This window comes from Serratia sp. OS31 (genome assembly GCF_014164835.1).
Lineage (GTDB): Bacteria > Pseudomonadota > Gammaproteobacteria > Enterobacterales > Enterobacteriaceae > Serratia > Serratia liquefaciens_A.
On record NZ_JACJFQ010000027.1, the window covers coordinates 1 to 57671 of the forward strand.

The 57671-nt window shown below is 55.9% G+C and carries 47 protein-coding genes, 2 tRNA genes and 1 pseudogene (1 of these 50 running past the window's edge); 23 read left to right on the forward strand and 27 right to left on the reverse strand.

Annotation, left to right across the window (positions count from 1 at the left end):
• Window positions 1–157: 157 nt before the first annotated feature.
• The 5 genes from dpiA (at window position 158) to H5P17_RS19615 (ending at window position 7408) form a co-directional block, all read left to right on the forward strand.
• A complete protein-coding gene (gene dpiA, locus H5P17_RS19595; RefSeq protein ID WP_182824739.1) occupies window positions 158–844 on the forward strand; it encodes a two-component response regulator DpiA in 687 nt (228 codons plus the stop codon).
• Window positions 845–957: 113 nt separating this feature from the next.
• Window positions 958–4047 carry a beta-galactosidase gene (locus H5P17_RS19600; protein ID WP_182824741.1) on the forward strand — a complete coding sequence of 1030 codons (3090 nt, stop codon included), beginning with the start codon at window positions 958–960 and terminating at the stop codon, window positions 4045–4047.
• Between the two features lie 113 nt (window positions 4048–4160).
• A tRNA-Asn gene (locus tag H5P17_RS19605) sits at window positions 4161–4236 on the forward strand.
• A 457-nt stretch (window positions 4237–4693) separates the two neighbouring features.
• A complete protein-coding gene (locus H5P17_RS19610) occupies window positions 4694–5893 on the forward strand; it encodes a DUF4236 domain-containing protein (RefSeq protein ID WP_182824743.1) in 1200 nt (399 codons plus the stop codon).
• 663 nt (window positions 5894–6556) lie between these two features.
• The gene (locus H5P17_RS19615) at window positions 6557–7408 is read left to right on the forward strand and encodes a toll/interleukin-1 receptor domain-containing protein (RefSeq protein WP_182824745.1); all 852 of its coding nucleotides are present in this window, start codon (window positions 6557–6559) and stop codon (window positions 7406–7408) included.
• Window positions 7409–7502: 94 nt separating this feature from the next.
• Here the strand turns inward: H5P17_RS19615 and H5P17_RS19620 are convergent.
• A pseudogene (locus H5P17_RS19620) lies at window positions 7503–7952 on the reverse strand (IS3 family transposase); the annotation flags it as partial.
• A gap of 605 nt (window positions 7953–8557) precedes the next feature.
• Here H5P17_RS19620 and katG point away from each other — a divergent pair.
• Window positions 8558–10756 carry a catalase/peroxidase HPI gene (gene katG, locus H5P17_RS19625; protein ID WP_182824747.1) on the forward strand — a complete coding sequence of 733 codons (2199 nt, stop codon included), beginning with the start codon at window positions 8558–8560 and terminating at the stop codon, window positions 10754–10756.
• 124 nt (window positions 10757–10880) lie between these two features.
• Here katG and H5P17_RS19630 read toward each other — a convergent pair whose 3' ends face one another.
• From H5P17_RS19630 to H5P17_RS19660, 7 genes are all read right to left on the reverse strand, one after another.
• Window positions 10881–12506 (reverse strand): MFS transporter, encoded by a 1626-nt coding sequence (locus H5P17_RS19630; RefSeq protein ID WP_182824749.1) that lies wholly within the window; start codon window positions 12504–12506, stop codon window positions 10881–10883.
• Window positions 12490–12924: a DoxX family protein gene (locus H5P17_RS19635; protein ID WP_182824752.1), complete on the reverse strand. Its 435-nt coding sequence runs from the start codon at window positions 12922–12924 to the stop codon at window positions 12490–12492. The genes H5P17_RS19630 and H5P17_RS19635 overlap by 17 nt, the downstream gene beginning before the upstream one ends.
• 44 nt (window positions 12925–12968) lie before the next feature.
• Window positions 12969–13790 carry an alpha/beta fold hydrolase gene (locus H5P17_RS19640; RefSeq protein WP_044552459.1) on the reverse strand — a complete coding sequence of 274 codons (822 nt, stop codon included), beginning with the start codon at window positions 13788–13790 and terminating at the stop codon, window positions 12969–12971.
• Between the two features lie 150 nt (window positions 13791–13940).
• The gene (locus H5P17_RS19645) at window positions 13941–15362 is read right to left on the reverse strand and encodes an MFS transporter (RefSeq protein ID WP_255477957.1); all 1422 of its coding nucleotides are present in this window, start codon (window positions 15360–15362) and stop codon (window positions 13941–13943) included.
• A gap of 191 nt (window positions 15363–15553) precedes the next feature.
• Entirely contained in the window at window positions 15554–16744 is a 1191-nt protein-coding gene (locus H5P17_RS19650; RefSeq protein WP_044552462.1) for a sugar transporter, read from the reverse strand.
• A 161-nt stretch (window positions 16745–16905) separates the two neighbouring features.
• A complete protein-coding gene (locus H5P17_RS19655; RefSeq protein ID WP_182824754.1) occupies window positions 16906–17847 on the reverse strand; it encodes a sugar phosphate isomerase/epimerase in 942 nt (313 codons plus the stop codon).
• Between the two features lie 23 nt (window positions 17848–17870).
• Complete coding sequence (locus H5P17_RS19660) at window positions 17871–19049, reverse strand: Gfo/Idh/MocA family protein (protein WP_182824755.1); 1179 nt, start codon at window positions 19047–19049, stop codon at window positions 17871–17873.
• Between the two features lie 321 nt (window positions 19050–19370).
• Between H5P17_RS19660 and H5P17_RS19665 the strand changes: the two genes are divergently transcribed.
• Complete coding sequence (locus H5P17_RS19665) at window positions 19371–20405, forward strand: LacI family DNA-binding transcriptional regulator (protein ID WP_255477958.1); 1035 nt, start codon at window positions 19371–19373, stop codon at window positions 20403–20405.
• Window positions 20406–20452: 47 nt separating this feature from the next.
• Window positions 20453–21139 (forward strand): aspartyl/asparaginyl beta-hydroxylase domain-containing protein, encoded by a 687-nt coding sequence (locus tag H5P17_RS19670; RefSeq protein WP_182824757.1) that lies wholly within the window; start codon window positions 20453–20455, stop codon window positions 21137–21139.
• On the opposite strand, the gene H5P17_RS19675 is transcribed toward H5P17_RS19670, so the two are convergent.
• The 5 genes from H5P17_RS19675 to H5P17_RS19695 form a co-directional block, all read right to left on the reverse strand.
• A complete protein-coding gene (locus H5P17_RS19675; protein WP_182824759.1) occupies window positions 21136–21852 on the reverse strand; it encodes an ABC transporter ATP-binding protein in 717 nt (238 codons plus the stop codon). The two genes, H5P17_RS19670 and H5P17_RS19675, sit on opposite strands and share 4 nt — an antisense overlap.
• Complete coding sequence (locus H5P17_RS19680; RefSeq protein ID WP_044552471.1) at window positions 21849–22724, reverse strand: ABC transporter ATP-binding protein; 876 nt, start codon at window positions 22722–22724, stop codon at window positions 21849–21851. The genes H5P17_RS19675 and H5P17_RS19680 overlap by 4 nt, the downstream gene beginning before the upstream one ends.
• Window positions 22721–24007, reverse strand: a complete 1287-nt coding sequence (gene livM, locus H5P17_RS19685) for a high-affinity branched-chain amino acid ABC transporter permease LivM (protein WP_182824761.1) — start codon at window positions 24005–24007, stop codon at window positions 22721–22723. The genes H5P17_RS19680 and livM overlap by 4 nt, the downstream gene beginning before the upstream one ends.
• 11 nt (window positions 24008–24018) lie before the next feature.
• A complete protein-coding gene (locus tag H5P17_RS19690; RefSeq protein WP_044552474.1) occupies window positions 24019–24933 on the reverse strand; it encodes a branched-chain amino acid ABC transporter permease in 915 nt (304 codons plus the stop codon).
• A gap of 150 nt (window positions 24934–25083) precedes the next feature.
• The gene (locus H5P17_RS19695) at window positions 25084–26202 is read right to left on the reverse strand and encodes a branched-chain amino acid ABC transporter substrate-binding protein (protein ID WP_182824763.1); all 1119 of its coding nucleotides are present in this window, start codon (window positions 26200–26202) and stop codon (window positions 25084–25086) included.
• 490 nt (window positions 26203–26692) lie between these two features.
• Between H5P17_RS19695 and H5P17_RS19700 the strand changes: the two genes are divergently transcribed.
• Window positions 26693–26768 (forward strand) — tRNA-Asn (locus H5P17_RS19700).
• 165 nt (window positions 26769–26933) lie between these two features.
• On the opposite strand, the gene H5P17_RS19705 is transcribed toward H5P17_RS19700, so the two are convergent.
• A complete protein-coding gene (locus tag H5P17_RS19705) occupies window positions 26934–27836 on the reverse strand; it encodes a LysR family transcriptional regulator (RefSeq protein WP_255477959.1) in 903 nt (300 codons plus the stop codon).
• A 139-nt stretch (window positions 27837–27975) separates the two neighbouring features.
• Between H5P17_RS19705 and H5P17_RS19710 the strand changes: the two genes are divergently transcribed.
• Window positions 27976–29073: an NADH:flavin oxidoreductase gene (locus H5P17_RS19710; RefSeq protein WP_182824765.1), complete on the forward strand. Its 1098-nt coding sequence runs from the start codon at window positions 27976–27978 to the stop codon at window positions 29071–29073.
• A 154-nt stretch (window positions 29074–29227) separates the two neighbouring features.
• Here H5P17_RS19710 and H5P17_RS19715 read toward each other — a convergent pair whose 3' ends face one another.
• From H5P17_RS19715 to H5P17_RS19730, 4 genes are all read right to left on the reverse strand, one after another.
• Window positions 29228–30019: a PhzF family phenazine biosynthesis protein gene (locus H5P17_RS19715; RefSeq protein WP_182824767.1), complete on the reverse strand. Its 792-nt coding sequence runs from the start codon at window positions 30017–30019 to the stop codon at window positions 29228–29230.
• Between the two features lie 356 nt (window positions 30020–30375).
• Window positions 30376–30693: a PTS system regulator TmaR gene (tmaR, locus tag H5P17_RS19720; RefSeq protein ID WP_020827737.1), complete on the reverse strand. Its 318-nt coding sequence runs from the start codon at window positions 30691–30693 to the stop codon at window positions 30376–30378.
• Between the two features lie 161 nt (window positions 30694–30854).
• A complete protein-coding gene (locus H5P17_RS19725) occupies window positions 30855–31922 on the reverse strand; it encodes an FUSC family protein (RefSeq protein WP_182824768.1) in 1068 nt (355 codons plus the stop codon).
• A 99-nt stretch (window positions 31923–32021) separates the two neighbouring features.
• On the reverse strand, window positions 32022–32789 hold the full coding sequence (locus H5P17_RS19730; RefSeq protein ID WP_182824770.1) for an N-acetylmuramoyl-L-alanine amidase: 768 nt from the start codon (window positions 32787–32789) through the stop codon (window positions 32022–32024).
• 214 nt (window positions 32790–33003) lie between these two features.
• Here H5P17_RS19730 and H5P17_RS19735 point away from each other — a divergent pair, with 214 nt between their 5' ends.
• Window positions 33004–33750 carry a helix-turn-helix transcriptional regulator gene (locus H5P17_RS19735; protein WP_020827740.1) on the forward strand — a complete coding sequence of 249 codons (747 nt, stop codon included), beginning with the start codon at window positions 33004–33006 and terminating at the stop codon, window positions 33748–33750.
• Window positions 33751–33790: 40 nt separating this feature from the next.
• Here the strand turns inward: H5P17_RS19735 and H5P17_RS19740 are convergent, their stop codons facing one another.
• Window positions 33791–34900 (reverse strand): SDR family oxidoreductase, encoded by a 1110-nt coding sequence (locus H5P17_RS19740; protein WP_182824772.1) that lies wholly within the window; start codon window positions 34898–34900, stop codon window positions 33791–33793.
• A gap of 258 nt (window positions 34901–35158) precedes the next feature.
• Between H5P17_RS19740 and H5P17_RS19745 the strand changes: the two genes are divergently transcribed.
• The 3 genes from H5P17_RS19745 to sbcB all read left to right on the forward strand — a co-directional run bounded on the left by H5P17_RS19745 (window position 35159) and on the right by sbcB (window position 37164).
• On the forward strand, window positions 35159–35368 hold the full coding sequence (locus H5P17_RS19745) for a hypothetical protein (RefSeq protein ID WP_182824774.1): 210 nt from the start codon (window positions 35159–35161) through the stop codon (window positions 35366–35368).
• 76 nt (window positions 35369–35444) lie between these two features.
• Complete coding sequence (locus H5P17_RS19750) at window positions 35445–35636, forward strand: DNA polymerase III subunit theta (RefSeq protein WP_182824776.1); 192 nt, start codon at window positions 35445–35447, stop codon at window positions 35634–35636.
• Window positions 35637–35736: 100 nt separating this feature from the next.
• Window positions 35737–37164 (forward strand): exodeoxyribonuclease I, encoded by a 1428-nt coding sequence (sbcB, locus tag H5P17_RS19755; RefSeq protein ID WP_182824778.1) that lies wholly within the window; start codon window positions 35737–35739, stop codon window positions 37162–37164.
• 53 nt (window positions 37165–37217) lie between these two features.
• Here sbcB and H5P17_RS19760 read toward each other — a convergent pair whose 3' ends face one another.
• From H5P17_RS19760 to H5P17_RS19770, 3 genes are all read right to left on the reverse strand, one after another.
• Complete coding sequence (locus H5P17_RS19760; RefSeq protein WP_044552489.1) at window positions 37218–38585, reverse strand: APC family permease; 1368 nt, start codon at window positions 38583–38585, stop codon at window positions 37218–37220.
• Window positions 38575–38793 carry a hypothetical protein gene (locus H5P17_RS19765; RefSeq protein ID WP_071827041.1) on the reverse strand — a complete coding sequence of 73 codons (219 nt, stop codon included), beginning with the start codon at window positions 38791–38793 and terminating at the stop codon, window positions 38575–38577. Before H5P17_RS19765 ends, H5P17_RS19760 begins: the two co-directional genes overlap by 11 nt.
• Before the next feature lie 326 nt (window positions 38794–39119).
• Window positions 39120–40538, reverse strand: a complete 1419-nt coding sequence (locus tag H5P17_RS19770; RefSeq protein ID WP_182824780.1) for a glutamine synthetase family protein — start codon at window positions 40536–40538, stop codon at window positions 39120–39122.
• Between the two features lie 394 nt (window positions 40539–40932).
• Between H5P17_RS19770 and puuR the strand changes: the two genes are divergently transcribed.
• The 6 genes from puuR (at window position 40933) to H5P17_RS19800 (ending at window position 48668) form a co-directional block, all read left to right on the forward strand.
• Window positions 40933–41490, forward strand: coding sequence for an HTH-type transcriptional regulator PuuR (puuR, locus tag H5P17_RS19775; RefSeq protein WP_182824781.1), 558 nt, complete (start codon window positions 40933–40935; stop codon window positions 41488–41490).
• Between the two features lie 20 nt (window positions 41491–41510).
• Entirely contained in the window at window positions 41511–42791 is a 1281-nt protein-coding gene (locus H5P17_RS19780) for an FAD-binding oxidoreductase (RefSeq protein WP_182824783.1), read from the forward strand.
• Between the two features lie 122 nt (window positions 42792–42913).
• Window positions 42914–44425 carry a sugar ABC transporter ATP-binding protein gene (locus tag H5P17_RS19785; protein WP_182824785.1) on the forward strand — a complete coding sequence of 504 codons (1512 nt, stop codon included), beginning with the start codon at window positions 42914–42916 and terminating at the stop codon, window positions 44423–44425.
• Window positions 44422–45417, forward strand: coding sequence for an ABC transporter permease (locus H5P17_RS19790; protein ID WP_044552496.1), 996 nt, complete (start codon window positions 44422–44424; stop codon window positions 45415–45417). Before H5P17_RS19785 ends, H5P17_RS19790 begins: the two co-directional genes overlap by 4 nt.
• 256 nt (window positions 45418–45673) lie before the next feature.
• Entirely contained in the window at window positions 45674–47662 is a 1989-nt protein-coding gene (locus tag H5P17_RS19795) for a ligand-gated channel protein (protein WP_044552497.1), read from the forward strand.
• Between the two features lie 58 nt (window positions 47663–47720).
• Window positions 47721–48668 (forward strand): siderophore ABC transporter substrate-binding protein, encoded by a 948-nt coding sequence (locus H5P17_RS19800; RefSeq protein WP_182824787.1) that lies wholly within the window; start codon window positions 47721–47723, stop codon window positions 48666–48668.
• A gap of 50 nt (window positions 48669–48718) precedes the next feature.
• Here H5P17_RS19800 and H5P17_RS19805 read toward each other — a convergent pair whose 3' ends face one another.
• Both H5P17_RS19805 and H5P17_RS19810 read right to left on the reverse strand, forming a co-directional pair.
• Entirely contained in the window at window positions 48719–49507 is a 789-nt protein-coding gene (locus tag H5P17_RS19805; protein ID WP_182824789.1) for an ABC transporter ATP-binding protein, read from the reverse strand.
• Window positions 49504–50586: an iron ABC transporter permease gene (locus tag H5P17_RS19810; RefSeq protein ID WP_044552502.1), complete on the reverse strand. Its 1083-nt coding sequence runs from the start codon at window positions 50584–50586 to the stop codon at window positions 49504–49506. The genes H5P17_RS19805 and H5P17_RS19810 overlap by 4 nt, the downstream gene beginning before the upstream one ends.
• A 352-nt stretch (window positions 50587–50938) precedes the next feature.
• Between H5P17_RS19810 and H5P17_RS19815 the strand changes: the two genes are divergently transcribed.
• Window positions 50939–52051, forward strand: coding sequence for a GGDEF domain-containing protein (locus H5P17_RS19815; RefSeq protein ID WP_182824790.1), 1113 nt, complete (start codon window positions 50939–50941; stop codon window positions 52049–52051).
• Window positions 52052–52092: 41 nt separating this feature from the next.
• Here H5P17_RS19815 and H5P17_RS19820 read toward each other — a convergent pair whose 3' ends face one another.
• Together H5P17_RS19820 and yieE are read right to left on the reverse strand one after the other, a co-directional pair.
• Window positions 52093–53571, reverse strand: coding sequence for an amino acid permease (locus H5P17_RS19820; protein WP_041414759.1), 1479 nt, complete (start codon window positions 53569–53571; stop codon window positions 52093–52095).
• A 200-nt stretch (window positions 53572–53771) separates the two neighbouring features.
• On the reverse strand, window positions 53772–54644 hold the full coding sequence (gene yieE / locus H5P17_RS19825) for a DNA-binding transcriptional regulator YeiE (RefSeq protein ID WP_044552512.1): 873 nt from the start codon (window positions 54642–54644) through the stop codon (window positions 53772–53774).
• Between the two features lie 260 nt (window positions 54645–54904).
• Between yieE and H5P17_RS19830 the strand changes: the two genes are divergently transcribed.
• The gene (locus H5P17_RS19830) at window positions 54905–55993 is read left to right on the forward strand and encodes a YeiH family protein (protein ID WP_182824793.1); all 1089 of its coding nucleotides are present in this window, start codon (window positions 54905–54907) and stop codon (window positions 55991–55993) included.
• A gap of 264 nt (window positions 55994–56257) precedes the next feature.
• Window positions 56258–57097, forward strand: coding sequence for a deoxyribonuclease IV (nfo, locus tag H5P17_RS19835; protein WP_044552515.1), 840 nt, complete (start codon window positions 56258–56260; stop codon window positions 57095–57097).
• A 56-nt stretch (window positions 57098–57153) separates the two neighbouring features.
• On the opposite strand, the gene fruA is transcribed toward nfo, so the two are convergent.
• Window positions 57154–57671: the 3' portion of a PTS fructose transporter subunit IIBC gene (gene fruA, locus H5P17_RS19840; protein WP_182824795.1), read on the reverse strand. It continues 1174 nt past the right edge of the window; the window shows 518 of its 1692 coding nt (coding positions 1175–1692); the start codon falls outside the window, past its right edge; the stop codon is at window positions 57154–57156.

Sequence of the window (57671 nt, forward strand, 5' to 3'; positions counted from 1 at the left end):
CCCCTTTCGGTTAATAAGTTATTTAATGTTCTTTATTTACTTAATTATTTTTATGGTATTTATTATTGAGATAATCTTTATTTTACGCGGCAATTAACTTACATTTTCGTAGCATATTGATCGCAATCTGCAAGACGACGGGGAGACGGGATTCACTATGGAATGGCTGAATATACTGATCGTCGAAGACGAAACGCCGCTGGCAGAGATGCACGCGGAATTTATCCGGCAAAACGGCGGCTGCCGGCAAATCTGGTTGGCGGGTACCCTGGCGCAGGCCCGTACCATGGTCGAGCGCTTCAAGCCGGATCTGATCCTGCTGGACAACTTCCTGCCCGACGGCCAGGGCATTGAGCTGCTGCGCGAACTGACGCTAAGCGGTTATGCCGGCGGTATCGTCTTTATCACCGCCGCCAGCGACATGGACACCGTGGCCGAAGCCCTGCGCTACGGGGTGTTCGATTACCTGATCAAACCGCTGGCCTATGATCGGCTGGCCCACACGCTATTGCGTTTCAGCCAGCGGCACCAGGCGCTGAAGGATAAGGCACGCCTTAACCAGCGCCGCATTGACCAGATGTTCAATACCTACGCCCGCGGCGAGCCTATGGCGACATTGCCGGCAGGCATCGATGAGCTGACGCTGGTTAAAATACGCGGCCTGTTCGAACAGCCCTCGGCCAGCCACACCGCTGAAAGCGTTGCGCAACAGATGGGGTTAAGCCGCACCACGGCACGCCGTTATCTGGAGTTTTGTACCGCTGCCCAGCAGCTGCGCGCCGAAATCATTTACGGTAAGGTAGGCCGTCCGCAGCGGATTTACCGCCCTGCTCAGCCAGAATAAGCGGTTATTTGATCGCCCCTGCAAGCTTGAATGTAACCGCTTTACTTTTTGGGTTCTCGTCAGCATCTTATTCGGCATGATGCCCCTCTACTCTGCCGACAGGACGATCGCCGATGAGTACACTGCCCTCACCTTCCCTGAAAGACCTTATTGCCCGTCGGGACTGGCAAAATCCGGCCTGCACCCATTATCAGCGGCTGGCTGCGCATCCGCCTTTTGCGAGCTGGCGCGATCTGAACGCGGCGCGTGACGACAGCCCCAGCAGCAGCCAGAAAACGTTAAACGGTGACTGGCAGTTCAGCTATTACCGCAGCCCGCAGGCGGTGCCCGAAGCCTGGCTGCGGCAAGACCTGCCCGATGCCGACCGGCTGGCGGTGCCGTCCAACTGGCAACTTGCCGGTTATGACGCGCCGATCTACACCAACGTCCGCTACCCGATCCCGGTCAACCCGCCACTGGTGCCGGAAGAAAACCCGACCGGTTGCTATTCCCGCCAGTTCACCGTCGATCCCGCCTGGCTGGCCGAGGGGCAGACGCGCATTATCTTTGACGGCGTCAACTCGGCATTTTACCTGTGGTGCAACGGCCATTGGGTCGGCTATTCGCAAGACAGCCGTCTGCCCGCCGAGTTTGACCTCAGCCCCTGGCTGCAGGCCGGTGAAAACCGACTGGCGGTGATGGTGCTGCGGTGGTGCGATGGCAGCTATCTGGAAGATCAGGATATGTGGCGCATGAGCGGGATTTTCCGCGACGTCAGCCTGCTGCATAAACCCGCCACCCACCTGAGCGATATCCGCATCACAACCCCGCTTTACGAAGGCTTCCGCCGTGGCGAACTGGTGGTGGAAGCGCACGTCAATCGACCGACGCAGCACCGGGTGCATCTGCAGCTGTGGCGCGATGGCCAATTGATTGGCGAAAAAACCCAGGCGCTCGGCAGCGAAATTATCGACGAGCGCGGTGCCTATGATGACCGCACAACGCTGCGCCTGCCGGTGGAACAGCCTGCGCTATGGAGCGCTGAAACCCCAACGCTGTACCGGGCCACGCTGGCACTGTTGGCACCAGACGGACAAATCATCGAGGTGGAAGCCTATGACGTTGGCTTCCGCCAGGTCGACATCAGCAACGGGTTGCTGAAGCTGAACGGCCAGCCGCTGCTGATCCGCGGCACCAACCGGCATGAACATCACCCACAGCACGGTCAGGTGATGGATGAAGCCACGATGCGCCACGACATTCTGTTGATGAAACAGCACAACTTCAATGCGGTGCGCTGCTCGCACTACCCGAATCACCCGCTGTGGTACCGGCTGTGCGACCGCTACGGGCTGTACGTGGTCGACGAAGCCAATATTGAAACCCACGGCATGCAGCCGATGAACCGGCTTTCCGACGATCCGCTGTGGCTACCGGCGATGAGCGAGCGCGTGACGCGCATGGTGCAGCGGGATCGCAACCATCCCTGCATTATTATCTGGTCGCTGGGCAACGAATCCGGCCACGGCTGCAACCACGACGCGCTTTATCGCTGGGTGAAAAGCCAGGACCCTACTCGCCCGGTGCAGTATGAAGGCGGCGGCGCCAACAGCGCCGCAACCGACATTATCTGCCCGATGTATGCCCGGGTGGATCAGGATCAGCCGTTCCCTGCCGTGCCCAAGTGGTCGATCAAGAAGTGGATCGGCCTGCCGGATGAACAGCGACCGCTGATCCTGTGCGAATACGCACACGCGATGGGCAACAGCTTCGGCGGTTTTGACCGCTACTGGCAGGCCTTCCGCCAGTATCCGCGCCTGCAAGGTGGCTTCGTCTGGGACTGGGTCGATCAGGCACTGACCCGCCGCGATGATAACGGGGATGAATACTGGGCCTACGGCGGCGACTTCGGCGACACGCCTAACGATCGGCAATTCTGCCTTAACGGTCTGGTATTCCCCGATCGTACGCCACACCCGGCGCTGTTCGAGGCGCAACGCGCCCAGCAGTTTTTCCAGTTTGCCTTCGATGCCACGACGCTGACGTTGACCGTCAGCAGCGAGTACCTGTTCCGCCATAGCGATAACGAACGGCTGGACTGGCGGCTGGAACTGGACGGCGTTGAACGCGCCAGCGGCAGCTTTGACCTTGCGCTACCGCCGCAGGGCAGCGCCAGCTTCCACCTGCTCGACCGCTTGCCGATACTTCATCAGCCCGGCGAGCTGTGGCTGAATGTGGCGGTGGTACAGCCCCTGGCCACCGACTGGTCCGAAGCCAACCATCGCTGCGCCTGGGATCAATGGCCGGTACCGCGCACCCTGCATTTGGCGCCGCCGGCACCGAAAGGCATTGCTCCGCAGCTGAGCCAAAATGACCGGACGATTGAGATCGGCCACGGCAAGCAACGCTGGCAGTTTACCCGCGAAAATGGCCTCCTGAGCCAGTGGTGGCAAGATGGCGAAGCGCTGCTGCTGACGCCGCTGCAAGATAACTTTATTCGTGCGCCGTTGGATAACGACATCGGCATCAGCGAAGTGGAACGCATCGATCCCAATGCCTGGGTCGAACGCTGGAAGCTGGCCGGCATGTACCGGCTGGAAGAGCACTGCACGCTGCTGCAGGCCGATCTGCTGAGCGACAGCGTGCGGGTGGTGAGCGAGCACCGGTTCGGGGTAGATGGGGAAACGCTGTTATGCAGCCGCAAACAGTGGTTGTTCGACAGCCAGGGCGCGGTCAGCGTCAGCGTTGACGTCGCGATCGCCGCCAGCCTGCCGCCACCGGCGCGTATCGGCCTGACCTGCCAATTGGCGGACACCCATTCGCAGGCACAATGGCTGGGCCTGGGGCCGCATGAAAACTATCCGGACCGTCGCCTCGCCGCGCAATTCGGGCGCTGGCAGCGGTCGCTGGAAGAGCTGCACACGCCATACATCTTCCCCGGCGAAAACGGCCTGCGCTGCGACACCCGCCAGTTGCAGTACGGCGACTGGCACATCGACGGACAGTTCCACTTTTCGCTCAGCCGCTACGGCCTGCGTCAGCTGATGGACTGTAGCCACCAGCATCTGTTGCAACCGGAAGCCGGTACCTGGCTCAATCTGGACGGCTTCCATATGGGCGTCGGCGGCGACGATTCCTGGAGCCCGAGCGTCAATGCGGACTACCTGCTCAGCCGCAGCCATTACCACTATCAGTTGCGGTTAAAACGCGCGGAACAGGGCTAAATCTGCCAAAACCTCAACGGGTTGCGCATTCTGTAAGCAAACAGTCACAGAATGCGTAATCCGCCTTTGACATGCTGCCAACACCCCGTTATGATTCCGGCCGTTCACACGATTCCTCTGTAGTTCAGTCGGTAGAACGGCGGACTGTTAATCCGTATGTCACTGGTTCGAGTCCAGTCAGAGGAGCCATATTAGAGAAGCCCGCTCAGGGAAACCTGAGCGGGCTTTTTGCTTTTGTTTTTTCTGACCGGCGGCTATGAGCGAGGAGCGGGCGAGATCGACTCCCCATAGAGGCTACCTTAAGTGGCGTATGGTGAATGTAGGCAAGGAGCATGTTTCATGGTAAGTGGACTGATGCTTTTAGTGAACACTCATAATTATTAGCGGTAGTAACAATACGTTCCGCAAGTTATTTCTGGTTATCATCGACATATTTTCTATAGAAATTTAGTCTGCGGAGTGTAAAAATAACTCACGAAGAAGCAAGAGCACCGCTGTATTTCTCTGGAACAATAATCAATGGCAATAAATTAGTTCGGGGATGCGCTAAGAGTTGGGCTTCTGTATCGATTTGATGTTCATATTTTGATGTTCATATAAAGAAAACTTCGAAGTTTGACACGTATTACTACACAGGGATTACCTTATGCCACTTCGCTTCAGACAAACATTCACTCTTTTCCCTGGCGTTCGTCTTAACATCGGTAAGCGTGGAATAAGCGCGAGCATTGGCGTACATGGCGCAACAGTCAATGTTGGGCAAAAAGGAATCAGAGCAACAGTCGGATTACCAGGTTCAGGTGTATCGTATACAACACCTACCTTCCCCTTCGAAGATAAGCATTCAGTTACCCATCCACCAACTCCGTCGTCTACAGACTCTCATTTTGAGATACCCGAGGCCGCGCCAAGTAATACTCCATTAAACGCCAAAATTTATATGCCCCAGGCTGGCATGAATGAAATTTCCAGCGCTTCGATTGAAGTTCTGACAAGTACATCCCTTTTACCTTTACGAGATTTGATGGCTAAAGCACGAGAGCAAAAGGCTGAGATAAAAGCTGATTTACAAGAGGCTCTTGCTGAAGAATCAAAACAAAAGAGCGAATTGATTCGACGTAAATCAAGCATATTCCGTTGGTTTTACAAACGCCGTATTGCAGAACTTGAGACAGATCTTCCCCAAACTCAAGCAGAAATATCTCGTCTCATATCTTGGGAAGATAGCACTAACATTGCTATGACTTTCGAAAGTAGTGATTGCTCACAGCGAGCTTATGCTGCAATGGTTCGTGCATTCGACGTATTAAAATCGAGTATCAAAAAATGGGATATTACCGCGGATAAGGCTACAGACCAGTTTGCCGAAAGGACGCTAGCAACTAGGTCTGTTAATCGCCATCCGGTTACCTTCGATTTCAGTTCAACTGATCTCATTCAGTTCACAGGACGAGCGATGCGGTTTGAAAATATCAACGGTGACGATATCTTGCTTTATCCAGGTGTTGCTGTCATGCCACGCGCCGATGGGGCATTCGCTCTGATTGACTTACGCGAACTACAAATCAGTGCAGAACATCGAGGATTCCAGGAGGAGGATGGTGTTCCGAGTGATGCCAGTGTAGCTGGGTATACGTGGGCGAAAACAAACAAGAATGGCTCACCAGACCGTCGATTTAAAGATAACTATCAAATCCCCATTTGTGTTTATGGGAATATTACTTTCCAGTCTCAAACCGGGATAACTGAAGAATATATGGTATCGAATGCCGATGCCGCTCAAGCCTTTGCCGAGGCAGTCAAACGCTACCAGATCTCGCTCACTGAATCTGAGTTGTTGGTATAGCGTCTTAAACGTCCGCTATGAGCGAGAAGCGGACATCGGCTCTTAATCGTCATTGTGATAAAATATGACTGAGCACGTGTTTGACTGGTGGCTATTTTATAAACAGTATAACAGCGGAATGACACCGATACACCATAAGACGGGAATAGGAGAACGTACGAGGGAGCGATCCATCGGAAACGGTGGGGATCTTTAAGTCCAGTCAGGTCTCGCCACTTCTGATTTGAGTACCGGGAATCACCTGATTTCTGAGAAACTCATCAGGAGGGCGAGGCCTATGGAAAAACGCCCCTACGGGCCGCGGCGTTCTTGCCCTGGCTTTTCGTTACGCTTACCGTTTGGCAGCTTTATACAAAAAAACAGGCTGTACCAGGCATAATCCGGCAGTTTATCGAGAAAAATGTCCGTCAGACTGTCTTTTTCGTCCGTAACTCGGTGCCATATCCGCGTGCATAACGATCCATGCTATTAAAACGCACTGACGCGATTGTGGAGCGCTTTAAGGGGAGAAGATGTATGTTTTGAGGCTCAGACTGGAAAATCGCGCACCGCCCGTCTGAGCAGTGCGCGTAAGGCGACGTTATGGTAAATAGCACGATATTGATTATGTATATGAGGTGTCACCTCGGTGTATAATCATATTAAAAATAAACAGAGGTGTGTATGGAAAAGGTTTTTAGTGACATCATTATTGATGAAATTTACAAAGGAGTTGTTCAAAGAAATTACCCAGAAAAAATATTGACATGGCCTTTAATTAATGGTTTTAACATAAAAGTAGGCTCTCTTTTAGGAAAGTACCAAATTCTTATTTATAAGAACACTGGGAATAGCGGATTCAAGACATCCAATGGTATTGGTGAGTTATCGAAAGATATCTTTAATGGATGTTTTTATCCAGATGGGAGTCTTGACTTTAAAAATGCCACATTAGTAGTTGAGAAAATGTTTGATGTTAAAGAAAAAGATGCTGTTTTTATTGTAGAGACCATAACAAATGGCGATGGAACCTTTGTTAAAAGTGGTTCGTATATTGACGAACAGATTAATATTATTTTAAAAAAACATGAGATGGCATTAAATATGATACCATTGCAAATATTCCTCAGTCACAAAACTATCGACAAGCCCAAAGTCAGGGAGTTTCATAAAGTATTAAAGACTCTAGGTTTCGATCCTTGGCTTGACGAGGACAAAATGAATGCTGGAGTTGAGTTGGAACGCGCTTTAATCAAAGGGATGAAAGATTCTTGCGCTGCTGTTTTCTTTATTACACCGAGTTATAAAGATGATAGTTACTTATCCGCCGAAATTAACTACGCTATATCTGAAAAAAGAAAAAGACCTGATTTCTCAATTATAGCCTTGGTCTATGAAGAGGTGGGTAGAAAAGGTGTTGTGCCTGATTTACTAACCCCATATGTGTGGAAGGAACCTAAGAATGATTTGGAGGCCATGAGGTATTTGCTTGATGCTTTACCTGTGAAAGTGGGTTCTATTGAGTTGAAAAAATAGAGTTTACTTCAGTTATAGTCGTTAACTCATAAGGTTCAAAAAGAATAAGCTAAATTGAAATAAAAAAACCGCCTAAAAATGAAGTGAACCCCATTTATTGGACACTTTTTCTCGCGGCTAATATGGCCTGAGTTCGGTACTGTACCGGGCTTAGGCCGTTTAGTTTTACTTTGATTCGCTCGTTGTTGTAGTAGTCGATGTAGTGAGCTACGGCTTCTTTCTACTGTTCAGTGTCTTTGTACTCTTCGTTGTACAAACACTCACTTTTCAGGAGACCAAAGAAGTTTTCTATCACTGCATTATCGAGGCAGTTCCCTTTTCGTGACATGCTCTGTTTGACACCATGCGAGGTAAGTTTCGCCTGATAACTTGCCATTTGATACTTCCATCCCTGATCCGAATGCAGCACCGGGTTGTCGTTCTCACCAAGTTTCTGCAATGCCACATCAAGCATCTTGCGAACGAGGTTTACCCCAGGAATTTTATCCATATTCCAAGCAACGATCTATCGGTTATACAGATCCAATACTGGGGATAGATACAGCATTATTTTAATTATGGGAAGTTAACTCATCAAACCGATTGATTTTAAAAAATACTATTTATGTAAATGCGGTACTACCTTAGTCCGCTTCTAGTACAAAGCAGACCTATCATCTTACCAAAACGCTATCAACCCCCCATAGTTTGACTAGAAATCCATTTATCAGCACGCCAACAATTAATTAGCTTATTATCGGACAAGTTATTTTCCCTCATATAAATCATTTTACAAAAAAACCACCAAAGAAGCATTAATCAAGAAATCCGCTTTATTAACGCAATTAACGCAACGCCGCCCTCTTTCCCTTCCTTTTAACACCTCTATCAATAAAATAAAACTCAATAGCCAAAAACTATCACAACAGTCAACTATTCCTATTTTATCTATCTGCATCTACTGACTACGCTTAATGCTGAGTGTCGATAGGCTCCCCGCTGCGAGCCTGACGAAGAGAGATCATTTTTTATTATTGTAAATCAGTTGATTAGATAAACCCTTAGCGCAACACCCGATGTGGGCTTTCGCCCGCGACAGCAAGCTAACGGCTCCCTCAGGCATCAGACATTTCGGGCCTGGCGAGCAACCTACGAAGCAGAGAGCGCAACATGACAACTGAAAGCAAATGCCCCTTTTCGGGCGGCGGTAAACTGAATGCCCCGCGCCGCGGCCCTTCGAATCAAGACTGGTGGCCCAACCAACTTAGCCTGAAGCCGCTGCACCAACACTCCCCCCTCTCCAACCCGATGGACCCGGACTTCGACTACGCCAAAGCCTTCAACAGCCTTGATCTGGCGGCGGTGAAACAAGACCTGCACGCCCTGATGACCGACTCGCAGGAGTGGTGGCCGGCAGACTTTGGCCACTATGGCGGCCTGTTTATCCGCATGGCCTGGCACAGCGCCGGGACCTACCGCATCGGCGACGGTCGCGGCGGTGCGGGTGAAGGCCAGCAGCGTTTTGCGCCGCTCAACAGTTGGCCCGACAACGTAAGCCTTGATAAGGCCCGTCGCCTGCTGTGGCCGATTAAGCAAAAATACGGCCGTAAAATTTCCTGGGCCGACCTGATTATCCTGACCGGCAACGTGGCGCTTGAATCCATGGGCTTTAAAACCTTTGGCTACGCGGGCGGCCGCGCCGACACCTGGGAACCGGATGATGTTTACTGGGGCTCGGAAAAGATCTGGCTGGAACTGAGCGGCGGTCAGAACAGCCGCTACTCGGGCGATCGCGACCTTGAAGACCCATTGGCCGCAGTGCAAATGGGCCTGATCTACGTGAACCCGGAAGGGCCGGACGGTAACCCCGATCCGGTCGCTGCGGCGCGCGACATCCGCGAAACCTTCGCCCGCATGGCGATGAACGACGAAGAAACCGTCGCGCTGATTGCCGGCGGCCACACCTTCGGCAAGACCCACGGCGCGGGCCCGGCGTCGCACGTTGGTGACGATCCTGAAAGCGCAGGCCTTGAACTGCAGGGCCTCGGCTGGCATAGCAGCTTCGGTACCGGCAAGGGTAAAGACGCCATCACCAGCGGTTTGGAAGTCACCTGGACCACCACCCCGACCCAGTGGAACCACGACTTCTTCCGGCACCTGTTCGAATACGAGTGGGAGCTGACGCAAAGCCCGGCCGGGGCGCACCAGTGGGTAGCCAAAGACGTCGGCGAAACCATTCCCGACGCCTTCGATCCCAACAAAAAGCAGCGCCCGACCATGCTGACGACTGACCTGTCGCTGCGTTTCGATCCGGCCTATGAAAAGATCTCACGTCGTTTCTATGAACATCCTGACCAGCTTGCCGATGCCTTCGCCCGCGCCTGGTACAAGCTGACCCACCGCGATATGGGACCGCGCGCTCGCTATCTCGGCCCGGAAGTGCCGGCCGAAGAGCTGATTTGGCAGGATCCGATCCCGGCGGTCGATCATGAGTTGATTAACGATCAGGATATCGCCGATCTCAAAACCCGGATCCTGGCCTCCGGCCTGCCGGTGTCGGTGCTGGTTTCCACCGCCTGGGCATCCGCCTCCAGCTTCCGCGGTTCCGACAAACGCGGCGGGGCCAATGGGGCGCGCATTCGTCTGGCGCCACAAAAAGATTGGGCGGTGAACGAGCCTGCTCAGCTGGCACAAACCCTGGCCACGCTGGAAGGTATTCAGCAGGCCTTTAACCAGGCGCAGTCAGGTAACAAACGCGTCTCACTGGCAGACGTGATCGTGCTGGCCGGTGCGGCAGGCATTGAGAAGGCGGCGATCAGCGCCGGGCACCCGGTGAGCGTTCCCTTCACGCCGGGCCGCATGGACGCAACGCAGGAGCAGACCGACGTCGAATCCTTCGAAGCGATGGAACCGGTGGCCGATGGCTTCCGCAACTACCTGAAGCAGCAATTCAGCGTGCCGGCCGAGGCGCTGTTGGTTGATAAAGCCCAGCTGTTGACGCTGACCGCGCCGGAAATGGCGGTATTAGTGGGCGGGTTGCGGGTGCTGAACGCCAACGTCGGTCAAAGCCAGCATGGCGTGTTGACCCAACGCCCGCAGGCGCTGACCAACGACTTCTTCGTCAATTTGCTGGATATGGGCACCACCTGGAAAGCGGCAAACGAAGACGGCGTGTTTGAAGGGCGCGACAGCCAAACCGGCGCGCTCAAGTGGACGGCGACGCGTGCCGATCTGATTTTCGGTTCGCACTCTCAGCTGCGGGCTTTGTCGGAAGTCTACGGCAGCTCAGACGCCCAGGGCAGCTTCGTGCGCGACTTTGTCGCCGCCTGGACTAAGGTGATGAACCTCGATCGTTTTGATCTTGCTTAAGAGATATAACGGGCGCGGCATGCCGCGCCCGTACGCCAAATACCAGTGAAGGTTTTGTCAGTAGCCTGAAAGCCCGCTTAAGCTAACCTAAGCGGGCTTTTTATTTCATTGGAGACAGCCTGTTTTATTCGCCCTTCGGCTGCCGTCCCAGGTGCCGTAAATCGAGCGTCAGGAAGTGATGCACCTGCGGTTTTTCCGGGCCAATATGAAACTTAAGCGCCTCTTGCTGTAGATCGGCATCGGCATGCGAAACCCGCTGATGCTGGCGCAAATGCTCGGCCCACGACTCCACCATAAACCACTCCATCACGCATTGCGGATCGGCGGTATGTTCAGTCAGCCCCCAGGCATAGGCACCATCGCGGCGACGTACCCGCGAAAGCTGTTGCAGCATGTGCAAAAACTGCGGACGATCTTCCAACCGCACGCGATACTCCACCTGGATCATAACCGGCCCACGGTCGTTCTCCATCGGGGTATTGAGCAAAGGCTCAGGCCAATGGTTGGAAGGCTGCAGATCGGCCTCGCCTTCCGGCAGGCGAATGCGGTGGAATATCAGCGAGATGATCAACAGCCCGATAGCGCCCGTCAGCAGCGTCGCGGCCACGCCAATTTCCTGCGCAATCAGCCCCCACAGCAGGCTGCCTGCGGCCATCGCGCCATTGAACACCATCAAATAAATCGCCAGGCCGCGTCCGCGCACCCAGTTTGGCAAAACGCCCTGTGCCGCGCCGTTCAGCGAGGTCAGTGCGATAATCCAGCCCGCCCCCAGCGCCAGCAGCAACACCACGGCCAGCCACTGCGGCGGGGCCAACGACAGCAGACCCATCACCAGCGCGGTGATCGTCGCCGCCAACAGCACCAGGCCATCAGAGTTCAGGCGTTGACGCAGCCGTGGCAGCAGGATCGCACCGCCGATCGCGCCAGCGCCGACCGCCCCCAGCAAGATGCCATAGAAACCGGCGGTGCCCCCCAGCATCTGCCGTGCCACCAGCGGCAGCAGCGCCCATACCGAGCTGGAAAACACAAAGAATACCGCCGCGCGCAGCAGCACCACGTGCAGCTCATGGCTGGCGCGGGCATAGCGAATGCCGGCGCGAAAAGCGCCAAAGAAATGCTCGGAAAGGCCGCTGTCTTCTGTCTTTGGCCTACGCCACCACAGCAACGCAGCAACCACGAACACGTAGCTCAGGATATCGGCACCGTAGGCTGCACCGGCGCCAAAACTCGCCAACAGCAGGCCCCCCGCCGCCGGCCCGATGGCTCGGGCGATGTTGATCCCCAACGAGTTCAACGCCACCGCATTTCTGAGATCGGCACGTGGCACCAGCTCCGGGACGATGGATTGCCAGGTCGGCCCCATCAGCGCCCCGCCAATACCGCCGATAAAGGTCAGCGCCAGTAAGTACTCTACGGTTAATGCCCCGCTTTGCGACAGCAACAACAAGGTGCCGCTGACGCAGGCCAGCAAAATTTGCACAAAAATAAGGAAGCGGCGACGGTCGAGAATATCCGACAGCACCCCGGCCGGGATCGCCAACAGGAATACCGGCAGCGTGGCGGCGGTCTGCATCAGTGCCACCGCCGAAGGGTTCGAGGAGAGATCCGTCACCAACCAGGAACTGGCGACGTCACGCATAAAGCTACCGACGTTGCCCAACACCGTGGCCCCCCACAGCACCGCGAATACCGGGATCTTCAACGGTGCGAAACCGCCGGGTGCTGCCTTGCTCTCAGCCGGTTCGGCCATCTTTGTGCTCCTTTAGATCGTATAGCGCCACCAGCAGCAACGCGCCTGCCAGCCCAATATGTTCAAAAAAACCGTTCATGCCGGTAAAGCACTCCGGCGGACTCAATTCCCAGAAGCGGTTAGCCATCAGCGTGGCGGCCAGGGTAAACCCGGCCAGCGCCAACGCCCCCAACCAGCGGTAGAAACCGGTCAGGATCAGCAGCGAGGCCCCCAGTTCCAGCAGGATCACCAGGCCGGCGAACAGCGCCGCCGGCTGCAGGCCAAAATGGGTCATTTCCGCCATGGCGCCAGTAAAACCCAGCGCCTTGACCAGGCCCCCCTGAATATAGGCGGCGCAAATCGCCAGCAGCATCAGCCAGCGGCTAAAGGGCGTATCAACGGCATGTCTTATCTGAGAGAGAAAAGCGCTTGCGCTCATGGTCTTCTCCGGTTCACAGGCTTTATCTCCCCTGCGGGGTGAATTCAAGACTGAATAAACGCCAGCAAATCGGCATTAAACTGTTCGGAATCGGTCTGCGCCAGGCCGTGAGACCCACCCGGATAGACCTTCAATTCAGCCTGCCTGATAAGCTTAGCGGCTTTCATTGCGGATGCAGCGATCGGCACAATCTGGTCGTCATCGCCGTGCACAATCAGCGTCGGCTTGTCGATAGCCAGCAGATCGGCGGTATAGTCGACCTCCGAAAACTCGCGAACGCAGTCATATAACCCTTTGATTCCGCCCTGCATCCCCATCAGCCAAAAGCTGTCCTTTAGCCCGGCGTTGGCCTTGACCCCCTTGCGGTTGAAACCGTAAAAAGGCAGCGCCAGATCCTTGAAGAACTGCGAACGATTTTCCGCCGTTCCGCTGCGAATGCCGTCGAATGCCGACATCGGCAGGCCCTGCGGGTTGGCCGCGCTTTGCAGCATCAGCGGCGGCACCGCCCCCACCAGCACCACTTTCGCCACTCGCGCGCTGCCGTGGCGGCCGATGTAGTGCGCCACTTCCCCGCCGCCGGTGGAATGCCCCACCAGGATCAGATCGCGCAGATCCAGCGCTTCGATCAGCTCCGCCAGATCGTCCGCATAGCGATCCATGGTATTGCCGTTCCAGGTTTGATCCGAACGGCCGTGGCTGCGGCGATCGTGCGCGATAACGCGATAACCGCATTGGCCGAAGAACAGCATTGAGTTGTCCCAGGCATCGGCGGTTAACGGCCAGCCGTGAGAAAACAGTATCGGTTGCCCGCGGCCCCAGTCTTTATAAAAGATACCAGTGCCGTCTTGGGTGGTCAGGATGCTCATGGGGTTTCTCCCGGAGGTGATGTGGTACATCTTCCGGCTTAACATTAAGGCAGGAGGGAAAGCGGTGATAACGGAATTATTTTCGGATGATCGCAAGTTTTTTTGCTGAAGATCCCGGCGCTGCGCGGAGAGGCGGCGCCGGGATTGGCCTCAGATATTTTCCAGATCGATTCCGCGCGTTTTCGGGCCAAACACGCCAATGACCACCATCACAATCAGCATGCTGGCCACGATAAAGGCGATAACCCCCACCGAGCCGCCGTATTGCAGAATGATGCCGATAATCAGGCTGCTGAATACCGTCGACAGCCGGCTGAACGAATAGCAGAAGCCGACGGCGCGGGCGCGTATGTAGGTCGGGAACACTTCCGATTGATAAGAATGGTAGCTGTAGGTCAGCCAGGCATTGGACCAGGTGATGAAGAACCCACAAAGGATCAGCCAGACGGGGTTGTTTTGCAGGGCAAACAGCGAGCCGAAGATCACCGTCACCAGGCAGGAAAGTACAATCTGCCACTTGTTTTCCATCTTGTCGGCATAGCGGCTGCACAACAGCGATCCCAACGGGTAAGCCAGGGTAATAAAGAAAGCATACAGCAGGCTGTGGGTGATGGAGGCCCCCTTTCCGGCCAGCAGAGCGGGCAGCCAGTTGCCAAAGCCAAAGAATCCGATGGCCTGGAAGAAGTTCATCACCACCAGCATCAGGGTGCGACTGCGGTAACGCGGCGACCAGATATCCTTAAAGCTCCCCTGCGCCGGCATTTCGCTCTGCGCTTGTGGATCATGCGCAGGAAAATCCGCCGTATGGGTGACGCCGCAGCGCCGTTCCATCGCCAGCATCACCTGCCGGACTTCCGGGTAGCGCCGCTGCTGCGCCAGCCAGCGCGGCGATTCCGGCAGGCCTTTACGCACCAGCCAGATCACCAGCGAAGCCACCGCACCGGCGATCACCACGTAACGCCAGCCGCTCAGGCCCAGAATGGTTTGCGGCACCAGCCACCACGACATTAACGCCACCGTCGGCACGGAAAGAAACTGGATGAAGAAAGAGAAGGCAAACGCCCGGGTGCGCAGATGTGCGGGCACCCATTCGGTCAGGTAAGTATCGATCGTCACCAGCTCGATGCCCAAGCCGACGCCGACCAAAAAGCGCAGGAAGATCACCCATTCGGCCTGATGTTGAAAAGCCAGACACAGCGAAAAGATGCCATACCAGGCCAGTGCAAACATAAAGGTGGTGCGGCGGCCAAAGCGGTCGGCATAGGGGCTGAGCAGGCTGGCGCCGATAAACAGGCCAAGGAATGTGGCGGAGGCGAATGCCGCCTGGTCGGAGAGGCCGAACACGCCCTGCGCACCGGTGTGGAAGATGCCTTCGGCGATTAAGCCGGTGCTGATGTACCCGGTCTGGAACAGGTCGTAGAGTTCAAAAAAACCGCCCAACGCCAGCAAGGCAATGAACCGCCAAAGACCGGCGGAGGTGGGCAATGCATCAATTCTTGCCGACAGATCCCGTTCATGGATCGGCGACTGGGCCGCCCCCACGCTTTCCGCAACCAAAGACTCACTCACCATTAACCTCGCCATAACATAATCGATAATTTTCTATGCTATCGGCTCGGCGTCGGAGTTAAATATTTAATTAGCAGACTATGAAAAAAATATAAGCATAAAAATCTGCAGCAATCTGTTTTGCTGAGAGAAAATTTAACCGGGGTGGCAATGCCCGACAGCGAGTCGTTGGCCCACTGTCGGTGTGCAGGGGTTTAGCGAATGTGGTGGTGTTGCAGGCGTTCGCTGCGGTAAAAGTTCAGCACACACCAGCCGAGGGCGATCAGCGCCAGCGGCGCAGCGACAAAGCCGATGTTGCCCATGCCCAGATGCCGGCTGACCTGGTTACCCAGCAGCGCGCCGCCGCCGATACCGAAATTGTACAACCCGGAGTAGATCGACATCGCCACGTCGGTGGCGTCCGGCGCCAGGTTCAACACCTTGGCCTGCATCGACAGGCCAATCGCCATGATGGCCATACCCCACACCGCAAACAGCAGCGTCAGGTGATTTTCATTGCCGGAGGCCGGCAACAGCAGCAGCAGGCTCAGCATCAACAGCGCGATGGCGCCGATGAAAAAGCCCGACGGAAAACGTTCGCTGAAACGGCTAAACAGCAGGCTGCCAATGATACCGGCGGCACCGAACAGCAACAGCATCAGCGTGGTGAAGTTTTCCGACAGCCCGGCCACGGTCTGAATAAAGGGTTCGATATAGCTGTAGGCGGTGAAATTCGCCGTCACCACGATGATGGTCAGCATATACAGGCTGACCAGCGCCGGACGCTTAAACAGCATCGGCACGCTGGACAGCGAACCGGAATGCTCGCTTTTCAGCACCGGCAGCAGACGCCACAGCAGCACCAGCGCCAGGGTGGCGCAAACCGCGATGCCGATGAAGGTCATGCGCCAGCCGAGGATCTGACCAATCACGCGGCCCAGCGGCAAGCCGAGCACCATCGCCAGCGCGGTACCGCCCGCCAGCAGGCTTAGCGCCTGCGCCTTTTTGCCCGCCGGGGCGACGCGGATCGCCAGCGAGGCGGTGATCGACCAGAAGACCGCGTGGGCCAGCGCCACGCCGGCACGGGAAATCACCAGCGTGGTGAAGTTCCAGGCCACGGCGGTCAGCACATGGCTGGCGATAAACAGGATGAACACCCCGATCAGCAGCTTGCGCCGTTCAATCTTGCTGGTGAGCAGCATGCACACCAGGGAGGCGGAGGCGACAATCCAGGCGTAAATGGTGATGATCAAACCCACTTGCTCGGTCTGCATTGAGAAACTTTTGGCGATGTCGCTCAGCAACCCCACCGGAATAAACTCGGTGGTATTGAAGATAAAGGCCGAGACGGCAAGGATGACCACGCGCAACCAGGCGGTTGAGCGAGATACCTGGGTTTGTTCCATGTTAATCGGGATCCGGACAGGTGCGGGAAGTAGCGATATTTTAACCAATCGCCGGGGTAAATGCGATATAGGTCACACTTTTATTCGCCTGTTTTTTTCGACAGGCCTTTGCCGCGCAAAGGCCTGCAAAGCAGCAGGCCATTAGCGAAAATAAGCAGGCTTTATTGGCTGATGCAGCGTTGTAACGCCTCAACCGAGGTATTAATACCGGCATCGACCGACATGGTCAGATCTTCCATCTCCAGCGAAACCCAGTCGTTGTAACCCATCATGCGCACCACCGAGAAGAACTCCTTCCACCACTGCAAATCCTGCCCGCACCCGACGGCCACATAGTTCCAGGCACGCTGCGCCACCTGTTCCACCGGCCGGGTTTCCAGCAGCCCGTTGACCGCCACTATCCCCCTTTCCAGCCGAACATCTTTGCCGTGTACGTGGTGGATCGCGTCCCCCAGGCGCCGTGCGACGGCGATGGGATCGGCCCCCATCCAGATCAGGTGGCTCGGATCGAGGTTCAAACCCACCATGGGCCCCACCGCGTCGCGCAGCCTGAACAGGGTGTCCGGGTTCCACACCAGCATCGAGCTGAAATTTTCCAGCGCGAACTTCTCGATGCCGAACGCCTGGGCTTTATCCACCAGCTTCTGCCAATAGGGGATCGCCACCTCGTTCCACTGGTAGTCCAGGCAGTTTTTCAGCGTCGGTGGCCAGCTGACGGTATAGGTGATCCAGTTGGGGATACTGTCGCCGGGTGCCGCAGGTGGCAATCCGCTCATCATAACGATTTTTTTCACCCCCAGGCTGGCGGCCAGCGCCAGCGTGTTGTCGGTCTCATGGCGGTGTTTTTCGCCCAGAACGCACGGTTCCAGTGGATTGCCGGAAACGTTCAGCGCCGCAATTTTCATGCCGCGGCTTTCCAGCGCCGCCATCAGCCGCCGCCGCTTGCCCGCGTCCTGCAACAGCGCCACGGTGTCCAGATGCGGTGCCGAAGACCAGCCGCCGGTGGTCATTTCCACGCCAAACACCCCCAGTTCGCCCAGGCGATCCAGCATGGCTTCAAACGGCAGGTGGCCCAGGCTATCGGTACAGAAAGAAAGTTTCATGCTCTTGCTCCGGGTTGAATAGTTTATTCAAAGGTCACCCAACGGGCGCCCTCGTTGGCGGAACGCACGCAGTTTTCAATCCAGCGCACGCCCTCGATCCCGGCGTCGATATCCGGATACACCAGTTGCGCCAGCGCCTGCCGATCGCCGCGGCGGGTGGCGTCAATGGCCAGGGCAAATTTCAGGTAAATGTTGGCCCAGGATTCGGTCAGGCCTTCGGTATGCAAAGCCCCCAGCCGTTCCCAGGCGTTGCAGGCATCGTCCAGATACGCCATGCCGCGATACAGCGTCTGGTTCGGCTGCCCCTGCACCTCGTAGCGCAGCTCGCTGGGGTTGATGTCGCTCCACTCCAGGCTGGCCTTCGACCCTACGATGCGAATGCGCTGGCTGCTCATGGCACCGGCATTCACCGAGGAGGCCCACATCCGCCCTACCGCGCCGCTTTCATAGCGCATCATCACCAGCGCGTTGTCTTCCAGCGGTGCACGCGAGGGAATAAAACTTTGCCGATCGCAAAGCAATTCGCGGATCTGCATCTGCGGCATCACCAATTGGGAGAGGTAATAGGTGTGGGTGGAAATATCCCCCAGCACAAAGCTCGGGCCGGAGATCTTGGGGTCAATACGCCATTTCTGCGCTTCGCTTAGGCGATCCACTTCGTCCGTGGCATTAAAACCGTGGGTATATTGCAGATCCACCATCCGAACTTCGCCGATCTGGCCGTTGGCGATCATCGCGCGCATTTGCAGCAGCAGCGGGTGGCCGGAGAAACCGTAAGTCACGCCGACGATCAGGTTTTTTTCCGCCGCCAGCGCTTTAATCTCATAGGCTTCCTGGCTGGTGAAAAACAGCGGTTTCTCGCAGATCACGTGCAACCCGGCCTGCAGCGCCGCGCGGGTAATTTCATAATGCGTGCCGTTCGGCGTCGCCACCGACACCACTTCAATACCGTCCTCCCGCCGTGCCTCTTGGGCGAACAACGTGCGGTAATCCTCATAGCAGCGTTCGGCCGCTACCCCCAGATTCACGCCGAACTCACGGCCGCGTTCCGGCACGATATCAAACGCGCCGGCCACCAGCTCAAAAGCGGTATTATCCCGTAGCGCCCCGCAGCGATGCTTGTATCCCACCTGCCCCAACCGCCCGCCGCCGACCATTGCCCAGCGCAGAGGGTGCGCCGTTTTTCTTTCGCCATTTAACATAGTTGCTCCCGAAGCTTTAGATTTGACCGTTTCCGTCGCCGTGCACCCGGGTGCAAATTTTAAATGCACCCGGGTGCAAAATAAGGTGGCAACTTGACCGCAAAACAAATGCCCCCTGCGATGGACTATTGGAGAGGGTCAAAAATAAGTCAAATGCGCCACGACAAATCTGCCGATCAGGATCACAAATTACCGCTAAAAAGATCCGCCGCGTTGTGCCGATGGTTTGCAGGATCCTCGCGCCGATGTCGGCAACTCCCGCATTCCGTAACGCTGTGCTAATCTGTTGAACCCATACCGTTTTTTCATCACGAGCGAAAGATGATGACGAAGAAACCCGGCTCTACCCCGGCGCCCGCAGCACGCAAGGCGACGGCCAGCGATGTGGCCGCCCGTGCCGGCGTGTCTAAATGGACGGTATCGCGCGCCTTTACCGACGGCGCTTCGATTTCACCGCAGACGCTGCTGCGCGTACAGACCGCAGCGCGTGAATTGGGTTACCGCCCTAACCTGCTGGCGCGCAGCCTGTCGAAAAAGAGCACCCGCATCATCGGGCTGGTGGCGGACGAGTTGAAAAATCCGCATATCTTTACGCTGCTCGATGAAGTGACCCGGCAGTTGCAAAGCCGTGGTTATATGGCTTTGCTGCTCAATATCACCTCTGAACGCGATTATGAATCGGTGCTGACGCTGGCGGACCAAATGCAGGTGGACGGCCTGCTGTTCCTCGGCACGCTGCTTAATGACCGGCTGATTGCGCTGGCGCAGGACATTCACCGTATTCCGCTGGTGGTGCTGTACCGCTACAGCGAAAGCCCTTACATCCAGGTGCTGGCGACCCATGGTCATCAGGCCGGGCGCGAAATCGGCGAGCTGCTGCTCGCGCAAGACTATCAACGTATGGGATATCTGGCTGGGCCGATAAGCGAGTCCACTCAATTGCGCCGCCTTGACGGTTTCCGCGCCGCGCTGGCAGAACGGCAGCGTGACGTCAGCGTGGTGCTACAGGCCCCGCACTATCAGCGCCTTTGCGGTATGGAAGCTTTTTCCGCCTATCTGGCCGCCACCCCGGCGGCGCAGCGGATAGACGCTATTTTTTGCGAGAATGACATTCTGGCGGTCGGCGTCATCGATGCCATACGCGCCACGCCGGATTGTACGCCGATTGCCGTGGTGGGGTTTGACGACATCGAGCTGGCGTCCTCGCCCAGCTACCAGTTGACCACCTATCGCCAGCCGATGCAGCAGCTGATCGCCGATGGCATTCACTGCCTGACGCAGGCCTTCGAACCCGGTGGACAAAAGCTGTATACCGGCGAATTGATCGTCCGGCAATCACACATAAAAAAAGCCTGATACTACCTAAAGACGGCGAGAAATCGGGTCACTGCTATGAGGTCACTATGTCAGCTATCTACGATTGGTCCGTACTGGCACTTCGCCGTATTTACGATCGCCGCATCAGCGGCGCGCCGGTCCTCGACAGCACCCGGCTGTTTCCCGATGCTCAACGTTTTACCGCTCACTGGCGGCAGATACGCGAGGAGGCGCTGACCGTTGGGCAAGATCTGCGTAATATTCCACGATTTCACGAGATCATGAGCGAACAGGCGTCGATCTCCGCCAATGACGCTCGCGACTGGCGCATGTTTATCATGCAGGCCTACGGCCAACCGATAGCGCGTAATCTCGCCCGCTGCCCGCAGCTTGCGGAGCTGATCGCCTCTTCCCCGGATGTGCTTTCAGCCTCATTGTCGTTTCTGGCGCCCGGCAAACAGGTGCCCGCGCACCGTGGCCCGTTCCGCGGCATTCTGCGCGGCTATCTGGTGCTGTCGATGCCCAAACGTGCCGACGGCGCGCCTGCCGCCGTGTTGAAGGTAGACGGGCAGGAATACCGGCTGAACGACGGGGAATTTATGCTGTGGGACGACACCTTCGAACACGAAGTGTGGAACGACAGCGACCAGGTGCGCACCGTGCTGTTGCTGGACATCCGCCGCCGTGATTTACCCCGCGGCCTGCAGATTTTATCCAGCGGCATTATCGCCCTGGTTCGGCTGAACGTGCGACTGATCCAGCGCCAGTTCTAGGCGCCGCCCAGATAAGCCTTCCTTACCTCCTGATTGCTTAGCAGCTCCGCGCCGCTGCCGGTCAGGCGAATTTGGCCGTTGACCATCACATAGCCGCGGTCGGACAGCTTGAGCGCGTGGTTGGCGTTCTGCTCCACCAGGAACAGCGTCATGCCGCCATGGGTCAATTCGCGCAGAATGCTGAAGATCTGTTTGACGATAATCGGCGCCAGCCCCAGGCTCGGCTCATCCAGCAACAGCAGTTTCGGCCGGCTCATCAAGGCACGGGCAATCGCCAACATCTGCTGTTCGCCGCCGGACATGGTCATCGCCCGCTGGTTGCGCCGCTCCTTCAGGCGTGGAAACAGTTCGAACATGCGCAGCAAATCCTCATCCACATAGCGATTACCGACGATGATGGTGCCCATCAGCAGGTTTTCCTCCACGCTCATGTCCGGAAAGATCCGCCGTCCTTCCGGTGCCTGAGCGATGCCGCTGCTGGCAACGTAATGGGTAGAACGCTGGCTGATGTCCTCTCCGCGAAACAAAATCTGCCCGCCGCTGATGCGCGGTTGGCCGAAGATCGACATCAGCAGCGTCGACTTGCCCGCGCCGTTGGCGCCAATCAGCGCCACCGTTTCCCCTTCATTCACCTGCAACGAAACCTGCTGCAACGCCTGGATCGGGCCGTAAAACACGTCCACATTGCGAAATTCCAACATCAGATTGCTCATCCCGCCAGCTCCTCTTCATCCGCGCCAAGGTAAGCGGCGATCACCGTGTCGTTATGCTGTATTTCTTTCGGCGTGCCTTCGGCGATCACATCGCCATGGTCGAGCACGATCACCCTATCGGAAATCTCCATCACCATGCCCATATCGTGCTCGATCAGCAGCACCGTGATGCCGTGGTGCTGACGCAGGAAACGGATAATACGGCTCAATGTCGCCGTCTCTACCGGGTTCAGCCCGGCGGCGGGTTCGTCGAGGCAGATCATCTCCGGCGTGGTGCACATCGCCCGGGCGATCTCCAGCCGCCGCTGCTGGCCGTACGACATCTCCCCCGCCAGCCGGTTGGCGCAGTCCACCAGCTCCACCACTTCCAGCCAGTAAAAAGCGCGATCCAGCGCCTGGCTTTCCGCCCGGCGATAGCCCGGCGTGTTGAGCACCCCGGCGACCAGATTGCGATTGCTCAGCATGTGCTGCGCCACCAGCAGGTTCTCCACCACCGACATTTCGCGGAACAAACGGATGTTCTGGAAGGTGCGGGCCAGCCCGGCGCGATTGACCAGATGGGTACCGCCGAACATTTTGTAGTACAGACGCGATCCCAGCCGTTTTGGGTTAACCCAGTCGCCGGCGCGAAATTTCTGCCCCAGCACCTGGATCACGTCGGTTGGCCGTTTGTGAGTGTTAAGCAAGATGGCGCCGCCGGTGGCGCGGTAAAAACCGGTCAGGCAGTTGAACACCGTGGTTTTGCCGGCGCCGTTGGGGCCGATCAACGCGGTGATCGAGCCGCGCTCTACCGCCAGGTTCACGTCGTTGAGCGCCTTGATGCCGCCAAAATGCATCATCAGATGCTCAACCTGCAAGATTGCGTCGCTCATGGCGCCACCCCCTTGCGCGGCGCAAAGCTGGTTCGGCTGATCCGCACCAGCCCGCGCGGTCGCCAAATCATCATCGCCACCATCAGCACGCCAAACAACAGCACGCGGTACTCGGCGAAGCTGCGCAACAGTTCCGGCGCCACCGTGAGCACGAACGCCGCCAGCACCACGCCTATGGTCGATCCCATCCCGCCCAGCACCACAATCGCCAGGATCAACGCCGATTCGAAGAAGGTAAACGAGGTGGGGTTGACGAACCCCTGATAGGTGGCGAAAAATACCCCGGCCAGCCCGGCGGTGGACGCGCCCATCATAAAGGCCGACAGCTTGACCAACACGTGGTTTAGCCCGAGCGAACGACAGGCGATTTCATCCTCACGCAGGGCCTCCCAGGCGCGGCCGATCGGCATGCGCGTCAGCCGGTGTTTGATGTACAGCACCAACAGCACCACCAAAAACAGTACCGCATAGATAAAGATAAATTTCAGGTTAGGGTTGTAAGTGATGCCGAGGAACTCGTGGATCGGCACGCCGCCGTCCTTCGCTCGTCGGCCAAACTCCAGGCCAAAGATCGTCGGCGCCGGTACCGAGACGCCGTTCGGCCCGCCGGTCAGCGACATCCAGTTGTTGAGCACCAGCCGGATGATCTCGCCAAACCCCAGCGTGACGATCGCCAGATAGTCGCCGTGCATGCGCAACACCGGGAACCCCAGCAGCGCGCCGGCCAGCGCCGCCATCAGCGCCCCCAAGGGCAGCATCGCCCAGAACCCGAGGCCGAGATACTGGTAGCCCAGCGCCAATCCATAGGCACCAATGGCGTAGAACGCCACATAGCCCAGATCGAGCAGCCCGGCCAGCCCGACAACGATGTTCAAACCCAGCCCGAGCAGCACGTAAATCAGCCCCAGTATCGCCACCGTCAGCAGGTATTTGGTGGCGACAAACGGAAACAGCATCGCGATGACCGCCATTAACGGAATAATCCAGCGCAGGCTGGTCCTGGCGCCGATCGGCCGGACATACACCCCGTCGTTACCGCCGTCAAAGCGCGTCAACAATTTACGGCCCGGTGCGGTTTGCAGAAACAGGCTCAGTAACAGACGCCCGGCCATCACCACCGCGATAATCCACACCAGCCGGTGCGGCTCGAAGTTAAAGCTGTAGCCGTTCAGAACGATGCCGACGATCGGCCCGAACACGATCAGGGCAATCAGCCCGGCCAATACGGCGTCCAGCAGGCTGCGCTTAATGTTCAGCCCCGGGTGAACCTCAGAGTGCGACATAAGTTTTCCCCTCAAACCTTAGCGACCATTGGCCGTCCGAGCAGGCCCTGAGGGCGGAAAATCAGGATCACCACCAGCAAACCGAAGGAGAATACGTCCTTGTAATCCGAGTTCACCATGCCGGCGAACTGCGCCTCCGCCACGCCCAGCAGCAACCCACCCAGCATCGCGCCGGGCAACGACCCTATCCCGCCCAATACCGCGGCGGTGAAGGCTTTGATGCCGATGATAAACCCGACGTAGAAATCGAAGGTGCCGTAGTTCATGGTGATCAACACCCCCGCCAGCCCGGCCATGGCAGCACCGATCACGAACACCAGGGAAATGACCCTATCGGTGTTGATGCCGAGAATTGACGCCATTTTGCGGTCTTGCTGAGTAGCGCGACAAATGCGCCCCAGCCGGGTGTGCTGAATGATGTAAGTGAGGATGGCCATGCCCAGCAGCGAAGCGACCAGGATAAACACCTTGGTGTAGGTGATTTGGATCACCCCGCCGTCGAAGTTGAGGCGGAACACGCCATCCAGCAGCGTTGGGATCCCTTGCTGACGTGGCCCTTGGCTGATTTGCGCGTAGTTTTGCAAGATCAGTGACATGCCGATTGCGGAGATCAGGGGGGCCAGGCGGGTCGAGTTGCGCAAGGGTTTGTAGGCGATACGTTCGATCACCCAGCCATACACGCCAGTGATAACGATGGTAAACACCAGAGTACCGAGGATCAGCAACGGGAACGACTGCAGGCCGAAGAACGACAGCAGCGCCAGCCCGATGGCGCACAGGTAGGCGGAGATCATATACACCTCGCCGTGGGCGAAGTTGATCATGCCGATAATGCCGTAAACCATAGTGTAGCCGATGGCGATCAGACCATAAACCGCGCCGAGCGTCAGGCCGTTGATTAACTGTTGCAGAAAGAAAACGTCCATAATGAGCAGTCTCGCCTGGTGGGACCGCAAGCAAAAGCAGGCGCGGCCCAAGGGAAGAATCGGCGCGGATCCGCAGCACACGCGGATCCGCTTATCAGTCACGCCTATCCACCCCCATACGGGAGGGATAAACCTGAGCCGTCGGGCTGATTAGAGTTGGTGATATTTGCCTTTGTCGTCCCACTGATAAACCACGTAATCCGATACCTTCAGGTCGCCTTTCTTATCCCAGGCCTTTTTGCCCATTACGGTATCCACATCATGAGATTTCAGCCATTCGCTGGCCTTGGCGCTGTCTTTGCCGCCGGTGGCACTGAAGGCCGCGGCGATCGCCTGAATAGAGGCGTAGGAGTAGAGGGTGTAACCTTCCGGCTCGAAACCGCTGGCGCGGAATTTGGCGATCACCGCCTTGCCTTCCGGGATTTGGCGCGGATCGTTACCGAAGGTCATCAGCACGCCGTTGGTGTACTGCGGCCCACCGGCAGCGGTCACCAGCTCTTCGGTCACGATGCAGTCACCGGAGAAGAACTTGGCGGTGACGCCCTGCTCGCGCATCTGACGCACCAATGGCCCGGCCTCCGGATGGCAGCCGCCAAAATAGACCACGTCGGGTTTGACCGAGGCAATTTTGGTCACCAGCGCGTTAAAGTCTTTTTCGCCGCGAGACAGCCCTTCATACAGCACCTCTTTCACGCCGCGCTTGTTCATTTCTGCCTTGGCGGCATCCGCCAACCCCTGGCCGTAGGTGTCTTTGTCGTGGATCACTGCGATGCGCTTGGCTTTCAGGGTATCCAGCATGTAGTTGGTGGCGATCACCCCTTGCTGATCGTCACGGCCGCACATGCGGAACATGTTGGTCATACCGCGCTCGGTGATCTGCGGGTTGGTGGAGCCGGGGGTGATGGCGATTATGCCGGCTTCGTCATACACCTCGGAGGCCGGCATGGTGGAGGACGAGCAGAAGTGCCCCACCACCGCTGAGACCTTGTCCTGATCGACCAGGCGGTTGGCGACCGAGACCGCCTGTTTGGGTTCGCAGGCGTCATCCCCCTGCACCAGCTTAATTTTTTCCCCTTTAATCCCGCCGGCGGCGTTGATATCCGCCGCCGCCTGCGAGGCACCACGCCAGTACTGATCGCCATAGGTCGCATTCGGCCCGGAGAACGGCCCGGCGACGCCGATAACGATATCGGCCTGAGCATAAAAAGCACAACCTAAACAACCGATAAGCAGAGCAGCGAGCGGACTTTTAATCAATTTCGATGACATTGTTGTATTCCTCAGCACTGTTTTAGCGAAACGCCCAGAGGCGTGGAGCAGTCACTTTATGTGTAGACGGGGAAAATAATTTGCGCGAGAGCGCAGTCGCATTACCCGCATTTAAGCAAGCAAAAATCCAGCCATTGTGACGGCCAATACATATTTTCTGTTTATTCATCCTACATATCAGTGGGAAAACAGGGGGCAATCACTGCCGCCAGGTGGCGCTGTGGGGGGATCTGGCGGCAATTGAGCAAATAAACCTCTCGGAGACGTTGGCCACATGTAAGTCACCGGCGAGCTGCTGCGCACCGTAAATGTGCAAAGACCGGTGCAACATCACGACAGGAGTCTTACGCTGATAAACAGAGCTGACAGGGAAGATAAATGCTGAAAAACAACGCAACATGTTCATTCCGACAGCAAACGCGCTTTTCTTGCAGTTTAGTGCTTTGACAAAGCCGCACCACCCCGCTATTATTCGCCCCGTTCACACGATTCCTCTGTAGTTCAGTCGGTAGAACGGCGGACTGTTAATCCGTATGTCACTGGTTCGAGTCCAGTCAGAGGAGCCAAATTAGAGAAGCCCGCTTAAGGAAACTTAAGCGGGCTTTTTGCTTTGCGGATTGAGTGAACGGCGGTTAAGGGCGAATAATAGACCTAAGAGCAAGAGCAGGCTTTATTTTTCATAAAGCGTTCTGCTGGCTCAACAGGGGCAAACTGAAGCCGAACTTTATGAATTAATTCATGGAATTCAGGGATGATTTTAATTTGTCAATAAAAGTGCTGACCCGGAGGGGAAGGTAACGCGTTGTCGGTAGAACAGCCCAGACTGATAAAGCCTGAGGCCTGGCATCAAGTAAATCAATCTCAACAAGTGTACCTTCCCGGGTCTCTTTTAAGACATCCCAGCGAGTAAGTTGTGCAATTCCCAGTCCCTCAGCACACAGGTCTCTTACCCCTTCAACGTTATCTGAGCTAAAACGCCCATCAACGCTGGTCCTGATAACTTCACCATCACGCTCGAAAATCCATTGAGGTACGCTACTGAGTCTCAGGCAATGATGTTGCATTAAATCCTCGACGAACTGAGGTTTACCATTCGCTTTCAGATAATCGGGTGAAGCGCAGATTACACGAGGATTATCAGCAATTTTACGGGCTATAAGTGTTGAGTCCTTTAATGGCGCGATACGTATTGCCACATCAATCCCTCTCCCGACGATATCAACCACATCTTCACTTAACTGAAGGTCGATACTCAGCTTTGGATTGTCTGCTAACAGTCCAGAAACGAGAGGCAAGATATTACGCCGTCCGAATCCTGATGGTGCAGTGATTCTCAATAATCCTACGGCCCCCTGCGTTGATGAAGAAAATAGCGCCCGAGCCCCCGTCTCCGCGTCAATGAGTGCCCTGGCATAAGGCAGGAATTCCATGCCTTCCTGAGTTAATGAAACAGATCGGGTCGTTCTCTGTAAAAGGCGCGTTCCGAGCTCGTGTTCAAGTGATGCGAGGCGTCTTGAAACAGACATGGCGGAAATACCCAGTCGTTTCGCTGCCTGAGTGAGGCTGTGAGTTTCGGTTATGACGAGGAAGAGTGATACGTCCTGCAGATTCATGTCGCCCCCAATATCAATCATTACAAAGTCATTTATTAAGCAAAATGGAAAACACAAATTATAACGACAATCGTTATACAACCTTATCATTTTGGCCTATTTATCCCTAATTCAGCAATGATTATAGTGTGATCATGATTTAATTTATCTGGAAAAACTCATGACGACATTATCCCTTTTCACCCCCGCCAGTATCGGGAAGCTAGCCTTGAAAAACCGCCTAGTGGTCGCACCAATGACCCGTGTCACCGCCTCCGAGGAGGGTGTAGCCAGCGATCGTATGAAGACATACTACGAAGATTTTGCACGCGGTGGATTTGGTCTGGTTATATCGGAAGGCATTTATATTGATAAAGAATGGTCACAGACTTATGCCTTTCAGGCTGGCTTGACCAGCACGGAACAGGTTGCAGGATGGCGCAACATCACTGACGCCGTTCACCAACAACAGGGGCGTATTTTTGCCCAAATCCAGCACTCTGGTGCGTTGTCACAGGGCAACTATTTTCGGGATGGGACTGTTGCACCAAGTGCCGTTCGTCCGGTAGGCAAGCAGATGACGTTTTATCGTGGCGAAGGTAAATACCCTGTTCCTCGTGAACTCAGCGAAGACGAAATACAGGACATTATCAATAGCTTTGCCGATGCCGCGGCGCATGCTGTTTTCGGGGCTGGCTTTGATGGCGTGGAAATCCATGGTGCAAATGGATATCTTCTCGATCAGTTCTTCACGGATCACACTAACCTGCGTACTGACCGCTGGGGCGGTGACATCGCAGGCCGCCTGCAATTTAGCCTTGAAGTGATTCACTCTGTCAGACAACGTGTAGGTCAGGATATTCCAGTGGGTATCCGAATATCTCAGGGGAAAGTAAATGACTTTTTCCATAAATGGGCTAACGGCGAAGATGATGCACGGGTGGTGTTTACGTTGCTTGCTGGTTCCGGTATCGATTATCTGCACCTGACTGAATATGAAGCGTGGCAGCCAGCATTCCCTGATAACCCACTATCACTGATTGAGCTGGGACGTAAATATGCTCCACAGCTAACCATTATGGCTAATGGTGGCCTGCATGATAAATGCCGGGCAATACAGGTCATGGAAATGGGCGCCGATCTCATTGCATTAGGCCGAGGCGCCTTGGCAAATCATGACTTGCCTGAACGAATGGCCAGCGGCGTAGCCTTACGCGAATTTGACAGCGCGATTCTTGGACCCATTGCCAATATTAAAGATTCTGAACTTTCTGTCTGACACCTCTGCCCCGGTAACTTTCCGGGGTTTACTGCCATGTAAATTAAAGACGCCTGCTTAAGGAAACTTAAGCGGGCTTTTTGCTTTCGGATATGGGGTGAACGGCGGCTAAGGTGACAGCAGACCTTATATTTTGAGCCACATTCAAGCAGGTCTAGCGCAACAGCACTTTGCCAATCAGATAGGTTGTTGCCTGTCCGCCGATGTAAACGCGATCGCCCACCAGCTGGCAGCGTAAATCCCCGCCACGCTCTAATCCCTGGTGCGCCAACATCTGCGTTTTATTCAGTTTTTCAGCCCAGTAAGGAATGAGCATGCTATGCGCCGAACCTGTCACAGGATCTTCCGCTACGGCTTCACCTGGGCAGAAGAAACGGCTAACAAAATCGTATTCACTGTCACCAGGGGCTGTTATACAAACCATTTTTCCCAGGGGAAGCATGTCATTGATGTTCGGGCGTACAGTTTCGACCTGCTGCCGATTCTCCATTACTACCAGGTAATCACGCGCCACGCGTACTTCTTTGCATTCTGTGATGCCCAACGTTTCCAGCAATAATGCCGGTGGCATGACAGGCTTGGTTTCCCACGCAGGAAAATCGAGCGTCAGCCATTTACCGTTGCGTACCACCGTCAGTGGGCCAACAAATCGGGTATCGAAATGAATAGTCGTGCCTTGGTAATCAAGATGCTCAAAGATAACGTGCGCAGCTGCCAGCGTGGCATGCCCACACAGATTTATTTCAGCCAGGGAGGTAAACCATCGCAACTCAAAGCCAGTATCATTTGCGACAAAAAATGCTGTTTCTGACTGGTTATGCTGCTGGGACATTTTCAATAATGTCTCATCAGGCAACCATTCTGTTAGCGGACATACCGCTGCGGCATTACCGCCAAAAGTCGTGTTGCTAAAGGCATCTATCATGTAAAAATCAATTTGTTGCATGGCGTAAATCTCTAGTCGCTCTTCGGGCAGCCCACACTCTACCACGCCACGACAACATGCAATTTCGTATTTTTCATGCGTTCACCTTCCCCTGAATAGCAAAACCCTCCATTCACCTTACACTGTGCCCTATCCCTCTAAATCGACAGCCGCACCCGACCATAATCAGTCGGTTCTTCTGTCGTGCGGAACGGGCGCAGGGCACGCACTCAATTATCAATCAGCGCATGGGCGGCGGAGCTACAGTTAAATATTTCGATTTTGACGTGTATGGCGCAGGCCACTAAAGGGGCCGAAATGGGGATGCAGGGAAAACAGTAAAAGGGCCATGCGAATGCCTGGCCCGATAAAAACGGTTACTTCACTTCGCCCATAGCCTTCAGCTTTTTGGACAGTTCGCGGCGTTCTTTGGACAAATCGGCATTTTTGATGATGTAATCATCAACGCGATCTTCATAGTCGCTGCGCATATTGGCAATGATGCCCTGAACGTCTTCGATGCTCATGCCCGGCTTGATGTACTCACTCAGGTTATCGAGCAGCAGCACGCGTTTTTGGTTATCGCGAACTTTCTTCTCGTTGTCGACAATTTCACGCTGCAGCTTATTTTTACGTCGGAACATACGCACAAACTCCAGAACGTCCTGGAAACTCGGCTTATTTGCATTATCCATCTTCATACCCTTGCTTTAGTAATACACAGATTCATTTGCTTACGGCCACAATGGTACCAAGATACAGGTTTGTGGCGGTCAGGCACAACACTCATCGCCCTATCTTACTCACTTTGCCGTCCTGACAAAAACCTGAAGCGTCCGCTTCATGATCTGACCCCCTATTCACGCCCGCTGGCGGTACACACCTTGAGCAGATCGCCCAGTTCTTCCAACTGCTGCGTCAGTTCCATGCTCAACCATACGTAGCCATAAATTGGCGCTTCGCCGTGCTGACTGACGCTGGCCTCCTGCATCAGGGTTTTCAATTCGGCGGCAATTTCGCTCAGTTGCCCCGCTTCTGCCGACGGCTGCGCCTGCGGACCGTCACGCAGGATTTCCGCCAGCGACTGCAGCGAATTCAGCGTTAGCAGTTGCGCACTGCGCAGCGTTTTGGCATTCAGCATAATGAAATGGGTTTCACGCGAGGCCCAATAAGCGTCGGCCAACAATTCCAGCGTACAGACCAGGTTGCGGCTCAGCGTTTGCACCGCCTCGAAAACCGCTTTGGGGATGTGGGTCTCCTTGCTGCTGGGGACAATCAGGCCGCGCAATTTAACGATCTTATTGAGCAGGTCTTTCAGCTGCGGCTCCAGCCGCGGCCGTTCTATCATATTCGGCGACAGGTAAGCACCGTAGATTTTGCTCGCGCTTTGCAAGCAGTCGGCCATCTCCATACGCCACAGGATATAGGCGCGCTGCGGATAAATGCTGGTGAACAACAGCGCCAGCAGAGAGCCAAAAATTACGTCGCCGCTGCGCCACAGTGCGGTATGCATATCACCGGCCCCCGCACCGCAAACCACCGCCAGCGTGATCCCCACCAGCAGCGCCATATAGGGACGTTTGCCGAGCGTCAGATAGCCACAGAAAAACATCACCACCCCGCACCACACCAGCATCAGCGGCAACGAATAAAGCTCGAGATACAGGGCAATCAGCCCCGAGGCGGCGCCAAACACCGTACCGGCGATTCGCTGCAGCGCACGTTGCAACACGTTGCCCCAAAAAGAGATCGGCCCCATCACCACCACCAGCGTAATCAGTGGCCAGGTACCTTCCGGCACTTCGAGCAGGCGGATCAGCATAAAGGTCAGGATAAACGCCAGCCCAATGCGCACGCCGTGCACAATGCGGTAATGGCGATAAGTCAGACGTTCAAACGAGGATATTTTTCTGTCGAGGCGCACGATGCATCCCGTAATCAGTGGCGAGAAAGAGCATCAGTTTAGCGGAGTAAAGGGTTGGGAGAAAAGGCGGATAAGGCGTCCCTCATCCGCACTCAGGCCTTAAGCGGCATATTTATCCACCAGCGCACGCAAAATGGCGGCGGTTTCGGCATCCATCACACCATCATACTGCCGTTGACGGAAATGCAGCTGGAAGGCGCGAACCAGCTGGCGGTAACCTTCTGCATTGGTCGTCGCCGAAGTGTCGTAACCGTATTTGGCGAGTAACGCCAGCAAATGCGGCTGTGCGGGCACACCCTGGCATTGGTACTCATGCTGATAACGCTGCTTCACCGCATCGTCATACCAGGCACCGACACCGGCCAGATACAGCTGATGCCACGGGAATTGCGGGCCGGGATCGCTTTTGCGGCCCGGGGCAATATCGGAATGTGCCACGACGTTAACCGGCGTGATATCCGGATAGCGCTGCAGAATGTTTTGCGTCAATTGAGTCACCGCCGCGATCTGTTGCGGGTTAAACGGTGGGAAGGTGATGTCTTCGCCATCCCCGCTCGCCAGATTGACGATCTCAATGCCAATCGCCGTATCGTTGAGATTCGAACGATTGCCCCACTGGCTGGTGCCGGCGTGCCAGGCCCGCTCGACTTCATCGACCAGATTGAAAATCCTTACGCCGCTAAAGCCCGCCGCCTTATAGGTTGGATCTTCGGGATCCGGCACCAGATAATGAGCGCTGACCGACTTGCCGGTCAGTGACTGCACCGAATCAGCAAAATTCTGTGCGGTATAGTGCAGCACCAAAAAGCGCACGCGGTGACCGAAGCTAGCTACCGAACGGTAGCTGTTGTAATCCATACTGAACATCGTAGATTCCTTGTGGGTTAAACCTGTGTAATCCAACCACTGTAGAGGGCGAGTATATTCGCCCTGGCTCATACTGGCGCGACTTGCAGCGCCCTACAATTCCTTCATGGACCTTGTCCACCCGTCAATATTTAGCTAATTGCTAAATTTAAAGCAAGCTAAATTTAGCAAAAACGATATTTACCTTTTTGCTAAAGAATGCGATCATCCGGCAATGGAAACCAAAGAAATAAGACGCAATAATTTGCGCGAGCTGATGGCTAGCTACGCCCGACAGGGTATCAACCAGAACGATTTTGCGGTGCTGGTTGAGTCCTCTTCGCCCACGCTAAGCCAAATCAGCGGTGAAAAGTCCTCCCGTAACCTGGGCGATAATCTCGCCAGGCGCATCGAGGCCAAACTGAACCTGCCCAAGGGCTGGTTCGACGTGTTCCATGAAAAAGAGTTGGTGCGCCCGTTCGATAACGTGGCGGCGGAGTCGGATTTTCAACCCGCCCGCCTGAAGCCGGTGGTCTGGGAGGATACCGAACAGGACAAGGAAGAGTTTGTGGAAATCCCCCTGCTGGATATCAATTTTTCTGCCGGCGATGGCTGTTATGAAATCGTCGATCGTGAAGAGTTTTCGCTGATTTTCCGTCGCTACTACCTGCACAAGATGGGGGTGGCGGTGAATGCCGCGCGGATCATCCGCATTTCAGGATCCAGCATGGAGCCCCGGCTGCAAGACGGTGACGTGGTGGGGATCAATACCGATGACACTCGTATCCGAGAAGGGAAAACCTACGCAATTCGCCACGGTAATTTGCTACGGGTAAAAGTGCTGATCGAACAGCCCGACGGTGGCGTCACCATTCGCTCGTTGAACAGAGAAGAATACCAGGACGAACACCTGAGCTACCCGCAACGCAAAGACCAACTGGTGGTGCTGGGGCGCGTTTTCTGGTCGTCTTCGTCCTGGTAGTGCGAGGATGCAGCAGGCGCCGCTGATCGGCGCCGTGCTGTTATTTGAAATCCACCACCATCTGCTGCTGAATGGACAGGCCCCGGGTAGACTGTACGCAACAGGCGATATAGTCAGTAAAACGCGGCGGTTTCGGCATGCCCAGCTTAAGAATTTTATCATTACTGAAGCGCACGTTGAGCATGGCGAAAGATCCATACAGGCGCATCGCTTTCAGCATCAGGCGTTCATTGCACGGCCCGAAAATATCTTTGAGCTGCTTGCGCATTTTTAACAGGGCTTCGTAACTGACCTGCGCATAATGATCGCCGAGCGGAGGTTTCTCCAGTGCGGCGGCAATGGCGCGATCGATATCCGCGAAGCTGACGCTGCTCTCTTCACCGGCGGAGATATGGTAAACGTCGTTATCCAGCGTCTCGCTGTTCAACAACATCACCATTGCATCGGCACAGTAATCAACCGGGATCACATCGATATTGTCCTGCAGCGAGCACATAAACTTGCGCAGCATCAGCGCCATGCTGAATACCCAGAAAATGCTGCTGGAAGGCTGGCAGCCCAAGCGAGTGTGCCCCACCACAATGGAAGGACGGGCAATCACCAGCGGCAATTGCGGGCACTGCTGACGCATTAACTGTTCGATGGTGGATTTGGAACGGGTATATTCCACCAAATGCTCGGCTGTTTCTTCAAACTCACCGCTCTCCGCGACCAGTGAACCCGGCTCCGGCGTGCAGGACATTGCCGTCCCCACATGTAGGAAGCGTTTTAATCCAGACACCTGCGCCATTCTTTTCGCGAAGGCCAACGTGCCCTCCACGTTTACCTTCCAAATAAGCGGGTTATTGCCAAACGACGCGACGGCAGCACAATTGATAACGTGCGTTACATTGTTAATGCGTGTGTCCGATAAAAAACCAGCCGGCTCACCTAAATCGCCCAACAATATATTTTCCATCGTGATTTTAGAGAATAAGCTGGCATCAACATTAAACTTCTCCATATTCATCCGAATACGGTCAAGTCCCTGCTGTGCATTATCAGCCCGCACTAACAGAAGATAGTTAATCGACTGATTTTCTTTCAGTAATTTTTCAAGCACTGCACCACCGAGAAAGCCGGTAGCGCCGGTTAACAGCAGAGTTTTCATAATGCGCACCCACATTGGTATTGAATGCTGCTGATTGTATGTGGGGATAATTAAACGGATATTAAATAAAACTCAGTGGCACAAACTTATCTTTTCTTAATACTATCTTAAGGAATATTTTGAAACATGGCTGCGGCATTTGGTAACACATTAATAAGAAAGAAACCATAATAAACACCGCCGTTGACAGAGCATTGATATAAACTCTGATTTAATTCTCTGGTAAATGTTATTCCCTTTTATCATCCGGAGTTTTTTATGAGCTATAACCAAAAAGTCTGGTTGGGCGTCCTGGTTCTGTGCAGCCTCTTCTGGCTGGCGGTAATTGGCGGTGTATTATCGGCCCATAAAGTGTTTGATCGCGCCCAGACACAAAATCAGCAGGAATTCACGGCTAAATACTCTCAGCATTATCAGGGGACTGCAGCACCAGGCCACGCCTTACAGGCACGGACACCTACTTCTTGAGACTCCCCCCTGAATGGGGTAGGGACAAGTCAGGTCAACGATCCTATGATGCCCTTACACTCACAGGGAGAATCATATGGGGCGAAAGCTGGACAGCTTACCGCAAGCAGAACGTGAAAAAATTGAAACCGACCTACTCGCACTCAGCGTGATTTATAACGAGCGTTATGGTATTTCCGCCGACAGCGGCACCCACGCCGAAAAACAGGTGCCCGATCACTTACGCCCCTACTTTCAGCTGCGCCTGAACTACTACCGCAGTGCGTAATCCCACGCATTTCGGCGATTAACGCTAACGACTGCTTGGCATCACACATCTCGCCGTTACAATAGAGGGATATTCCCTACGCCACGTGAGAGATGCGAATTTGAGCAGCAAGGCACCGGCCACATTTTATATTCACGACTACGAGACCTTCGGTAAAAGTCCCTCCCTGGATCGCCCGGCGCAGTTTGCCGGCGTGCGTACCGATATGGACTTCAACATTATCGAAGAGCCGTTGGTCATCTACTGCACCCCGGCCGATGACTACTTGCCCGATCCTGAAGCGGTGATGATTACCGGTATCACGCCGCAGCTGGCGTTAGCCAAAGGCGTCAACGAGGCCGAATTTGCGCGCCAGATCCATCAGGCGTTCAGCGTACCCGGCACCTGCATTCTCGGTTACAACAACATCCGCTTCGATGACGAAGTCAGCCGTAATATTTTCTACCGCAGCTTCTACGATCCCTACGCCTACAGTTGGCAAAACGGTAACTCGCGTTGGGATCTGCTTGATGTGATGCGCGCCTGTTATGCGCTGCGCCCGGACGGCATCGTCTGGCCAGAAAACGAAGAGGGTTTCCCCAGCTTCCGTCTGGAACACCTGACTCGCGCCAACGGCGTCGAGCATGAACACGCCCATGACGCCATGTCGGACGTTTACGCCACTATCGCCATGGCCAAACTGGTCAAGCAGGCACAACCGCGACTGTTTGACTTCCTGCTGCAACACCGCAACAAACATAAGCTGAACGCCCTGATCGACATCGCAGAGATGACGCCATTGGTGCACGTTTCCGGTATGTTCGGTGCCGCGCGCGGCAACACCAGTTGGGTATCGCCACTGGCCTGGCATCCGGACAACAAGAACGCCGTCATCATGTGCGATTTGGCCGGTGACATGACGCCCCTGCTGACGCTGAGCGCCGACGAGCTGCGTGAGCGGCTGTATACCCGCCGGGACGATCTGGCGCCCGAACAATCACCGGTACCGATCAAACTGGTGCATATCAACAAGTGTCCGGTGCTGGCGCCGGCCAAGACCCTGTTGCCGGAAAACGCCGAGCGACTGGGGATCGACCGCCAGGCCTGCCTGCAAAACTTGCAGCTGCTGCGCCAGCACCCGGAGGTGCGTGAAAAAGTGGTGGCGTTGTTCGCCGAAGCCGAACCTTTCAAAGGCTCTGACGACGTCGACGCCCGGCTGTATGATGGTTTCTTCAGCGATGCCGACAAGGCTGCGATGAAAATCATCCAGCAAACCAAGCCGCAGAACCTGCCGGCACTGGATCTGACTTTCAGCGATGGGCGCATGAAGGAACTGTTGTTCCGTTTTCGTGCCCGCAACTACCCCAATACGTTGGACGACGCCGAGCAACGCCGCTGGTTACAGCACCGCCAGGAAGCCTTAAGCGCCGAGCGAGTACAGAGCTACGTGCTGCAACTGGAATCGTTGTACAACCTGCATGAAGGCGACAAAGAAAAGACTGCGCTGCTGAAGGCGCTGTTTGAATACGGTAAACAATTGGTGGGTTAACAAAAACGACAAAGGGCGCCAAGGCGCCCTTTTTAATGCTTAGCGATAAAGGCTTACGCCACGTCTTCGCTAGCCTGCGGTACCGGCAGACGGAAGCTGCGCGTCACGAAGGCCAGGTAAATCAGACCAATCGCCGCCCACACCAGACCCAGCGTCATTGAGCTGGCTTCCAGATTGATCCACAGTGCGCCAACGGTTAGCGCCCCCAATATCGGCAGGATCAGGTAGTTGAAGGTATCTTTAACGGTACGGTTCAGCTTGTCGCGGATATAGAACTGCGAGATCACCGACAGGTTCACGAAGGTAAACGCCACCAGCGCACCGAAGTTAATCAACGCCGTCGCCGTCACCAGGTCAAACGATACCGCAGACAGCGCAATCACGCCGACCAACAGCACGTTCAGCGCTGGAGTACGCCATTTCGGATGCACATAACCGAAGAAGCGCTCCGGGAAAACGCCGTCACGACCCATCACGTACATCAGGCGTGAAACACCGGCGTGCGACGCCATGCCTGAAGCCAGTACGGTGACGCAGGAGAACACCAGGATCACCGACTGGAAGAACTTGCCGGCCACGTACAGCATGATTTCCGGCTGGGACGCATCAGGATCTTTGAAGCGTGAGATATCCGGGAAGTACAGCTGCACGAAGTAAGACACCACGATAAAGATGATGCCGCCGATCAACGCCGTCAGGAAGATAGCTTTCGGGATCACATTCTCTGCATCTTTGGTTTCCTCAGACAGCGAACTGATGCCGTCAAAACCGAGGAACGAGAAGCACAAAATGGTCGCGCCGGTAATCATCGGCACCACGTGCGCATTCTCAGACCAGAACGGGCGGCTGCTGATCAGCGTGCCTGCACCCTCGCCATGCGAAATGCCATTCACCACCAGGAACAGGAACACGATCATGATCGCCACCTGCACCACCACGATAATGGAGTTCAGGTTCGCCACCAGTTTGATGCCACGCAGGTTGAAAATCGTCATCAGCGCGACCAGCGCCGCCACGAAGATCCACGAAGGCACGCCCGGGAAAATGGCTTCCAGGTAAATTTTTGCCAACAGAATGTTGATCATCGGCATGAACAGGTAGTCCAGCAGTGACGACCAACCCACCATAAAGCCGACGTGCGGGCTGATGGCCTTCTGGGCATAGGTGTAGGCAGAACCGGCGGACGGGAATTTCCGTACCAGTTTGCCGTAGCTCAATGCGGTAAACAGAACCGCCAGCAGAGCAAAGGCGTACGCCGTCGCGACGTGACCATCGGTCAGGCCGGAAACGATGCCAAAGGTATCGAAGATGGTCATTGGCTGCAGGTAAGCCAGGCCCATCATCACTACCGGAACTAAAGTCAGGGTTTTACGCAGCTGTGCGCGTTGAGCCGGTGCGGCGCTGATGATGTTATCGGACATTGCGCAGCCCCCCCTTACCTTCTGCCTTGCGGAATATAGACACGCCAAGACTTAAGGTTGCGGGGAAACTTCGCAACTTGCGACTGAATTCAAAAAGAAGGGGATTGGAAGCTGGATAACGAGTCAAGGCGGCCTTGGCTGCTCCATAATCGCTGCGACCGCAGCGGAAACCGGCGGGCACCGGTGCTAAAGTGAAAAATTGCCCCATCTTTCTTATCCTCATGAGTCACGACCATAAAGTTTTGTTTGATCGCGCACGAAACTATTTATCTATCCGGATCGGTGTCCGGCCTCGCTTGGTGTATGAAACGCACAGTTTGTAGAACATAAAATGCAAAAAAAATAACCGACGCGTTAAAACGTCGGCTATCTGCATTAGGGATATTTTGCACCAAAAACCCTCCTGATGACAAGATCAGGAAGGCCTCTGAAACAAATTCTTTTCGCGATCGTTCGGAAAACAACCCTTACAGGTGAATTAATCCGCTATCTTTCTATCGCATATCAAGTTATTGACGCACATTTTACGCCCCTTCAGGCATTTTTCAACATCCAATCAATCTCGGTTTCGGTCACCAGCCGCTCAAATTGCATCAGTTCATCCATCTTGCAGGCATGGTAAACGTGGGCAAAACGTTCGCCCAGATACTGCGTCAAAGCTTGCTGATGCTCAAACTCGTACAGCGCGTCGCTTTGGCGGATCGGAAACGGCAGCCCTTCTTGTTCAAGCCCGTTACCGGTCACCGGCTCAGGCAGCGGTAATTCGTTGTCCAGCCCGTAAAGAATGCCTGACAGGATCGCCGCCACTACCAGATAAGGATTGGCATCGGCTCCCGCCACGCGGTATTCCACCCGATGATTCTCCGGCTCACCGCAGGGAATGCGCAGCGCCACGGTGCGATTGTTGTGGCCCCAGGACGCCTGAGTGGGCACATACATGCCCGGCTGGAAGCGGCGAAAGGCATTCACATTGGGAGCCAGTAGCGCCATCGAGGCCGGCATCAAGGTGATCATCCCTGCCAGCGCACGGTGCAACAACGCTGAGTCTTCGCCGTCGGGCTGTGCGAACAAATTATTGCCGTTGCCGTCCAGCATGCTGATATGCACATGCATGCCGCTGCCGGCGTATTCCTCATAGGGCTTTGCCATAAAGGTGGCGTGCAGGTGATGATTTTCCGCCACCAGCCGTACCAGGCGTTTCAACGACAGCGCGTGATCGCAGGCCAGCAGTACGTTATCGGTATGCTGCAGATTCACCTCGAACTGGCCGGGTGACGCCTCCGCCACCGCACCGTCCGCCGGCAAACCCTGCATTTGCGCCAGGGTGTCGATGTCGTTAAGCACCTCGGCGAAATGATTCAAATTGTCCAGCGAGTAAACCTGGCTCTGCATATTGCGCTCCTGGGTGCCGGGCGCACAGGGCGGTTGCAAGTACCCCTCAGAGTCTCGCTGTCGATCAATGAGATAGAACTCCAACTCTACCGCTACCACCGGGAACATGCCGCGCTGGCGCAATGCCTGCCAAACTCGATTCAGGACATTACGGGGTTCAACGTCAAAGGGAGTACCATCTTCATCCAGCATGGTCAGCAACACCTGACCGATATTGTCCGGATCCGCCGCTGACGGCGTCAACGTGCCGGCCACCGGCATGCACACGCGGTCCGGTTCGCCCAGTTCCTGGCCCAGGCCCGCCTCTTCCACCACGTTGCCCAAAATATCCATAGCGAATACCGAGGCGGGGAAGTAGCAGCCTTTTTCCAATTTTTTCAGTCCGGAGACGGGAATTCGTTTACCGCGGAAGGAACCATTCAGATCAGTGAGAAGGATGTCGATATACTGCGTTGAGGGATGGCGTTCCAAATAGTGAACAACTTCACGTTGGAACGCGCTACTTCGCCTCTCTTCATTATGCTGTGCAAAATTTTCAACTGCTGCGATATTGGTTTGCATACATCACCCGCCATTATGCTCTGAGAGCGCCACTGCGCGCGCCTGCCGATAGGTTCAACACATGGTCTGATTTCTCTGTAGACTGCGCCACCAGGGGCGCTCAAAATAACATCCATAATATGAAACATAGCCTTAACACAAATGGTTTGCAAATGTTACAATCCTGTTTGATTATTCGCCACCGGCTGCTAAATTGATAAAATATTGACCGAAAAGGCGTTAACACTCTTTTTACGTGCAGAATTTCGTCCGCCAGAACGGGGGGAGTTATGGGCAATATATTTTCCAATTCCGTTACAACTACCGATATCATGCTGTGCCGATATCACTCAGGCAGGCACCTGACACCGATCTTCACTTTTGCCTGTCGTCCCTACCAGAAGGAAGTACCGCTATGAGCGAAGTCAGCTTGGCGCCGGGTAAGCGCCTGTCACAGATCCGTCTGCAATTGGGTTTGTCGCAGCGCCGGGTCGCCGAACTGTCCGGGTTAACCCACAGCGCAATCAGCACCATTGAACAGGACAAAGTCAGTCCGGCTATCAGTACGCTGCAAAAGCTGCTGAAAGTTTATGGGCTGTCGCTGTCTGCCTTCTTTGCCGAACCTGAAGCCGCCAATGAGCCCAAAGTGGTCATAGAAGCCGAGGATCTGATCGAGATTGGCAGCCAGGGGGTGTCGATGAAGCTGGTGCATAACGGCAGCCCAACGCGCAATCTGGCGATGATGCTGGAAACCTATCAGCCCGGCACCACCACCGGCGAAAAAATCAAGCACCAGGGCGAAGAGATCGGCACCCTGCTCGAAGGCGAGATCATGCTGACGATCAACGGCCAGACCCATTGCCTGACCGCCGGCCAAAGCTATACCATCAACACCGGCATTCCGCACAGCTTCAGTAATACCTCGGCGCGCGTCTGCCGTATCGTCAGCGCACATACCCCGACTACCTTCTGACCTTTTCAGGCGGAGGCCCCATGACGGAACACGTTGCCAGTTATTATGCCGCTACCGCCAACCCGTTCGCGCCCTACCCAACGCTGAACGAGAATATCCGCTGTGACGTCTGCATTATTGGTGGGGGGTTCACCGGCCTGTCGTCGGCGTTGCATCTGGTCGAAGCCGGTTTTGACGTGGTGCTGCTGGAGGCCGCGCGTATCGGCTGGGGTGCCAGCGGCCGTAACGGCGGGCAGGTAGTCAACTCTTACAGCCGCGATATCGATGTGATTGAAGCGCGTTATGGCGCTGACACCGCCGCCATGCTCGGCAGCATGATGTTCGAAGGCGCAGAGATTATTCGCAAGCGCATCGATCAATACGCCATCGCCTGTGACTACCGCCACGGCGGTATCTTCGCCGCCTTGAACCCTAAACAAAGCCATGCGTTGCAGCGACAGCAGGCCCGCTGGCGGCGCTATGGCAATGACCAATTGGAATGGCTGGATCAGCAGGCTATCCGCCGCGAGATCGCCAGTGACCGTTACGTCGGTGGGCTGTTGGACCGCAACGGCGGCCACCTGCACCCGCTCAATCTGGCGCTGGGCGAAGCCGACGCGGTGCGCCGTCACGGTGGGCGGCTGTTCGAACAGTCAGCTGCCACGCGCATTGATTACGCGGACCCGGCAAAGGTGCACACCGCCCAAGGCTCGGTCAGCGCCAACTTTGTGATCGTTGCCGGCAACGCCTACCTTGGCGATCGGCTTGAGCCCCGGCTCAGCCGGTTGAGCATGCCCTGCGGCTCGCAAATCCTTGCCACCGAGCCGTTGTCTAAAGATATGGCGCTGTCGCTGCTGCCCAATAATTTCTGCGTCGAAGACTGCAATTACCTGCTGGACTACTTTCGCCTGACCGCCGACAACCGGTTGCTGTATGGCGGCGGCGTGGTCTACGGCGCCCGCGATCCCGCCGATATCGATCCGTTGATCCTGCCTAAAATGCTGAAAACCTTCCCACAGCTGAAACAGCTACGGATTGATTACCGCTGGAGCGGCAACTTCCTGCTGACGCTATCGCGCATGCCGCAGTTCGGTCGCCTGGAAAACAATGTCTATTATATGCAGGGTGACAGCGGCCACGGCGTCACCTGCACCCATCTGGCCGGCAAGCTGATCGCCGAAGTGCTGCGCGGTGATGCCGAACGCTTTGACGCCTTCGCCCGATTACCGCACCTGCCCTTTTTCGGCGGCCGCCAGTTCCGCGTGCCTTTCACCGCCCTGGGAGCGGCCTATTATGCGTTGCGCGACCGCCTGGGGTTCTAGCGTCACCCGCCAGGAATTTTTTCATCTCAGTTATGCCATTTCGGCTGTTGCGAAAATCGCAATCTGTGTTACAAAAGATCTACTTTAGCCATCTAAACACCTAAACGGCTTTAAACTACACTATGCCAACCCTTACGCCCTCACGCCTCGAGATGCGCAATATCTCGATCGCCTTTGCCGGATTCAACGCGCTGCAAAACGTCGACTTCACCTTGCTGGGCGGCTCAACACACGCGCTAGTCGGCGCTAACGGCGCAGGAAAATCTACGTTGATGGCGATCCTTTCCGGCGCGCAAGACCATTATCGCGGCGAGATCTTTATCGACGGCCAGCAAGTGGACATTCATTCCCCGCTGCAGGCCCGGCAACACGGCATCCACGTGGTGCAGCAGGAAGTGGATGTGGCGTTGATCCCCACGCTGTCCGTGGCGGAAAACATCATGCTCGGTTGGCTGAATGAGCCGGGCCATCTGCTTAACTGGGCACAGTTGTATCGCCAGGCGGCACAGCTACTGAAACAGCTGGATTTGACCATTAACCTGCGCCAGCGTTTGGCGGAGTGCACCCTGGCGGAAAAACAGCAGGTGCTGTTGGCGCGCGCGCTCTCCCACCGCTGCCGCTTTCTGGTGCTTGATGAGCCCACCGCCCCCCTCGACCGTGCCGAAAGCGAACGCCTGTTTCGCGTGGTGCGCCGCCTGCGGTCCGAAGGGATCGGCGTGGTGTTTATTTCCCACCGAATCCATGAATTGAGTGAAATTTGCGACCGCCTGACGGTGCTGCGCGATGGTCGCCATGTCAGTGAGGATGCCATGCAGGGTCTGAACGGCGAGCAGATCGTCGAGAAAATGCTCGGCCATCGGCTGGACGATATTTTCCCGCCCCCGCGCCCGCCGCACGGCTCTCGTCCCCTGTTGCGGGTCGAAGGCCTGCACGATCGCCATAAGCTGCGCAACGTCAGCCTGCAACTGCATCAGGGGGAAATCCTCGGCATCGCCGGGCTGGCCGGCGCGGGAAAAACAGAACTGTGCAAGGCGCTGTTTGGCGCTTCGCCGGCGCGAATTGAACGGGGTGAACTGCTGGGGAAACCCTGGGCTCCTCGTGCTCCGCACCTTAGCGTCGAACAAGGGCTGGCGCTGGTGCCGGAAGAGCGGCGCAAAGAAGGCATTTTTATCGACGAAGCTATCCCGATGAACCTGAGCGTCAGCGCCGACGACAGCTTTTCCCGCTGGAGCCTGTTCAGCCGTCGCCAGGAACTGCGCTGGGCGCGAGACATCATGCAGCGCCTCAATATTCGCGCCTCCGGCCCGCAGCAGAAGCTGGCGCGGCTTTCCGGCGGCAACCAGCAAAAGGTGGCGATTGGCAAGTGGCTGCGCGGTGACGCTAACGTACTGATTTTCGATGAACCAACCAAAGGGGTGGACATCAAGGCCAAACAAGAGCTGTTCACCCTGATCGACGGCCTGGCGCGCGACGGCAAAGGCATTATCTATGCTTCCGGCGAGTTTTCGGAGCTGGTCGGCCTGTGCGATCGCATCTGCGTGCTGTGGGATGGTCGGGTCGTCGCGGAACTGAATGCCGCCGACATTGATGAAGAAACCCTATTACTGTATTCCACCGGAGGAACCCCAGCGTGAGTAAAGAATTATCCCTGCAGACTGCGCAACCCTGGCGCCATCAGCTGTTTGAGTTTCTCTACAAGTGGGGGATGTTACTCACCGTTGTCGCGCTGATTGCCCTGTTCGGGATAGCGTCGGACAACTTCCTCGATCCGAACAATATCATCAACATTCTGCGCTCGATCGCCATCGTCACGGTGATCGCCATCGGGGTCTCGATATCGCTGTCGGTAGGCGGTTTCGATCTCTCCGTCGGTTCCACTGCTTCACTGGCCAACGCCCTGGTGGTTTCACTGTTCGTCTGGTACGGCTTCGGCACCACCGGTGCGATTGTGCTGACGTTGCTGATTTGTATGTTGGTCGGCCTGTTCAATGCATTTCTGATCGTGGTGTTGAAAATCCCCGATATGCTGGCGACGCTGGCCAGCCTGTTTGTGATCCAGGGAGTAGCGATGACCTACAGCTACGGCGGATCAATCACCCAGAATATGCTGCTGCCGAACGGCGATATGGCGGAAGGCCTGATCCCGGAGGTCTTTTCCTCACTCGGGCAGGTGCCGGTGATCGTGTTGATCATGCTCGCGGTCACCGTAGTGGTGCAGCTTTTCCTGTCACTGACCAAGCACGGCCGCCGCATGTACGCCATTGGCGGTAATCCGCAGGCTGCACGCCTGTCGGGCATTCGCACGGTACGTTACAGGGTTGCCGCCTATGTCATTTCTGCCCTGCTGGCCTCGCTTGGCGGCATATTGCTGGCGTCACGTATCGGCTCTTCGCAGGTGAACGCCGGTGGCGGCTATCTGATGGATGCGGTCGCTGCCGCTTACATTGGCTTCTCGCTGGCCGGCTCTGGCAAACCCAACGCGCTCGGCACGCTGGTGGGCGCAGTGATCCTTGGCGTGTTGCAAAACGGCCTGGTGATGCTCTCCGTCCCTTACTATGCCATGGACATTATCAAAGGCCTGGTGCTGGCACTGGCGCTGGCTATCACCTACATCCAGAAACGCTAACCCCCTTCCCTCGGCGCAGATTTCGCTGCGCCCTTTTTCCCTTGTATTCATGCGGTTAATGATTTCCCCGCCTAAACACATACAAATGATACGAATTATCATTTGCGTTTACATTTTGTCGAAAATCCTTACAATGGCCTGACGAAATACTGACGGAACGACGATCTCCGCAACGACGGGGCCCGTTTCTACTTATTATTCAAACTGTTAAAACGACACTTTGTCGATTTACATCAGACCAGGAAAGGTTTGCCTCATGGAAAAGCCACGTTATAACAAATTAACCGCATTGATCATTGCTACATTGACCAGCGCCGGCGCCGTCGCTGCGCAACCAGACGCTCAGGACACCATGGTGGTGACCGCTTCCGGTTTCCAGCAGAAAATCCAGGACTCCGCAGCGTCCATTTCGGTCATCCCACGTCAGCAAATTGAAGACAAAGCCTACCGCGACATTACCGATGCGTTGAAAGACGTGCCGGGCGTCGTCGTGACCGGCGGTGCCAGCAGCAGCGATATCAGCATCCGCGGCATGTCCTCCAAATACACCTTGATCCTGGTCGACGGCAAACGCGTAGACACGCGCGGCACGCGCCCGAACAGTGACAACTCGGGTATTGAACAAGGCTGGTTGCCGCCGCTGGAAGCGATTGAACGCATCGAAGTGGTACGTGGCCCGATGTCTTCTCTGTACGGTTCCGACGCCATGGGCGGCGTGATCAACGTCATCACCCGCAAAACCTCCACCACTCAGGCATGGAAAGGTTCACTGCACGGCGACGCCACCTTCCAGGAAAACAGCAATTCCGGCGATCTTTTCCAGACCAACGCCTACGCTTCCGGCCCGCTGATTGATGGCCTACTGGGCCTGCGGGTCAACGGCCTGCTGTCGCGTCGCGCCGAAGACAAAATCGTCAACGGCTTCAACGAACAGCGCATGCGCAGCGGCACCGCGGTATTCAGCCTGACGCCTGATGATAAAAACGAGTTCGACTTTGAAATGGGCCGCTCACTGCAGGACCGTAACAGCACGCCGGGTGAGTCGGTGGCCGCAGAGCGCTGCAACAGAGGGAAATGTAGTCCAAACCAGGTCAGCGAAAGCAAATATACCCGCACCAACTACGCCCTGACACATAACGGTTATTACGACCTCGGCCATACCAACAGCTACATTCAGCGCGAAGAGACCAATAACCCGGGCCGCAACATGAAGATGTATAACACCATCTTCAACACCCAGAATCAGTTCGAATTAGGCGCTCACATGCTGAACGTCGGCGGCCAGTACCGTTACGAAAAACTCAGCGACAGCGGCAACCAGCTTGACTCTGCCGATGGCCTGAACAAACTGACCCGCTGGAGCTGGGCGCTGTTTGCTGAAGACGAGTGGGCGATGACCAACGACTTCAGCCTGACCAGCGGCATCCGTATGGATCAGGACCAAAACTACGGCAACCACTGGACACCGCGCATGTACGGCGTCTGGCACCTGACCGAACAATTTACGCTGAAAGGCGGCGTTTCCGCCGGCTACCGCTCCCCGGATCTGCGTCAATCCTCCGCCAGCTGGGGCCAGGTTACCGGCGGTGGCGTACGTAAAGGCATTATCGTCGGTAACCCGGATCTGCAGCCGGAGAAAAGCCTGAGCGAAGAGATCGGCGTGATGTGGGATAACCAGCAGGGGCTGAACGCGGGTGTGACGGTATTCAACACCGATTTCAAAGACAAGATCACCGAAGTCCGTCGCTGTGAAGATACGCCGGACTGCACCATTGGCGGTGATCTCTACGACTTTATCAGTGACCGGACCAACGTTGATAAAGCCAATATGCGCGGCGTAGAAACCACCTTTGGCTGGCAGATCAATAAAGACTGGAAGTGGAACACCAACTACACCTATACCTCGTCCGAACAAAAAAGCGGGGAGTTCCAGGGCAAGGCGCTGAACCAGATGCCAAAACATATGATTAACAGCGTGCTGGATTGGCAGGCCACCAACGACGTCAGCCTGTGGTCACGCGTTAACTTCCGCAGCAAAACATCGGAATACCTCAGCCGCACCTCAATGGCCAAGAGCACGCCGTCTTACACCTTTGTCGATGCCGGCCTGAGTTACCAGGCGAATAAAAACCTGATGGTAACCGGCGGGGTCTACAACATCCTCGACAAAACCGTCGATTACGATCACTACAACACCACACTCGACGGCCGCCGTTACACCGTCGGCATGACCTACAACTTCTGATGCCACTTTGGGCGCGCGCTGCGCGCCCTTTTTATTTCTCTCACCCAAGGAAGCCACAATGACATTACGCCGCTCCCCTATGGTTCTCGCCCTGCTGGCCTGTATCGCGCTGGCCGGCTGTAACGGCAAGGTTCGCACACCGGCCGCGGATGCCCCTGCGACCGTCAGTTTTCAACATCTGAACGGCACCACCGAAGTGAAAAAGCACCCACAGCGCGTAGTGGTGTTGGACTATGCTTCGCTGGAGACATTGCAGTTGCTGGGCGTAGAGCCGCTGGCACTGCCGGGCAACCGCACCATGCTGCCGGACAGCCTGAAACAGTACCAAAATGCCAAATACCTCAATGCCGGGACCCTGTTTGAACCGGACATGGCCACGCTACGCGCCGCCAAACCGGATCTGATCCTGATCGCCGGTCGTTCCTCCAAGGCCTATACCGAACTCAGCGGCATTGCGCCGACGTTGAATATGGCAATCGATCCGCAGGATCAACTGGGCAGCCTGAAACAACGCACTCTGCAACTGGGTGAATTGTTCGACAAACAGCAGCAGGCTCAGGCGGCCGTAGGCAAGCTGGATGCCGAGATTGCAGCGATCAAACCGCAGGTGGCCAAAGCCGGGCGTGGTCTGGTGGTACTGTTCTCCGGCGGGAAAATCAGCGCCTACGCGCCCAAGAGCCGCTTCAGCTTTACCTATGACGCTCTCGGCTTCTCGTCGGCACTGCAAAGCGAGAACCCTGATGTGCGCGGCAATAAGCTGTCGCCAGAGCAGGTGGCTCAGTTGAACCCGGATTGGCTATTTATCATCGATCGCGATGCGGCTACCGGTCGTCCGAACGCGGTAGCTCCGCAGAAGATCCTCACTACCACGGCGTTGAAAAACACCGTAGCGGTCAAGAAAGGTCAGGTAGTTTATCTGCCGGCGGCTGAAGTCTATCTTTCCGGCGGCATTATCACCAGCCAGCATATCGTCGAACGCGTCGCCGAGGCGCTGAACAAGAAGTAATAAAAAAACCCGGCGCTGTGAAGTGCCGGGTCTTTAGGTATCCACCGGGATCAAATCGACGGTTGGTTCACTAATCCATCAATCAACACCTGCGGTGTGCCCTGCGAGCAGCGCTCAATACGCCCACGAACGCCATACACTCGCGCCAGACTCTGCGGCGTGATCACCTCTTCCGGCGCACCGTCGGCAATCAATTCGCCATCCTGCAGCATCAGCACGTGATCGCCATGACGCAAAGCTATATTGATGTCATGCACCACCACCACCGTGATGATATTGCGTTTGCGCGTCTCTTTGCGTACCAAATCCATCACGTGGAACTGATAGTTAAGATCGAGCGCGCTCAGGGGTTCGTCCAGCAGCAGCAACGAAGGCTGGCGGATCAGCGATTGCGCCAACCCCACCAACTGTTTCTGCCCGCCGGAAAGCTGATCGAGGTAGCTCAGCGCCAGGTGGGCAATGCCGAGCTGTTCCAGCAGCGCCATCACCTCCGCTTCGCTGCCGGCGTTGCTGCGGCCGCCCGAAGCGCGTTGCGCCACGATGATCGACTCCAGCACGTGCAAATGCACCCCGGCAGGCAACGACTGCGGCAGATACACCACTTTTTCTGCGCGGCGGGCGAATGGCATCTGCATCAAATCAATGTCGTCCAGCCACAGTTGCCCCTGCGCCGGGTTTAAGCCCGCCAAAGAGCTCAGCAGCGTCGACTTGCCGCTGCCGTTCGGCCCCAGCAGCACGGTAATTTGCCCGCGCGGCAGCATCGGGACCGCCAGATTACTGATCACCTGACGCTTGGGATAACCGGCGGAGAAACCTTCAATACGCAATCCCTGATTCATACATTCCCCCGATGACGCAGAATAATGCTCAGGAAGAACGGCACGCCCACCAGCGAGGTGACGATGCCCACCGGAATGATAATGCCCGGGATCAGGTTTTTCGACGCCACTGAGGCCATCGACAGTACCAATGCACCAATCAAGGCGCTGGCCGGCAGATAAAATCGATGATCTTCACCGAAGATCATTCGGGCGATGTGCGGCGCTACCAGGCCGATAAAACCGATAGGCCCGACAAAGGCCACCGCCAGCGCGGAAAGAATGCTGATACGTAACAGGGTCGTCAGGCGCAAACGGCGCACGTCGATACCGAAGCTCACCGCACGATCCTCCCCCAGACGCAGCGCGGTCAACTTCCACGAGCTCATCATCGACAGCGGCAGCAGCACGGCGAATACGCCGAGCAAGATACCCAGTTTGTCCCACGAGGCACGCGCCAGGCTGCCCATGGTCCAGAACACCAGCCCCTGCAGCGTGTCTTCGCTGGCAATAAACTGCATCATGGAAACCAGTGCGTTAAAGGTGAACACCAGTGCTATGCCAAACAGCACCACGCCAGAGGTGGCAACCCGTGTCCAACGCGTAATGCCGTCCAGCATCAATGCGGCAAACAGGGCGAAAATGAAGGCGTTGGCAGAAATAAACCATTGATCGGGAATGCCCGGAACGCCAATCCCCAACACGATAGCCAGCGCCGCACCAAAAGCCGCGGCAGAAGAGACGCCGAGGGTAAAGGGGCTGGCCAGCGGGTTGTTCAGGATGGTCTGCATTTCTGCGCCGGCCAGGCCAAGCGCAAAGCCCACTACTACCGCCATCAAGGCGTAAGGCAGGCGGATATCCCAAACGATCACCCGCGTGCCGGCGTCGGCCGCCGCAGGATCAATCAGGGTTTGCCACAGGGAAGACAAAGAAAGACCGGATGGGCCCATGGTAAAATCCAGCAGCAGCGAACCCATAATCGCCAGTGCCAACACCCCCATCATCAATAAACGGTGGCGGAGAATATGGTGATAACGCCCCATGGCGTTGACGTCGGGTTTCCCCTTGGCGTCAGGCATAGGATCGGTGGATACGCTCATTATTTCGGATACCTGTTACGACAATGACCACAGCGGCGCGGAAACGGCCGCCTGAACGGAATAAGCAGCCGCTAACAATAAAGCAAACGATAATACTTATCAATCATATCAATAGCTATTACCTGCCATATAAAGATGTAACACTTTATTTTATAAAGTTATTAACCAAACTCTTGCCATACCCTCACCGCAGTGCCCAGGGTTAACAATTCCGAAAATATCGCCCCTTCCCGCTCTGCTGTGACAAATTGCAATAAAACCACATAGAATCCAAATCCTGACTGGTCACTGCGCCCTGCGCCGGACCGGATATTTGGGGCCTGCAAGTGGGGCCCTTATCAAAGAGGCTGCAATGAGAAGTCGAACACCTGCGTTAACGCCTAAAAAACCCGCCCTGCTGCACTGGCTGGTACAAAGCCCGCGGCTGGCGGATGACGCCCAATTACAACGCCAGATGCGGCTTACGTTGGTGCCTTCTCCCACCACCCCTTGGTGGAATGCCGCCGGCGTGGCACTGCTGCTGCTGGCCTATATCTGGCTGAGCCATCAGGCGATCGGCATGGGTCTGTTGCTGCTGCTGCTGTTGCTGACCGGCGGGCGTTGGTGGCTGGCGCGAGCCAATCCCCCCCGCTGGCCCAACGCAATGCTGGTGACGGTACTGCTGTGGTGCGCACTGGTGGGCGCGGTCGCCCTGATGGCCATGCTTTCTGGCCGCATGGTGCTCATCTTGTTTGCCGGCTTGCTGATTACCGGACTGGCCTTCTGGCTGATGCAACGCCACGCCGCAGCACCACGTTTTGCCCTGCTGGAAATCATGGTGCTGACGCTGCCCTATTTGCTGACCGCGCCGCTGTCACGCGTGCAAAACCTGTTTTTACTGGCGGATATCATCCCGCTGTGGCTGGTGTTGGCCCATGGATTGACCACGTCTTATCATCGCCAACTGACCGAACGCGTTACCCTGAGCGCAGAAATACAGCAAGCCGCCCATCAGGATCATTTGACCGGTTTCCTCAACCGCGCAGGGGGTGAGGCCGTGATGCAGGATATTTGTCGTCCTTCGGCGACGGCACATCCGCTTTCCCATCTGTTTATTTTCGAATTTACCCCGCTGGCGGCGTTGTATCAGAGCCACGGCGTGCAGATCGGTGATGACGTGCTGCGCACCATTGGCGAACGCCTGAAAATGCTGGTCCGGCCCAGTGATTTTGTCTGCCGCTATACCGGCGGTCAGTTTCTGATCCTGGTTCACGATCTGCCTTACGGCTCCGAAGGTGAATTTTTGGCACGCTTCATTCCGGCGCTGGAAGCCCCCTACGGTTTTGGCGCATTCGGTGAGGTGTCGCTGCAGCTCAATACCGGTGTATTAGCTTTAACGCAGGATTATCAATCGGTTGACAGTTTGATGAGCGCGGCGCAGCAGGCGCTGACGGCAAAAGGGAAGGAACAGGAAGTCAGGGGATAAGAATAACGCGGCGGGCTCCCGCCGCGTTTCATAATAGGACGTTAATTCACGTCCATTTTCGGGAATTCCATTTCGCTGTACTTCACGACACGGGTGCCGCGCGTCAGCTTGTAACCGAACCAAATGATCAGGAACAGCGGAATGCCGATATAGGTCGCGGTCACGCCGTACCAGTCGATCCGGTCTTGCAGGAACGCCTGATAGTTCTGACCCAGAGTGATGATCAGGCACAGCACAAAGGCAAAGATCGGGCCCAGCGGGAAGAAGCCGGAACGGTACGGTAAATCGTTCAGGTCATGCCCCTGGATCATATAACCACGGCGGAAGCGGTAATGGCTGATGGCTATCCCCAACCAGGCGATGAAACCGGTCATGCCCGAGGTGTTCAGCAGCCACAGGTAGACCGACTGATTACCGAACATCGAGCTCAGGAAGCACAGGCCCGCAACCACGGTCGTCGCATACAGCGCGTTACGTGGCACCCCGCCCTTCGACAGCTTGGCGAAGATACGCGGCGCTTTGCCTTCCGACGCCAGAGTAAACAGCATACGGGTAGAGGCGTACATCCCGGAGTTACCGGCAGACAATACCGCCGTCAGGATCACCGCGTTCATCACCGCCGCCGCCGACAGCAAACCGGCATGCTGGAACACCAGGGTGAACGGGCTGACGCTGATGTCTTTCACATCATTGCGCAGCAGGCTCGGATCGGTATAGGGAATGATCAGGCTGATAATCAGGATCGCGAAGATATAGAACAACAGGATACGCCAGAACACCTGACGCACCGCGCGCGGGATATTTTTGCCCGGATTTTCAGATTCGCCGGCCGCGATACCGATAAGCTCGGTGCCCTGGAACGAGAAGCCGACGATCATCGCCACGCCTATCATGGCCGAGAATCCTCCGGCAAACGGCGCGTCGCCGATGGTCCAGTTCTGCCACCCCGCGTGCTCGCCCCCTTTGAGGATGCCGAAAATCATCAGCACGCCGATAGCGATAAAGATGATGACGGTGGTCACCTTGATCAGTGAGAACCAGTATTCCGCTTCACCGAAGCCTTTAACCGAAATGTAATTCAACAGGAACATCAGGCACAGGAACAACGCACTCCAGATCCAACCGGGAGTATCCGGGAACCAGTACGTCATCACCAGCTGCGAGGCCACCAGGTCAACGGCGATGGTCACCGCCCAGTTGTACCAGTAGTTCCAGCCCAGCGCGAAGCCAAAACCTTCTTCTACATATTTGGCGCCGTAGGTGGAAAAAGAACCGGACACCGGCATAAAGGCCGCCAGCTCACCCAGACTGGTCATCAAGAAGTACACCATCAGCCCAATCAACGCATAAGACAGCAACGCCCCGCCTGGGCCTGCCTGCGAAACGGTCGCGCCAGAGGCGACAAACAGACCGGTGCCGATAGAACCACCAATAGCAATCATGGTTAAGTGCCGCGCCTTCAGCTCGCGCCGCAATCCGGGTGCTGGTTGCCCCGATGTTTTTATATCCTGCTGAGCCATTCTTACCCTATCTGCTGGTCAAAAAAATAAGGGGCGGATTGTAACAAATACCCGCCGACGAACTAGTAACATTGCACTGATATAAGATAGCTTCATAATTCAGGGCTAATTATTAGCAACGGCCCTCGAGGCCTTACTTACTGTCATTAATGTGACAGGGAGCAGATTTTTATGCTTCATTTCTGCTTACGGAGGCATTTTTAGGACGCAAGCGTGCAGTAGCCAAGAAAACGCTGCAGCGCGTTGGAGATATGCTTTTGCCGGTGATGGATCAGATAAAGCGTTCGCATCAAGGGCGGCAACGGCAACTGCAGCTCCACCAGCACGCCGCTGGCCAACTGTTCGCCGATCACCCGCCGCGACAGGCAACTGATGCCAATGCCGTGGCGCACCGCATGCTTGATCGCTTCCGAGTTCCCCAGCTCCATCACCAGCTGAAAGTGCGGCAGATGCGCCAGCAGCAGATGATCCAGCACTTCACGCGTGCCCGAGCCGCGTTCCCGCAGGATCCACGGCGCATTGGCCAACATCGCCAACGTCAAAGGCTGACCCGCCAGCGGATTGTCCGGCGCAGCGAACACCACCAGCTCATCCTCCAGCCAGGGCTGGGTGACCAGCTCCGGCATATGGCAAGGGCCTTCGATCAGGCCTAAATCGACCCGAAAATCCGCAACCGCCCCGATCACGTCCTGACTGTTTCCCACGTTGAGCTCCAGCGGCGTGGCGGGAAAATCTTGCCGATAACGGGCGATCATCTCCGGCAACATATAGTTGCCGATGGTGCTGCTGGCCGCGATGCGCAGCGCGCCGCCGTCATGGCGGAACAGTTGCTCAATCTCCCCCGCCTGCTCAAGCAACGCCAGCGCCTTCGGGTACAACAACCTCCCATGCTCATTGATAACCAAACGCTTGCCGACACGATCGAACAACTGCACGCCCAATTGCCCTTCCAGATCGGCCAGCGCCGCGCTGACCGCCGATTGCGATAACGCCAGAACGACCGAGGCCTGCGTGGTCGAACCGCTTTTCAGCACTTCGGTAAAAACTTCCAATTGACGTAAGGTGATATGCATAAACTTCTCGGTATATAAAAAGTGGCCTGTCAGTAAAGCCACTGAAACTAATGCTAAATCTGCGCCACTGGCCGGCAGCAACGCACAGGGTGAATAACACTAAGGTTATCACGTTTGCAGAAATCGACATGGGGGCCACTCATGCTTCAGGCCGCAGACTAACCACTTATTCAGATAGGTTATAAATATATAATCAATTTCTCTTTTATGCCGCCAGCACGTAGTCTTTGGCTCAAGGATTTGATGACAAGGGCTGACTTATGGCGACCAATACCACACACGATTTTCCAACGCGGCAATTTCCTCTATTCGGCCTACCCCGGCTGGTGCCGGGGCTGCTGCTGACCGGCGCCATCACTGCGCTGGCGGTCTGGGTTGGTGATATTCCCTGGGTAGCCGGGCTGGGACTGGGCGCGCTGACACTGGCCATTTTGCTGGGTATTTTGGTGGGCAATACGGTTTACCCCTGGCTGCAACCGAGCTGCCATGGCGGTGTTCAACTCGCCAAACAGCGTTTACTGCGCCTCGGGATTATCCTTTACGGTTTTCGCCTGACGTTTCAGCAAATTGCTGATGTGGGCACCACCGGCATCATCATTGATGCATTAACCCTGAGCACCACATTCCTGCTTGCCTGCTGGCTGGGTAAGAAAGTATTCGGTATCGACAGCCAGACCGCGATGCTGATCGGCGCCGGCAGCAGCATTTGCGGCGCGGCGGCCGTGATGGCGACCGAGCCGGTGCTGAAAGCCGACTCCAACAAGGTAGCGGTGGCGGTAAGCACCGTGGTGGTGTTCGGTACGCTGGCGATCTTCGCTTATCCGTGGCTGTACCAGTTGAATGAGCATTTCCAGTGGCTGCCGTTTAATCAGGAAAGTTTCGGCATCTTTACCGGTTCAACCATTCATGAAGTGGCGCAAGTGGTCGCGGCCGGGCACGCTATCGGGCCGGATGCTGAAAACGCCGCGGTCATCGCCAAAATGATCCGCGTCATGATGCTGGCCCCTTTCCTGCTGCTGCTCTCAGGCTACATCAGCCGCAGCCGTAGCGCAGGAAGCACCGGCAGCCAGGCGGAAAAATCCGCCATCACCATTCCGTGGTTTGCGGTGTTGTTCATTGCCGTTGCCGGACTGAACTCGTTCAACCTGCTGCCGGCGACGCTGGTGAAACACCTGATTACCGCCGATACCTGGATGTTGGCGATGGCCATGGCGGCGCTGGGGTTGACCACCCACATCAGCGCGGTGCGCCAGGCCGGGGTTAAACCGATTCTGCTCGCCACGCTGCTGTTCGTTTGGCTGATTGTTGGCGGCGGCGCCATTAACCTGCTGGTACAACATTTTATCTGATTTGCTTCCCCGCAGGCCCGCAATCGCGGGCCTGCGGCTGCTGACAAACCTATAATGTTTGGCGGCAGCCGCAAAAGGTTTTGAAAATAAACCAGGAAAAGCAATTTATTGATTTTCGGCTGATAACACAAAGGGGGAAAAACCACGCTTTTATCCCCCTTTGTCTATAATCTGAGGCCCGCAATCGCGGGCCTGCGCTTTTCCCGCCATTCAATCCTTCCGCTATCAATGCCATAATGACGCCGATTACACAGGAGAATGAAAATGAAGTTTGTCGGTGCACATGTCAGCGCGTCAGGCGGCGTGGATCAGGCGGTTATCCGCGCGCACGAATTAGAGGCGACCGCATTCGCCCTGTTCACCAAAAATCAGCGTCAATGGAAGGCCGCTCCGCTGCCTGCCGACGTGATCGATAAGTTTAAAAGCGCCTGTGCGCAGTACGGCTACGGCCCAGGGCAGATCCTGCCGCACGACAGCTATCTGATTAACCTTGGCCACCCGGTGACCGAGGCGTTGGAAAAATCCCGCGAAGCCTTCCTTGATGAAATGCAGCGCTGCGAACAGCTGGGGCTGACCCTGCTGAACTTCCATCCCGGCAGCCACCTGCTGCAGATTGAGGAAGACAAATGCCTGGCACGCATCGCCGAATCCATCAACATGGTGCTGGACAAGACTGAAGGCGTGACGGCCGTGATCGAAAACACCGCCGGTCAGGGCAGCAATCTGGGCTTCAAATTTGAACATTTGGCGGCGATTATCGATGGCGTGGAAGACAAAAGCCGCGTCGGCGTTTGCATCGATACCTGCCACGCCTTTGCCGCCGGTTACGATCTGCGTACCGAAGAAACCTGCGAGCAGACGTTTAAAGCGCTCGGCGACATCGTGGGCTTCAAGTACCTGCGTGGCATGCACCTGAACGATGCCAAGAGTGAGTTTGGCAGCCGCGTCGACCGCCACCACAGCCTGGGTGAAGGCAATATCGGTAAAACGGTGTTCAGCTATATCATGCGCGACGATCGTTTCGACAATATTCCGCTGATCCTGGAAACCGTGAACCCGGATATCTGGGCGGAAGAGATTGCCTGGCTGAAGGCACAGCAGTAATTGCCAGATAAAAAAACCGGAGCCTGAGCTCCGGTTTTTTATAGCCTGCGCCGGCGTTAGGCTACCGTAGCCGCAGGGACTTCAGCACGTTTCAGCAGCGCGTAAGACACCCCCGCCAGCAGCGTACCGGCGATAATCGCCACCAGATACAACAGCACCGGGGTGATAGCGCCAGGGATCAGCAGGACGAACAGCCCACCGTGCGGTGCCATCAGCTTGGCGCCAAACGCCATCGACAGTGCACCGGTCAACGCGCCACCAGCTATGCAGCATGGCAACACGCGCATCGGGTCACGGGCGGCGAACGGAATGGCGCCTTCAGAGATAAAGCACAGGCCCAACACCAGCGCCGCTTTACCGCCTTCCTGTTCGGATTTCTCGAACTTGCGACGCGCCAGCAAAGTCGCCAATCCCATCGCCAGCGGAGGTACCATGCCAGCCGCCATAATGGCCGCCATTGGGGCATACACCGAGGAGCTCAGCAGTGCCACACCGAAGGCGTAAGCCGCCTTGTTAACCGGCCCACCCATATCGGTACACATCATGGCACCGAGGATTGCCCCCAGCAGCACCG

What these genes read in the sequence shown, in the direction of transcription:
- dpiA (WP_182824739.1), top strand. Translation starts at nt 158, where the DNA reads ATGGAATGGCTGAATATACTGATCGTCGAAGACGAAACGCCGCTGGCA.
- H5P17_RS19600 (WP_182824741.1), top strand. Translation starts at nt 958, where the DNA reads ATGAGTACACTGCCCTCACCTTCCCTGAAAGACCTTATTGCCCGTCGG.
- H5P17_RS19610 (WP_182824743.1), top strand. Translation starts at nt 4,694, where the DNA reads ATGCCACTTCGCTTCAGACAAACATTCACTCTTTTCCCTGGCGTTCGT.
- H5P17_RS19615 (WP_182824745.1), top strand. Translation starts at nt 6,557, where the DNA reads ATGGAAAAGGTTTTTAGTGACATCATTATTGATGAAATTTACAAAGGA.
- katG (WP_182824747.1), top strand. Translation starts at nt 8,558, where the DNA reads ATGACAACTGAAAGCAAATGCCCCTTTTCGGGCGGCGGTAAACTGAAT.
- H5P17_RS19630 (WP_182824749.1), bottom strand. Translation starts at nt 12,506, where the DNA reads ATGGCCGAACCGGCTGAGAGCAAGGCAGCACCCGGCGGTTTCGCACCG.
- H5P17_RS19635 (WP_182824752.1), bottom strand. Translation starts at nt 12,924, where the DNA reads ATGAGCGCAAGCGCTTTTCTCTCTCAGATAAGACATGCCGTTGATACG.
- H5P17_RS19640 (WP_044552459.1), bottom strand. Translation starts at nt 13,790, where the DNA reads ATGAGCATCCTGACCACCCAAGACGGCACTGGTATCTTTTATAAAGAC.
- H5P17_RS19645 (WP_255477957.1), bottom strand. Translation starts at nt 15,362, where the DNA reads ATGGTGAGTGAGTCTTTGGTTGCGGAAAGCGTGGGGGCGGCCCAGTCG.
- H5P17_RS19650 (WP_044552462.1), bottom strand. Translation starts at nt 16,744, where the DNA reads ATGGAACAAACCCAGGTATCTCGCTCAACCGCCTGGTTGCGCGTGGTC.
- H5P17_RS19655 (WP_182824754.1), bottom strand. Translation starts at nt 17,847, where the DNA reads ATGAAACTTTCTTTCTGTACCGATAGCCTGGGCCACCTGCCGTTTGAA.
- H5P17_RS19660 (WP_182824755.1), bottom strand. Translation starts at nt 19,049, where the DNA reads ATGTTAAATGGCGAAAGAAAAACGGCGCACCCTCTGCGCTGGGCAATG.
- H5P17_RS19665 (WP_255477958.1), top strand. Translation starts at nt 19,371, where the DNA reads ATGATGACGAAGAAACCCGGCTCTACCCCGGCGCCCGCAGCACGCAAG.
- H5P17_RS19670 (WP_182824757.1), top strand. Translation starts at nt 20,453, where the DNA reads ATGTCAGCTATCTACGATTGGTCCGTACTGGCACTTCGCCGTATTTAC.
- H5P17_RS19675 (WP_182824759.1), bottom strand. Translation starts at nt 21,852, where the DNA reads ATGAGCAATCTGATGTTGGAATTTCGCAATGTGGACGTGTTTTACGGC.
- H5P17_RS19680 (WP_044552471.1), bottom strand. Translation starts at nt 22,724, where the DNA reads ATGAGCGACGCAATCTTGCAGGTTGAGCATCTGATGATGCATTTTGGC.
- livM (WP_182824761.1), bottom strand. Translation starts at nt 24,007, where the DNA reads ATGTCGCACTCTGAGGTTCACCCGGGGCTGAACATTAAGCGCAGCCTG.
- H5P17_RS19690 (WP_044552474.1), bottom strand. Translation starts at nt 24,933, where the DNA reads ATGGACGTTTTCTTTCTGCAACAGTTAATCAACGGCCTGACGCTCGGC.
- H5P17_RS19695 (WP_182824763.1), bottom strand. Translation starts at nt 26,202, where the DNA reads ATGTCATCGAAATTGATTAAAAGTCCGCTCGCTGCTCTGCTTATCGGT.
- H5P17_RS19705 (WP_255477959.1), bottom strand. Translation starts at nt 27,836, where the DNA reads ATGATTGATATTGGGGGCGACATGAATCTGCAGGACGTATCACTCTTC.
- H5P17_RS19710 (WP_182824765.1), top strand. Translation starts at nt 27,976, where the DNA reads ATGACGACATTATCCCTTTTCACCCCCGCCAGTATCGGGAAGCTAGCC.
- H5P17_RS19715 (WP_182824767.1), bottom strand. Translation starts at nt 30,019, where the DNA reads ATGCAACAAATTGATTTTTACATGATAGATGCCTTTAGCAACACGACT.
- tmaR (WP_020827737.1), bottom strand. Translation starts at nt 30,693, where the DNA reads ATGGATAATGCAAATAAGCCGAGTTTCCAGGACGTTCTGGAGTTTGTG.
- H5P17_RS19730 (WP_182824770.1), bottom strand. Translation starts at nt 32,789, where the DNA reads ATGTTCAGTATGGATTACAACAGCTACCGTTCGGTAGCTAGCTTCGGT.
- H5P17_RS19735 (WP_020827740.1), top strand. Translation starts at nt 33,004, where the DNA reads ATGGAAACCAAAGAAATAAGACGCAATAATTTGCGCGAGCTGATGGCT.
- H5P17_RS19740 (WP_182824772.1), bottom strand. Translation starts at nt 34,900, where the DNA reads ATGAAAACTCTGCTGTTAACCGGCGCTACCGGCTTTCTCGGTGGTGCA.
- H5P17_RS19745 (WP_182824774.1), top strand. Translation starts at nt 35,159, where the DNA reads ATGAGCTATAACCAAAAAGTCTGGTTGGGCGTCCTGGTTCTGTGCAGC.
- H5P17_RS19750 (WP_182824776.1), top strand. Translation starts at nt 35,445, where the DNA reads ATGGGGCGAAAGCTGGACAGCTTACCGCAAGCAGAACGTGAAAAAATT.
- H5P17_RS19760 (WP_044552489.1), bottom strand. Translation starts at nt 38,585, where the DNA reads ATGTCCGATAACATCATCAGCGCCGCACCGGCTCAACGCGCACAGCTG.
- H5P17_RS19765 (WP_071827041.1), bottom strand. Translation starts at nt 38,793, where the DNA reads ATGGGGCAATTTTTCACTTTAGCACCGGTGCCCGCCGGTTTCCGCTGC.
- H5P17_RS19770 (WP_182824780.1), bottom strand. Translation starts at nt 40,538, where the DNA reads ATGCAAACCAATATCGCAGCAGTTGAAAATTTTGCACAGCATAATGAA.
- puuR (WP_182824781.1), top strand. Translation starts at nt 40,933, where the DNA reads ATGAGCGAAGTCAGCTTGGCGCCGGGTAAGCGCCTGTCACAGATCCGT.
- H5P17_RS19780 (WP_182824783.1), top strand. Translation starts at nt 41,511, where the DNA reads ATGACGGAACACGTTGCCAGTTATTATGCCGCTACCGCCAACCCGTTC.
- H5P17_RS19785 (WP_182824785.1), top strand. Translation starts at nt 42,914, where the DNA reads ATGCCAACCCTTACGCCCTCACGCCTCGAGATGCGCAATATCTCGATC.
- H5P17_RS19795 (WP_044552497.1), top strand. Translation starts at nt 45,674, where the DNA reads ATGGAAAAGCCACGTTATAACAAATTAACCGCATTGATCATTGCTACA.
- H5P17_RS19800 (WP_182824787.1), top strand. Translation starts at nt 47,721, where the DNA reads ATGACATTACGCCGCTCCCCTATGGTTCTCGCCCTGCTGGCCTGTATC.
- H5P17_RS19805 (WP_182824789.1), bottom strand. Translation starts at nt 49,507, where the DNA reads ATGAATCAGGGATTGCGTATTGAAGGTTTCTCCGCCGGTTATCCCAAG.
- H5P17_RS19810 (WP_044552502.1), bottom strand. Translation starts at nt 50,586, where the DNA reads ATGAGCGTATCCACCGATCCTATGCCTGACGCCAAGGGGAAACCCGAC.
- H5P17_RS19815 (WP_182824790.1), top strand. Translation starts at nt 50,939, where the DNA reads ATGAGAAGTCGAACACCTGCGTTAACGCCTAAAAAACCCGCCCTGCTG.
- H5P17_RS19820 (WP_041414759.1), bottom strand. Translation starts at nt 53,571, where the DNA reads ATGGCTCAGCAGGATATAAAAACATCGGGGCAACCAGCACCCGGATTG.
- yieE (WP_044552512.1), bottom strand. Translation starts at nt 54,644, where the DNA reads ATGCATATCACCTTACGTCAATTGGAAGTTTTTACCGAAGTGCTGAAA.
- H5P17_RS19830 (WP_182824793.1), top strand. Translation starts at nt 54,905, where the DNA reads ATGGCGACCAATACCACACACGATTTTCCAACGCGGCAATTTCCTCTA.
- nfo (WP_044552515.1), top strand. Translation starts at nt 56,258, where the DNA reads ATGAAGTTTGTCGGTGCACATGTCAGCGCGTCAGGCGGCGTGGATCAG.